This is a genomic window from Sphingobium sp. LF-16 (assembly GCF_003711185.1).
In the GTDB taxonomy this organism is placed as follows: Bacteria; Pseudomonadota; Alphaproteobacteria; order Sphingomonadales; family Sphingomonadaceae; genus Sphingobium; species Sphingobium yanoikuyae_A.
The window spans coordinates 4,173,339-4,228,671 of sequence record NZ_CP029335.1 but is presented as its reverse complement, the minus strand read 5'-3'; the positions used below and the strand labels follow the sequence as shown (position 1 = coordinate 4,228,671).

The 55,333-nt window shown below is 65.4% G+C and carries 54 protein-coding genes, 2 tRNA genes and 1 riboswitch (2 of these 57 only partly in view); of the genes, 22 read left to right on the top strand and 34 right to left on the bottom strand.

What is annotated here, in order from left to right; translation table 11 throughout:
- The 3 genes from DIZ22_RS19870 to DIZ22_RS19860 all read left to right on the top strand — a co-directional run.
- A protein-coding gene (locus tag DIZ22_RS19870; RefSeq protein ID WP_122928681.1) for a DUF924 family protein crosses the window boundary here: on the top strand, positions 1–518 show its 3' portion. The gene continues 58 nt to the left of window position 1, outside the view; 518 of the gene's 576 nt are visible here — the last part of the coding sequence; its start codon lies beyond the left edge, outside the window; the stop codon is at positions 516–518.
- 156 nt (positions 519–674) lie between these two features.
- Positions 675–1,013, top strand: a complete 339-nt coding sequence (locus tag DIZ22_RS19865) for a P-II family nitrogen regulator (RefSeq protein ID WP_004209785.1) — start codon at positions 675–677, stop codon at positions 1,011–1,013.
- Between the two features lie 13 nt (positions 1,014–1,026).
- The gene (locus DIZ22_RS19860) at positions 1,027–2,373 is read left to right on the top strand and encodes an ammonium transporter (protein WP_048936200.1); all 1,347 of its coding nucleotides are present in this window, start codon (positions 1,027–1,029) and stop codon (positions 2,371–2,373) included.
- Between the two features lie 303 nt (positions 2,374–2,676).
- On the opposite strand, the gene DIZ22_RS19855 is transcribed toward DIZ22_RS19860, so the two are convergent.
- From DIZ22_RS19855 to crtY, 4 genes are read right to left on the bottom strand one after another with little or no spacing between them, the layout of a single operon-like run.
- Positions 2,677–3,666: a phytoene/squalene synthase family protein gene (locus DIZ22_RS19855; RefSeq protein WP_080993504.1), complete on the bottom strand. Its 990-nt coding sequence runs from the start codon at positions 3,664–3,666 to the stop codon at positions 2,677–2,679.
- Positions 3,667–3,720: 54 nt separating this feature from the next.
- The gene (locus DIZ22_RS19850) at positions 3,721–4,302 is read right to left on the bottom strand and encodes a TIGR00730 family Rossman fold protein (RefSeq protein ID WP_048936436.1); all 582 of its coding nucleotides are present in this window, start codon (positions 4,300–4,302) and stop codon (positions 3,721–3,723) included.
- A gap of 31 nt (positions 4,303–4,333) precedes the next feature.
- A complete protein-coding gene (locus DIZ22_RS19845) occupies positions 4,334–5,815 on the bottom strand; it encodes a phytoene desaturase (RefSeq protein ID WP_048936197.1) in 1,482 nt (493 codons plus the stop codon).
- Complete coding sequence (gene crtY, locus DIZ22_RS19840; RefSeq protein ID WP_048936196.1) at positions 5,815–6,963, bottom strand: lycopene beta-cyclase CrtY; 1,149 nt, start codon at positions 6,961–6,963, stop codon at positions 5,815–5,817. Before crtY ends, DIZ22_RS19845 begins: the two co-directional genes overlap by 1 nt.
- Positions 6,964–7,698: 735 nt before the next feature.
- Here crtY and DIZ22_RS19835 point away from each other — a divergent pair.
- Both DIZ22_RS19835 and dmeF read left to right on the top strand, forming a co-directional pair.
- Entirely contained in the window at positions 7,699–7,971 is a 273-nt protein-coding gene (locus DIZ22_RS19835; protein WP_010335593.1) for a metal/formaldehyde-sensitive transcriptional repressor, read from the top strand.
- Positions 7,968–8,996 carry a CDF family Co(II)/Ni(II) efflux transporter DmeF gene (gene dmeF, locus DIZ22_RS19830; protein ID WP_048936195.1) on the top strand — a complete coding sequence of 343 codons (1,029 nt, stop codon included), beginning with the start codon at positions 7,968–7,970 and terminating at the stop codon, positions 8,994–8,996. Before DIZ22_RS19835 ends, dmeF begins: the two co-directional genes overlap by 4 nt.
- 193 nt (positions 8,997–9,189) lie before the next feature.
- Here dmeF and DIZ22_RS19825 read toward each other — a convergent pair whose 3' ends face one another.
- From DIZ22_RS19825 to DIZ22_RS19815, 3 genes are all read right to left on the bottom strand, one after another.
- The gene (locus tag DIZ22_RS19825; RefSeq protein ID WP_010335591.1) at positions 9,190–9,618 is read right to left on the bottom strand and encodes a TIGR01244 family sulfur transferase; all 429 of its coding nucleotides are present in this window, start codon (positions 9,616–9,618) and stop codon (positions 9,190–9,192) included.
- 133 nt (positions 9,619–9,751) lie between these two features.
- Positions 9,752–11,524 carry a DNA helicase RecQ gene (recQ, locus tag DIZ22_RS19820; RefSeq protein WP_048936194.1) on the bottom strand — a complete coding sequence of 591 codons (1,773 nt, stop codon included), beginning with the start codon at positions 11,522–11,524 and terminating at the stop codon, positions 9,752–9,754.
- A 197-nt stretch (positions 11,525–11,721) separates the two neighbouring features.
- Positions 11,722–12,042, bottom strand: a complete 321-nt coding sequence (locus DIZ22_RS19815) for a hypothetical protein (protein ID WP_107917516.1) — start codon at positions 12,040–12,042, stop codon at positions 11,722–11,724.
- 38 nt (positions 12,043–12,080) lie between these two features.
- Here DIZ22_RS19815 and DIZ22_RS19810 point away from each other — a divergent pair, with 38 nt between their 5' ends.
- Positions 12,081–13,205, top strand: coding sequence for a serine hydrolase (locus DIZ22_RS19810; RefSeq protein ID WP_017502515.1), 1,125 nt, complete (start codon positions 12,081–12,083; stop codon positions 13,203–13,205).
- On the opposite strand, the gene DIZ22_RS19805 is transcribed toward DIZ22_RS19810, so the two are convergent.
- The 6 genes from DIZ22_RS19805 to DIZ22_RS19780 form a co-directional block, all read right to left on the bottom strand.
- Positions 13,202–13,987, bottom strand: a complete 786-nt coding sequence (locus DIZ22_RS19805; protein WP_048936191.1) for a PhzF family phenazine biosynthesis protein — start codon at positions 13,985–13,987, stop codon at positions 13,202–13,204. The two genes, DIZ22_RS19810 and DIZ22_RS19805, sit on opposite strands and share 4 nt — an antisense overlap.
- 79 nt (positions 13,988–14,066) lie before the next feature.
- Entirely contained in the window at positions 14,067–15,848 is a 1,782-nt protein-coding gene (locus DIZ22_RS19800) for an SLC13 family permease (protein ID WP_048936190.1), read from the bottom strand.
- Positions 15,849–16,102: 254 nt separating this feature from the next.
- The gene (gene aroC, locus DIZ22_RS19795) at positions 16,103–17,176 is read right to left on the bottom strand and encodes a chorismate synthase (protein WP_048936189.1); all 1,074 of its coding nucleotides are present in this window, start codon (positions 17,174–17,176) and stop codon (positions 16,103–16,105) included.
- Between the two features lie 27 nt (positions 17,177–17,203).
- Positions 17,204–18,010, bottom strand: a complete 807-nt coding sequence (fabI, locus tag DIZ22_RS19790; protein WP_004209757.1) for an enoyl-ACP reductase FabI — start codon at positions 18,008–18,010, stop codon at positions 17,204–17,206.
- Positions 18,007–18,930, bottom strand: a complete 924-nt coding sequence (locus DIZ22_RS19785) for a YihY/virulence factor BrkB family protein (protein WP_048936188.1) — start codon at positions 18,928–18,930, stop codon at positions 18,007–18,009. The genes fabI and DIZ22_RS19785 overlap by 4 nt, the downstream gene beginning before the upstream one ends.
- A gap of 56 nt (positions 18,931–18,986) precedes the next feature.
- A complete protein-coding gene (locus DIZ22_RS19780; RefSeq protein WP_048936187.1) occupies positions 18,987–19,907 on the bottom strand; it encodes a DnaJ C-terminal domain-containing protein in 921 nt (306 codons plus the stop codon).
- A gap of 136 nt (positions 19,908–20,043) precedes the next feature.
- On the opposite strand from DIZ22_RS19780, the gene pdxH reads away from it, so the two are divergent.
- Both pdxH and DIZ22_RS19770 read left to right on the top strand, forming a co-directional pair.
- The gene (pdxH, locus tag DIZ22_RS19775; protein ID WP_004209754.1) at positions 20,044–20,619 is read left to right on the top strand and encodes a pyridoxamine 5'-phosphate oxidase; all 576 of its coding nucleotides are present in this window, start codon (positions 20,044–20,046) and stop codon (positions 20,617–20,619) included.
- A gap of 179 nt (positions 20,620–20,798) precedes the next feature.
- Entirely contained in the window at positions 20,799–22,130 is a 1,332-nt protein-coding gene (locus tag DIZ22_RS19770) for a dicarboxylate/amino acid:cation symporter (protein WP_004209753.1), read from the top strand.
- A 60-nt stretch (positions 22,131–22,190) separates the two neighbouring features.
- Here DIZ22_RS19770 and DIZ22_RS19765 read toward each other — a convergent pair whose 3' ends face one another.
- Positions 22,191–23,075, bottom strand: a complete 885-nt coding sequence (locus DIZ22_RS19765) for a bestrophin family ion channel (protein ID WP_010335581.1) — start codon at positions 23,073–23,075, stop codon at positions 22,191–22,193.
- A gap of 137 nt (positions 23,076–23,212) precedes the next feature.
- Between DIZ22_RS19765 and DIZ22_RS19760 the strand changes: the two genes are divergently transcribed.
- On the top strand, positions 23,213–24,541 hold the full coding sequence (locus DIZ22_RS19760) for a dicarboxylate/amino acid:cation symporter (RefSeq protein ID WP_048936186.1): 1,329 nt from the start codon (positions 23,213–23,215) through the stop codon (positions 24,539–24,541).
- Here the strand turns inward: DIZ22_RS19760 and DIZ22_RS19755 are convergent.
- Positions 24,504–25,073, bottom strand: a complete 570-nt coding sequence (locus tag DIZ22_RS19755; protein ID WP_048936185.1) for an NADPH-dependent FMN reductase — start codon at positions 25,071–25,073, stop codon at positions 24,504–24,506. The two genes, DIZ22_RS19760 and DIZ22_RS19755, sit on opposite strands and share 38 nt — an antisense overlap.
- Positions 25,074–25,228: 155 nt before the next feature.
- Between DIZ22_RS19755 and DIZ22_RS19750 the strand changes: the two genes are divergently transcribed.
- Positions 25,229–26,158, top strand: a complete 930-nt coding sequence (locus tag DIZ22_RS19750) for a family 43 glycosylhydrolase (protein ID WP_048936435.1) — start codon at positions 25,229–25,231, stop codon at positions 26,156–26,158.
- 37 nt (positions 26,159–26,195) lie between these two features.
- Here the strand turns inward: DIZ22_RS19750 and DIZ22_RS19745 are convergent, their stop codons facing one another.
- A complete protein-coding gene (locus DIZ22_RS19745; RefSeq protein ID WP_004209747.1) occupies positions 26,196–26,378 on the bottom strand; it encodes a hypothetical protein in 183 nt (60 codons plus the stop codon).
- Between the two features lie 5 nt (positions 26,379–26,383).
- A complete protein-coding gene (locus tag DIZ22_RS19740) occupies positions 26,384–27,673 on the bottom strand; it encodes an adenylosuccinate synthase (protein ID WP_048936184.1) in 1,290 nt (429 codons plus the stop codon).
- Between the two features lie 228 nt (positions 27,674–27,901).
- On the opposite strand from DIZ22_RS19740, the gene DIZ22_RS19735 reads away from it, so the two are divergent.
- Positions 27,902–28,759 carry an alpha/beta hydrolase gene (locus tag DIZ22_RS19735; protein WP_048936183.1) on the top strand — a complete coding sequence of 286 codons (858 nt, stop codon included), beginning with the start codon at positions 27,902–27,904 and terminating at the stop codon, positions 28,757–28,759.
- Here the strand turns inward: DIZ22_RS19735 and DIZ22_RS19730 are convergent.
- The 3 genes from DIZ22_RS19730 to DIZ22_RS19720 form a co-directional block, all read right to left on the bottom strand.
- On the bottom strand, positions 28,753–29,883 hold the full coding sequence (locus DIZ22_RS19730) for an ATP phosphoribosyltransferase regulatory subunit (protein ID WP_048936182.1): 1,131 nt from the start codon (positions 29,881–29,883) through the stop codon (positions 28,753–28,755). The two genes, DIZ22_RS19735 and DIZ22_RS19730, sit on opposite strands and share 7 nt — an antisense overlap.
- Positions 29,884–30,060: 177 nt before the next feature.
- Complete coding sequence (serA, locus tag DIZ22_RS19725) at positions 30,061–31,641, bottom strand: phosphoglycerate dehydrogenase (RefSeq protein WP_026109465.1); 1,581 nt, start codon at positions 31,639–31,641, stop codon at positions 30,061–30,063.
- 126 nt (positions 31,642–31,767) lie between these two features.
- A complete protein-coding gene (locus tag DIZ22_RS19720; protein WP_048936181.1) occupies positions 31,768–32,928 on the bottom strand; it encodes a phosphoserine transaminase in 1,161 nt (386 codons plus the stop codon).
- A 160-nt stretch (positions 32,929–33,088) separates the two neighbouring features.
- On the opposite strand from DIZ22_RS19720, the gene DIZ22_RS19715 reads away from it, so the two are divergent.
- From DIZ22_RS19715 to dapD, 4 genes are all read left to right on the top strand, one after another.
- On the top strand, positions 33,089–33,787 hold the full coding sequence (locus DIZ22_RS19715) for an extensin family protein (protein ID WP_122928679.1): 699 nt from the start codon (positions 33,089–33,091) through the stop codon (positions 33,785–33,787).
- A gap of 76 nt (positions 33,788–33,863) precedes the next feature.
- Entirely contained in the window at positions 33,864–34,742 is an 879-nt protein-coding gene (locus DIZ22_RS19710) for a TIGR00730 family Rossman fold protein (protein WP_004209740.1), read from the top strand.
- 64 nt (positions 34,743–34,806) lie between these two features.
- Positions 34,807–35,478, top strand: coding sequence for a pyrimidine 5'-nucleotidase (locus DIZ22_RS19705; RefSeq protein ID WP_048936179.1), 672 nt, complete (start codon positions 34,807–34,809; stop codon positions 35,476–35,478).
- Positions 35,475–36,314 carry a 2,3,4,5-tetrahydropyridine-2,6-dicarboxylate N-succinyltransferase gene (dapD, locus tag DIZ22_RS19700; protein WP_048936178.1) on the top strand — a complete coding sequence of 280 codons (840 nt, stop codon included), beginning with the start codon at positions 35,475–35,477 and terminating at the stop codon, positions 36,312–36,314. The genes DIZ22_RS19705 and dapD overlap by 4 nt, the downstream gene beginning before the upstream one ends.
- Before the next feature lie 28 nt (positions 36,315–36,342).
- Here the strand turns inward: dapD and cobU are convergent, their stop codons facing one another.
- From cobU to DIZ22_RS19660, 8 genes are read right to left on the bottom strand one after another with little or no spacing between them, the layout of a single operon-like run.
- Complete coding sequence (cobU, locus tag DIZ22_RS19695; RefSeq protein ID WP_048936177.1) at positions 36,343–36,849, bottom strand: bifunctional adenosylcobinamide kinase/adenosylcobinamide-phosphate guanylyltransferase; 507 nt, start codon at positions 36,847–36,849, stop codon at positions 36,343–36,345.
- Complete coding sequence (cbiB, locus tag DIZ22_RS19690) at positions 36,846–37,799, bottom strand: adenosylcobinamide-phosphate synthase CbiB (protein ID WP_048936176.1); 954 nt, start codon at positions 37,797–37,799, stop codon at positions 36,846–36,848. The genes cobU and cbiB overlap by 4 nt, the downstream gene beginning before the upstream one ends.
- On the bottom strand, positions 37,792–38,775 hold the full coding sequence (cobD, locus tag DIZ22_RS19685) for a threonine-phosphate decarboxylase CobD (RefSeq protein ID WP_048936175.1): 984 nt from the start codon (positions 38,773–38,775) through the stop codon (positions 37,792–37,794). Before cobD ends, cbiB begins: the two co-directional genes overlap by 8 nt.
- A complete protein-coding gene (locus DIZ22_RS19680; RefSeq protein ID WP_122928676.1) occupies positions 38,772–39,491 on the bottom strand; it encodes an adenosylcobinamide-GDP ribazoletransferase in 720 nt (239 codons plus the stop codon). The genes cobD and DIZ22_RS19680 overlap by 4 nt, the downstream gene beginning before the upstream one ends.
- Positions 39,488–40,057 carry a histidine phosphatase family protein gene (locus DIZ22_RS19675; protein WP_004209730.1) on the bottom strand — a complete coding sequence of 190 codons (570 nt, stop codon included), beginning with the start codon at positions 40,055–40,057 and terminating at the stop codon, positions 39,488–39,490. Before DIZ22_RS19675 ends, DIZ22_RS19680 begins: the two co-directional genes overlap by 4 nt.
- Entirely contained in the window at positions 40,054–41,067 is a 1,014-nt protein-coding gene (gene cobT / locus DIZ22_RS19670; protein WP_048936173.1) for a nicotinate-nucleotide--dimethylbenzimidazole phosphoribosyltransferase, read from the bottom strand. Before cobT ends, DIZ22_RS19675 begins: the two co-directional genes overlap by 4 nt.
- Complete coding sequence (locus DIZ22_RS19665) at positions 41,064–41,471, bottom strand: DUF1636 domain-containing protein (RefSeq protein ID WP_122928674.1); 408 nt, start codon at positions 41,469–41,471, stop codon at positions 41,064–41,066. Before DIZ22_RS19665 ends, cobT begins: the two co-directional genes overlap by 4 nt.
- The gene (locus DIZ22_RS19660) at positions 41,471–43,426 is read right to left on the bottom strand and encodes a TonB-dependent receptor (protein ID WP_048936171.1); all 1,956 of its coding nucleotides are present in this window, start codon (positions 43,424–43,426) and stop codon (positions 41,471–41,473) included. The genes DIZ22_RS19665 and DIZ22_RS19660 overlap by 1 nt, the downstream gene beginning before the upstream one ends.
- Positions 43,427–43,562: 136 nt before the next feature.
- Positions 43,563–43,756: riboswitch (cobalamin riboswitch) on the bottom strand.
- A 66-nt stretch (positions 43,757–43,822) separates the two neighbouring features.
- Between DIZ22_RS19660 and DIZ22_RS19655 the strand changes: the two genes are divergently transcribed.
- Positions 43,823–44,683, top strand: a complete 861-nt coding sequence (locus DIZ22_RS19655; protein ID WP_048936170.1) for an ABC transporter substrate-binding protein — start codon at positions 43,823–43,825, stop codon at positions 44,681–44,683.
- 12 nt (positions 44,684–44,695) lie between these two features.
- Here the strand turns inward: DIZ22_RS19655 and DIZ22_RS19650 are convergent, their stop codons facing one another.
- Positions 44,696–45,094 carry an acyl-CoA thioesterase gene (locus DIZ22_RS19650; protein ID WP_004209723.1) on the bottom strand — a complete coding sequence of 133 codons (399 nt, stop codon included), beginning with the start codon at positions 45,092–45,094 and terminating at the stop codon, positions 44,696–44,698.
- Positions 45,094–47,166 (bottom strand): S9 family peptidase, encoded by a 2,073-nt coding sequence (locus DIZ22_RS19645; RefSeq protein WP_048936169.1) that lies wholly within the window; start codon positions 47,164–47,166, stop codon positions 45,094–45,096. The genes DIZ22_RS19650 and DIZ22_RS19645 overlap by 1 nt, the downstream gene beginning before the upstream one ends.
- Before the next feature lie 110 nt (positions 47,167–47,276).
- Between DIZ22_RS19645 and DIZ22_RS19640 the strand changes: the two genes are divergently transcribed.
- Positions 47,277–49,058 (top strand): aminopeptidase P family protein, encoded by a 1,782-nt coding sequence (locus tag DIZ22_RS19640; RefSeq protein WP_048936168.1) that lies wholly within the window; start codon positions 47,277–47,279, stop codon positions 49,056–49,058.
- 6 nt (positions 49,059–49,064) lie between these two features.
- On the opposite strand, the gene DIZ22_RS22010 is transcribed toward DIZ22_RS19640, so the two are convergent.
- Positions 49,065–49,205 carry a hypothetical protein gene (locus DIZ22_RS22010; protein WP_164488839.1) on the bottom strand — a complete coding sequence of 47 codons (141 nt, stop codon included), beginning with the start codon at positions 49,203–49,205 and terminating at the stop codon, positions 49,065–49,067.
- 115 nt (positions 49,206–49,320) lie between these two features.
- Between DIZ22_RS22010 and DIZ22_RS19635 the strand changes: the two genes are divergently transcribed.
- Positions 49,321–49,395: transfer RNA gene (locus tag DIZ22_RS19635), tRNA-Thr, on the top strand.
- Between the two features lie 22 nt (positions 49,396–49,417).
- Here DIZ22_RS19635 and DIZ22_RS19630 read toward each other — a convergent pair.
- The 3 genes from DIZ22_RS19630 to DIZ22_RS22005 are packed head-to-tail and all read right to left on the bottom strand — an operon-like array spanning position 49,418 to position 51,986.
- The gene (locus DIZ22_RS19630; RefSeq protein ID WP_053094321.1) at positions 49,418–49,642 is read right to left on the bottom strand and encodes a DUF1294 domain-containing protein; all 225 of its coding nucleotides are present in this window, start codon (positions 49,640–49,642) and stop codon (positions 49,418–49,420) included.
- Between the two features lie 55 nt (positions 49,643–49,697).
- Positions 49,698–51,716 carry a TonB-dependent receptor gene (locus DIZ22_RS19625; protein ID WP_107917668.1) on the bottom strand — a complete coding sequence of 673 codons (2,019 nt, stop codon included), beginning with the start codon at positions 51,714–51,716 and terminating at the stop codon, positions 49,698–49,700.
- A 36-nt stretch (positions 51,717–51,752) separates the two neighbouring features.
- Positions 51,753–51,986 carry a hypothetical protein gene (locus DIZ22_RS22005; RefSeq protein WP_137406055.1) on the bottom strand — a complete coding sequence of 78 codons (234 nt, stop codon included), beginning with the start codon at positions 51,984–51,986 and terminating at the stop codon, positions 51,753–51,755.
- An 80-nt stretch (positions 51,987–52,066) separates the two neighbouring features.
- Here DIZ22_RS22005 and DIZ22_RS19620 point away from each other — a divergent pair.
- From DIZ22_RS19620 to DIZ22_RS19605, 4 genes are all read left to right on the top strand, one after another.
- Positions 52,067–52,141 (top strand) — tRNA-Gly (locus DIZ22_RS19620).
- A gap of 544 nt (positions 52,142–52,685) precedes the next feature.
- On the top strand, positions 52,686–53,123 hold the full coding sequence (locus DIZ22_RS19615) for a sigma-70 family RNA polymerase sigma factor (protein ID WP_072893448.1): 438 nt from the start codon (positions 52,686–52,688) through the stop codon (positions 53,121–53,123).
- Complete coding sequence (locus tag DIZ22_RS19610; protein WP_122928672.1) at positions 53,120–54,118, top strand: FecR domain-containing protein; 999 nt, start codon at positions 53,120–53,122, stop codon at positions 54,116–54,118. Before DIZ22_RS19615 ends, DIZ22_RS19610 begins: the two co-directional genes overlap by 4 nt.
- 97 nt (positions 54,119–54,215) lie before the next feature.
- Positions 54,216–55,333: the beginning of a TonB-dependent receptor gene (locus DIZ22_RS19605; RefSeq protein WP_240626784.1), read on the top strand. It continues 1,429 nt past the right edge of the window; the window shows 1,118 of its 2,547 coding nt (coding positions 1–1,118); it begins with the start codon at positions 54,216–54,218; its stop codon lies off the right edge, out of view.

The following is a 55,333-nucleotide window of genomic DNA, read 5'->3' as shown; positions in this document are numbered from 1 at the left end:
TCGACTTCTGGTTCAACCAGGTGGGCGAGGAAGGCTGGTACAGCCATGATCCGGCGCTCGACCAGCATTGCATCGACCGCTTCGCCGTCCTGTGGAGCGAGAAGCGGACGCTTCCGCCCGAAAGCTTCCTCGACCGCGCCGACGATGCGCTGGCCGCGGTGCTGCTGTTCGACCAACTGCCCCGCAACATGTTCCGCGGCCAGGCCCAGGCCTTTGCCACCGACCCGATCGCCCGTGAGGTAGTGCGCGGCGCCATCGCGCTGGGCTATGACATCCAGATTGGCGGGGCGGGCCGGCTCTTCTTCTACATGCCGTTCCAGCATAGCGAGGATCTGGCCGATCAGGAGCTGTCGCTCTCCCTGTTCGAAGGGACCGGCGACACCCGGTCGCTCGATTTCGCCCGCCAGCATCATGCAACCATCGCGCGCTTCGGCCGTTTCCCCCATCGCAACGCTGCCCTTGGTCGCACCACCCTGCCCGCCGAAGCGGCAGCGGTCGCCGAAGGATCGCAATGGTAGGCGGGAACATGCCTATTTTTTAGGCATGGCTGTGCATCTGCACATTTTTTCGGCGGCGCAACAATCTCCCCTAGTGGAAATCCCGCGTTAATGCGTCATTAGCAAATTGGCACGCCTCTTGCTGGTATGTCGCCGCACACCAAATAAGGGGGCGACATGAAACTTGTCATGGCTATCATCAAGCCGTTCAAGCTTGACGATGTCCGCGAGGCTCTTTCCTCGCTTGGCATCGCCGGTATGACGGTCAGCGAAGTGAAAGGCTTTGGTCGCCAGAAGGGCCAGACCGAAATCTATCGCGGCGCCGAATATTCCACCAACATGGTTCCCAAGATCAAGATCGAGGTGGTCTGCGACGACGACCTCGCGCCGCGCGTGGTGGAAGCGACGCAGGCCGCCGCCAATTCGGGCGCGATCGGCGATGGCAAGATCTTCGTCCTCGATGTCGGCCAGGCCGTGCGCATCCGCACCGGCGAGACCGGCGAAACCGCGCTGTAAGAAGGGGGGAATGATGACCTTTTCGAAGAAGATTTGCGGCGCGCTGGGGGCCACCGGCCTTTCGCTGTTCGCCGCGCTACCCGCCTGGGCACAGGACGCGGCCGCGCCGGCCGCGACCGTGGACAAGGGCGACGTTGCCTGGATGATGACCTCCACCATCCTCGTCTTCCTGATGATCCTGCCGGGCCTCGCCCTGTTCTATGGCGGCCTTGCCCGCAGCAAGAACATGCTGTCGGTGATGACGCAGATCGGCGCCGCCGCCTGCCTCGCCATGCTGATCTGGGTCATGTACGGCTATTCGATGGCCTTTGGCCCCGATTATACCAGCGGCCTCTCCAACGTCGTCTCGACCTTCGACAAGGCCTTCCTGAAGGGCATCACGCCCGCTTCGCAGGCCGCGACCTTCACCGCCGGCGTCGAGATTCCGGAATATGTCTTCGTCTGCTTCCAGATGACCTTCGCCGCGATCACCGTAGCGCTGGTGCTGGGTTCGGTGGTCGAACGCATCAAATTCTCGGCCGTGATGGTGTTTGCCGCCGTCTGGCTGACGATCGTCTATTTCCCGATCGCGCACATGGTCTGGGCGGCTTCGGGCTATTTCTTCAAGGCCGGCGCGCTCGATTTCGCGGGCGGCACCGTGGTCCACATCAACGCCGGCGTCTCGGCGCTGGTCGCCGCGATCATCCTGGGCAAGCGTATCGGCTATCCCAAGGAACCGATGGCGCCACACAGCCTGACGCTGACTGCGGTCGGCACCGGCCTGCTGTGGGCCGGCTGGTTCGGCTTCAACGCCGGTTCGGCGCTGGAAGCCAATGGTTCGGCCGCGCTCGCCATGATCAACACCTTCGTCGCCACCGCATCGGGCGGCCTGTTCTGGATGCTGATCGAACGCGTCAATGGCCACAAGGCGTCGGCCCTGGGCTTCTGCTCGGGCGTCATCGCCGGCCTCGTCGCGGTCACCCCGGCCGCCGGCAACTCGGGTCCGTTCGGTGCGATCGTGCTGGGCGCTGTTGCCTCGATCGTCTGCTTCTATGCCGTCACCGTGCTCAAGCCCAAGCTTGGCTATGACGACAGCCTGGACGCCTTCGGCATCCACGGCATCGGCGGCATGATCGGCGCCATCGGTACCGCGATCGTCTACTCGCCGGCCCTCGGCGGCCCCGGCGCGGCGGACTATGAAATCGGCGCCAAGCTGCTCGTCCAGATCGAAGCGGTCGTCGTGACCATCATCTGGGCCTCGATCGGCACCGCCATCGCCATCTTCATCGCCAAGGCCATCACCGGCCTGCGGGTCAGCCAGGAGGTCGAATATGAAGGCCTCGACCTCGGCGAGCATGGCGAACGCGCCTACAACTACTGAGATTGGCAGGGCGGGCCGCCCGACCGGGATACGGCCCGCCCGCCTCACCTTGTTCCTCCTGCGAACATGCCTTGGGGTCGGTACGAAAGTACCGGCCCTATTTTTATCCACAGGGCAGGCAGTCGGAATTGGGGGGGCTGGCAGCGACCAGAAGCGGACATGTTCCCCCTCCCGCAGGCGGGAGGGGGTTAGGGGGTGGGCTGGGCATCGCGAAAGCCCACCCCGCTGCGACTAACGCGCTGCGCGCGCAAGTCTCGCTACCCCTCCCGCGTGCGGGAGGGGAATAGCGGAACCCACCCAAAGTCAGACAGTCGGTCGTGTCCACAACCCCACAGCCCGCGCTGCCCCTGCCGGCCAGCGCCGCGCCCGTCCCGGCACCTGCCGTCCCGCGCGGATCACCCAGCCCAGCTTCTCGCGCCCCGGCGTCACCACGCGATGGTCCCAGGCATGCTCGCCCCGCCGCGCGACTTCGCGCGCAATGTCGCCATAGATGCCCGCCGCCGCCAGCACTGCCCAGGCCGCCCGCGCCGGCAGCGCGCCGGTGCCATGCCGCGCACTATCCTCATAGGCCGCCGCCATATCGGCCAGCCGCTGCCCCAATATCGCCAGCTGCGGCCGCAGCCAGGGCTTCATATGCTCGCCGGGCGGCATGTCCATTTCCACCAGCCACTCGACCGGCAGGTAGCAGCGGTCGGCCAGTTCATCCTCGCTGATGTCGCGGGCGATATTGGCAAGCTGGAAGGCAATGCCCAGGTCGCAGGCCCGGTCCAGCGTCGCCTCATCCTCCGGGTCGACGCCCATCAGCACCGCCATCATGCAGCCCACGGCGCCGGCGACATGATAGCAATAGCGCAACATGTCGGCCTCGCTGCGCGGCCGCCAGTCGCGCGCATCGAGCGCAAACCCCTCCAGCAGATCATGGGCATAGCGGTGCGGGATCGCGCATTCGCGCATGACGACGCCAAAGCCGTCAAAGGCCGGGTCGCCGGTCGGCTCGCCGCGCAGCGCCGCATCGGTCAGCACCCGCAGGGTCGACAGCCGCGCCTGCCCGTCGGCGACGCCGCGCATCGTCCCGCCATGGTCCTGCCCATCGGCGATATCGTCGCATTTGCGGCACCAGGCGTAGAGCAGCCAGGCCCGCTCGCGCGTCACCCGGTCGAACAGCTTCGACGCCATGGCAAAGCTCCTGGAGCCCCGCGCAATGCTGTCGCGGGCATGGGCGACCAGGGCGGGGCGATTCCATTCTCCCGTCCCGCCTGCGGGAGGGGCCGGGGGAGGGCCTGTTAAGTCCATGAAGCGGACATGCCCTCCCCTAACCCCTCCCGCAAGCGGGAGGGGAATATTATTTCAGAGCCGCGCGGCCTTCATCGCAAAGATCGTCTCATGCGGCTGATAGGCGGCCATCTGCTCCAGCAGCCCCTCGATGCTGTCATCATGGATCATGATGCCGGCATGCTGCGGCCGGATGAAGCCGGCTTCCACCATCTGGCGGTTGAAGCCGATCAACTGGTCATAGAAGCCCGCGACATTGAGCAGGCCGACCGGCTTGTTATGATAGCCCAGCTGCGCCCAGCTGATCGCTTCCCACAGCTCGTCCATCGTGCCGACGCCACCCGGAATCGTGACGAAGCCGTCCGACAGGTCGGTGAAGAGCTGCTTGCGCTGGTGCATGGTCTCCACCACGTGCAATTCGGTGCAGCCGCGATGCGCGACTTCGGCGCCGACCAGCGCCTCGGGGATCACGCCGATCACCTCGCCGCCCGCCTCCAGCGCGGCATCCGCCACCGCGCCCATCAGGCCCAGCCGCCCGCCGCCATAGACGACGCCGATGCCGCGCTGTGCCAAAGTGCGGCCGACATGGCGCGCCGCGTCGATATAGGTGAGGTCGGCCGGCGTCGCCGAACCACAATAAACAGCCAGTCTTTTCATCATCTTCCAGTCCCGAAGCGCCGCGCGCTCCTCAAGCCATGTCCTGCAGCATCAGCGCCGCGGTCGCCTTGGCGCTGCCCACCACGCCGGGGATGCCCGCGCCGGGATGGGTGCCGGCCCCTACCAGATAAAGGTTGGGAATGACATCGTCGCGATTATGGGCGCGGAACCAGGCGCTCTGGGTCAACAGCGGCTCCAGGCTGAAACCGCTGCCCAGATGGGCATTGAGGTCGCGGCCGAAGTCGCTCGGCGCATAATGGAATTGTGTCACGATGCGCGACCGGATGTCGGGGATCAGCCGATGCTGAATCTCGTCCAGGATGCGCTCGGCATAGGCCGGACCGAATCGATCCCAGTCGATCGGCAGCTTGCCCATGTGCGGCACCGGGGCGAGCGCATAGAAGGTCGAATAGCCTTCCGGCGCCATCGACGGATCGGTGACGGTCGGGTGATGCAGATAGAGCGAGAAATCCGCCGGCAGCACGCCATGGCTGTAGATATCGGTCAGCAGCCCCTCATAGCGCGGGCCGAACAGGATCATATGGTGGGGAATGCCCGGCCAGCTGCCCTTGATGCCGAAATGCAGCACGAACAGGCTGGGCGACCATTTCTTGTGCTGCAGCTTTTCCGCCTGCTTCTGACCGCGCGGATGATGGCCCAGCAGATCGCGATAGCTGTGCATCAGGTCGCCATTGCTGGCGATCGCGTCCGCCTCCCCGCGCCAACCCGACGCAGTGCGCACCGCCACCGCCCGGTCGCCATGGGTCTCGATCTCGACCACCGCGTCGCCCAGCCGCATCACGCCGCCCAGCCGCTCGAAATGGGTCGCCATGCCCTGCACCAGCCGGTTGGTCCCGCCCTTGGCGAACCACACGCCGCCATCCTTCTCCAGCTTGTGGATCAGGGCATAGATGCCGCTGGTGGTCATCGGATTGCCGCCGACCAGCAGGCTGTGGAAGGAAAGCGCCTGGCGCAGCTTCTCGTCCTTCACATGGCTCGACACGATCGAATAGACCGATCGCCAGGCCTGATATTTGGCAAGGCTGGGCCCCGCCCGCACCATCGAGGCGAAGTCGAGGAAGGCGACCGAGCCGAGCTTGCGATAGCCCTCCTCATAGACGCCGTCGGCATAATCCAGGAACCGCTCATAGCCCGCGACATCTTCCGGATTGAGCTTGGCGATCTGCGCGCGCAGCGCCACTTCGTCGTTGGAATAGTCGAAATTGGTGCCGTCGCGCCAGTTGAGCCGGTAGAAGGGCGACACCGGCACCAGGCTGACATCCTGCGCCATGTCGTTCCCCGACAGGCGCCACAATTCGGCCAGGCAGGCCGGATCGGTGATGACCGTCGGCCCCGCGTCGAAGGTGAAGCCGTCCTTCTCCCACATATAGGCGCGGCCACCGGGGCGGTCGCGCGCCTCGATCAGGGTGGTGGCCACCCCGGCCGACTGCAGACGGATGGCCAGCGCCAGGCCGCCAAAGCCCGCGCCAATGACAATCGCTTTCCGCTCCATCAGGCGGGTGGGTTCAGCAATGCGTGCATGGCATCCCTTATGCGCACCGGGGGACGCCCGCACAAGATGCGGATGCGATCGGCGATGGTCGATCGCCCGGCATAGAAGCGCTGGATCAGTCCCGGCCGCAGCCGATAGAAGCGGGCAAAGATGCGCCAGCGCTGGTCCGGCACCGCAGCGCCGAAGAGCATCCGGCCAAGCAGCCGATAATAAAGTCCCTTCTTCCAGTGCGCCGCAGCATAGGTCCGCGTTGCCGCCGGCAGGCCCTTCAGCGGCTGCTCCACCAGCCAGGTCGCGAATCGCACCGCATCGGGCAGCGAATAGCCGGTCATCGGCTGGAACAGGCCGGCCTTCACCCCGGCCCGCGCGACCGGGTCATCGGCTGGCCAGTAGCGGTCGAAATCGCCGCCATGCACCACCGGCAGAACGCCGCTCTCGCTGTGGATAACTTCCTCCACCTGCCACCCCTGCGCCTGCGCATAGGCGGCGATCCGCTCCGCGATCCCTGCCGCGTCCAGCGCCGATCCGTCGCTATAATAAGTATCCTCGACAAAGATCGTCCGGGCGTCGCGCGGCAGCAGATAGACGAAGCGATAGCCGTCGATCTGCGCCACCGTCGCGTCCATGATCACCGGCCGGGCAATTCCATGCGGCTGCGCCAGCCGCAGCGTCTGCCCGACGAATTTCTGCCAGCCACAGCGCAGCGCCGACAGGTCGCCCGCGCCCCGCGCATCGATCATCGCAGGGGCGCTGATCCGGCGTCCGTCCTCCAGCACCAGAAATTGCCGGCCGATCGTCGCCACCTGCGCCCCGGTCAGCAGGTGATCGCCCATCGCCGCCCGCACATGCGCGTCGAAACGGGGGGAGGTGATGCTGTTATAGGGGGTGTCGAACTGCCCCCGATAGCCGGGAAAGCGCACTTCATGCCCTTGCGACCAGCGGCTGCTGACCAGCGGATCGACCAGCCAGCGGTCGCGCGCATCCACATCACCGTCGAAGAAGGACCAGATATGATTGCCGCCGACATGATCGGCCTGCTCGATCAACAGGATGCGCGTACCCGGCCGCCGCTCGGCAAAGGCAAGCGCGATCAGCCCCCCGGCAAGGCCCCCACCCATAATCGCAAGATCGCATTCCAGATCAGCCACCCACTCCTGTTAGCGGCGCCGACGCCAAAGGCAAAGCGGGACGGGCAGGCAGGGATGGGGGGAGAACAGGCGGTCCCCTATCCCGTCATGCCAGCGAAGGTTGTTGCGAGGCACGTGTCTCTCAACGACATCCCACTATTTCTTGCCCCCCATTCTCAAAGAAAATAGAAATCCCAGTCTACGCTGGGATGACTGATTTGGGTAGGTTGCGGCCATCCCACCGACGTCATGCTGAACTTGTTTCAGCATCCATCAGGCCCCACAAACTATTGGTCTTATGGGAGGAATGGACCCTGAAACAAGTTCAGGGTGACGATGATGGTGAGGGTGGCTTATGGTCATCAGTTGCCATCCCCCCGTCCGTCATGCCGGGCTTGACCCGGCATCCCGCTTTCCTACTCGGCCTTTCTCTGATCTACCGTGGACGATGGACACCCGCTCCTCTTTCCAGCCCTCGCCGCCAGACCGGTGTCGCCCGACCGGCGCGCCAGTGTCGCTTTCCTGTCGCCTCGTTGTCCTCTCCCTGTCGCGTCGAAGGCGCGTCATCCTGACCCGGTTGTCGCGCGCCTGTCGCTTCACCGGCGCGCGGCAGGCGCTTGGCCGGCGCATTGGCCCGAATTTACCCGCACGACACTGTGAACTTCGACTGTCGCGTCGATTCTCGGCTCCAACTGGCGCCCCCGCTCCATCCCCCAGCCTTGCTCAACTTATCCACATAGTATAGGGGGGTACCCTATGCACATCATCGCGGATCGGGACAAATTGCTGGCGCGGGTGCGCCGCATCGCCGGGCAGGTCAACGCCGTCGAGCGCCAGCTGGCGGGCGATGCCGGCTGCTCGGAAACATTGCAGCTGGTCGCCTCGGTGCGCGGCGCGGTCGGCAGCCTGATGGAGGAGCTGATCGAACAGCATATGCGCGAACATGTCGCCCGCCCCGGCCTGACCGACGAAGCGCGCACGGCCGCCACCGAAGAAATGCTGGCGCTGATCCGCCGCTACGGGAAATGACGATGCACGACGATCACGCCCATGGGCACCATCATCATGGCGCCGGCTGCAACCATGACCATGCGCATCATCCCGCCCCGGCCGCCCCGCCACCGACCGACAAGGATGGCGAGGAACGCCATTATTTCGACCATATCTATCTGAGCGCCGGGCATGACAAGAATGCCAGGCGCACTCTGTGGGTCGTCTGGCTGACCGCCGCGACGATGGTGGTGGAAATCGCCTTTGGCTGGATCACCGGGTCGATGGCGCTGCTGGCCGACGGTTTCCACATGGCCACCCATGCCGGCGCGCTGGCCGTGGCGGCCGCCGCCTACAGCTATGCCAAACGCCATGCCCGCAACCCGCGCTACACCTTCGGCACCGGCAAGGTCGGCGACCTGTCCGGCTTTGCCTCGGCGCTGCTGCTGCTGCTGACCGCGCTGTTCATCGCGATCGAATCCGGCATGCGCCTGTTCGAGCCAGTGAAGGTCGCCTTTGGCGAGGCGACCCTGGTTGCGATCGTCGGCCTAGTCATCAATCTGGTCAGCGCCCTGCTGCTCGGCCACGACCATAGCCATGATCATGGGCACGGCCACGCGCATGACGATCATGACCATGATCACGACCACAAGAGCGGCCATGCCGACAACAACCTGCGCGCCGCCTATGTCCATGTGCTGACCGATGCGCTGACGTCGGTGCTGGCGATCGCCGCACTGCTGGCCGGCCGTTATCTGGGCTGGTGGTGGCTCGATCCGGCGGTCGGCCTGCTCGGCGCCGTAGTCATCGCCCGCTGGGCCTGGGGCCTGATGAAGGACACCGCCGCCATCCTGCTCGACACCGCCGAACCTGCCCTGATGGCCAGGGTGCGCGGCCTGGTCGAAGCCGAAGGCGCCACCATCCGCGACCTCCATGTCTGGCGCATCGGCCCGCACGCCCATGCCGCGATCATCAGCCTCGCCCCCGGCGCCGACGGCGCCCGTGTCCGTGAACGGGTGCGCAGCCTGCCGCGCATGGAGCATGTCACCGTGGAGTGCGGCTGAACGTCCGCTTGAGAAAGCCGGTTCCGGCCCGCTCCCCCGCCCTGTCCTACAGAGCCGGGCCCATGTTAGGCTGCGCCCGGCTCTTTCCCATCGTCCGGCGTCCCCATCCCCTCGCAACATGATTTCCTACTTGCGTAAGGAAATGTCGAAATGTGCGGGAAATATGCGAAGTTAAGCGGACGAAATCCTATTTTCAGGCGGGCTTCAACGCATCCATGATCTGGCGCACCGGGCCAAGATCATAGCCCGCAGCCGTCGCCTGCGCCGACAGCGCATCGGCATCGTCGCCGGCCCGCGCGCGGGTCAGCGCCCACAGCAGGGTGCTGCGCGTGCCCGACCGGCAATAGGCCAGGATCTTGCCCTCGCCCGCCTGCTCCATCGCGGCGGCCATGCCGTCGAGCTGCCAGGGGGCAAAGCCGCCATGAGCGACCGGCACGGCGGCATAGGCGACACCGGCGTCGATCGCCGCTGCCTCGACCGCAGCACCGTTGGTCTGGCCCGGCTCCTCGTCATCGGGGCGGTTGTTGATGATCATGGTCACGCCCAGCGCCTTGGCGGTCTCCACCTGATCGACACTGATCTGGGGCGAGACATAGAGGCGGTCGGTCAGCTGGCGGAACATGGGCAAATCTCCTTCGCCCCCGCCATGCGCCCGCCCGCCACAGGATTCAAGCGTCTGCACGCCCAACCGGCATCGATGCCCCTTCATCCGTTCGTTTCGAGCCTGTCGAGAAACGGGGCCACACGCTCATCCGCTACAGATAGGGCCGGATCGCCGCCAGGAAGGCATCGCCATAGGCGTCCAGCTTCTTCTGCCCGACGCCGCTCACCATGCCCAGTTCATGGATGGTCGCCGGCCGTTGCTCCGCCATTTCGCGCAGCGTCGAATCATGGAAGATGACATAGGGCGGGACCCCGGCATCCTGCGCCAGTTCGCGGCGACAGGTGCGCAGCGCGTCGAACAGCGGATCGCCAACCGGATTGGCGTCGCTGCCATTGCGGGCGTTGCGCTTCTTCCGCTCGCGCCGCGGCGGCACCAGGATGCGCACTTCCTCCTCGCCGCGCAGGATCGGCCGGGCATTGGGGCCGAGCATCAGCCCGCCATGCTCGGTCGTCTCCAGCGCGTCCCGCACCAGCAGCGCCCGCGACACCGGCCGCAGCAGCGTCGTCTCATCGCCATCGACGATCGCATAGACGGAAATCTTGTCATGCCCGCGCTCGCGAATCTTGTCGGTGACGGCGCCACTCAGCACCGCCTCGATATGGCCCGCGCCAAAGCTCTGGCCGGTGCGATAGACGGCGGAGAGATATTTGCGCGCGGTCTCGGTCGCGTCGACACTGGCCGGCGGGGTCAGGCAATTGTCGCAATTGCCGCAGGTCGCGGGCGGATTCTCGCCGAAATGCCGCAGCAGGATCGCCCGGCGGCAGGTCGCCGTTTCCACCAGCGCCCCCAGCGCCGCGATCCGCGCCCGCTCGCCCTGCTGGCGCGCCGGCTCCAGCTCCATGATGCGCTGGCGGGCACGGGCGAAATCCTCCGCCCCCCAGAAGAGATGTGCGACCGCCGGTTCGCCGTCGCGGCCGGCGCGGCCCGATTCCTGATAATAGCCCTCGATCGACTTGGGCAGGCCGGCATGGGCGACGAAGCGCACGTCAGGCTTGTCGATCCCCATGCCGAAGGCGACGGTGGCGACCATCACCATATCCTCGCTGGCGATGAAGGCGGCCTGGTTGGCGGCGCGCTGGGCCGGGTCCATGCCGGCATGATAGGCGCGCACCGCCCGGCCACCGCGCCCCAGCGTCTCGGCCAGCTTCTCGGTCGCGGCGCGGGTCGGCGCATAGACCACGCCCGGCCCCGGATTGGCGGCGAGCAGATCGGCCAGTTGCCGGGTCAGTCCATCGCGCGGATGGACGGCATAGCGGATATTGGGCCGGTCGAAGCCCGAGATGATGAGGCCATCCTCGGGAATGCCGAGCTGGACGAGGATGTCCTTGCGGGTATGCGCGTCCGCCGTCGCCGTCAGCGCCAGCCGCGGAACATCGGGAAATTCATCGAGCAGCGGCCGCAGCAATCGATAGTCGGGGCGGAAATCATGCCCCCATTCGGACACGCAATGCGCTTCGTCGATCGCGAACAATGCGACCTTGGTCGAGCGCAGCAGATTGCGGAACCCCTCGCCGCTCGCCCGTTCCGGCGCGACATAGAGCAGGTCCAGCTCGCCATTGCGCAGCCGATCCTGCGTCTCGCGCCAGTCGGCATCGACGCTGGTCAGACTGGCGGCGCGGATGCCCACCGCGGTCGCGGCGCGCAGCTGGTCATGCATCAGCGCGATCAGCGGCGAGACCACGACGCAGCAGCCATCGAGTGCCACGGCCGGCAACTGGTAGCAGAGCGACTTGCCCGCGCCGGTCGGCATGATCGCCAGGGTCGGCTGCCCCGCCATGACCCGCCCGACCACCTGTTCCTGCACCCCGCGGAACGTCGTGAAGCCGAAAATATCGTGGAGCAGCGTGGGAATGTCGCGGGGCATGGACTGGCCTTAGCGAGTCAGGGCCACAGGTGCCAGTAGCGCGGAGTGTCTGTTTGAGATGCGCCAGATGGCGCATTCCGGCACCAGCCCGCTCCCCCACCCGGCCACCCATAGAATACTGCCGTTGGGTGGCCGGGTGGGGGAGCGGGCTGGTGCCGTATCAGAAATCGCTCTTTCGCGATTTCTCAAACATGCGCTTACCCTGCCGGATCGAGCAGACAGCCCCAGCCCGGCTTGAACCGCGCGGTGCGCGACGCCAGCAGCGGGACATGCGCCTCGACCGCCCGCTCCTCCGGCTTGTCGGTCAGCCGTACCATCGCCATGCCCGGCTCCTTGTCCCCCTGGCAGCTGCCCATGGCGCGGCCCTCGACATAGCGGCAGGAACAGGTCAGCCGCGCGCCATAGGCCGAGCCGAGCTGCGCGCGGGCCCGCAAGGTCGACCAGTTCCACGCCAGCGCCGCCAGCAGCACGACGACAATCACCGCAGCGACGATCCACCATTTACCACGAACCGCCATGGTCCTTCTTCCCGCCTCCATGCTAAGGGCGCCGGCTTATGCAGATCGAGAAGCGAATCGTAAAGCGCCTTGCCATGGGTGCCGGGCTGGTGGCGCTCGTCCTCGCCGGCACGCTGGTGGGGCGCGCGGCCCATGCGCCCGAGCCCGTCTATAGCGTGTCCACCGACGCGGTGGTCAGCGCGAGCGCGCTGCGCGGCGCGATCGATCCGCTGTTCGACGACAAGGACATGGGCGAAACCCGCGCCCTACTGGTCATGCGCGACGGCAAGGTGATTGCCGAACGCTATGCCCCCGGCATCACCCCCGAGACGAAATTGCTGTCCTGGTCGATGGCCAAGAGCGTGACCGCAGTGCTGGTCGGCCTGATGGTGTCGGACGGGCGGCTGGCGCTCGATTCGCCGGTGCCGGTCGCGGCCTGGAGCCAGCCGGGCGATCCGCGCGGCCGCATCACCCTGCGCCAGTTGCTGTCGATGACCTCGGGCCTCGACCATGCCGAGGATGGCGAACCGATCACTGACGGCGACACCGTGCGCATGCTGTTCATGGACGGCGCGCAGGACATGGCGGCCTATGCCGAATCCAAGCCGCTGGCCCACAATCCAGGCGAGGTCTTCTCCTACTCCACCGGCAGCACGATGATCCTGTCGGACCTGATGACGCGGATGCTGACCAACAGCCCCCATCCCGACGTGCGTCGCCGGGCGATGCAGATGTTCATCGACGGCCGGCTGAAGGCGCCGGGCAAGCTGTCCAGCCTGACCCCGGAATATGACGCCAATGGCACGCTGATCGGCGGGTCGATCATGCACATGACCGCGCGCGACTATGGCCGCTTCGGCGAATTGCTGCGCAACCATGGCCGCTCCCCCAACGGCCATCAGATCGTGCCGGAAAAATGGGTCGACTATATGCGCGCGCCCTCGCCCCGGAACGCGGCCTATGGCGCCCATCTCTGGCTCAACCGGGACAGCAGCGAGAGTGCGCTGATGCCCGGCCTCGCCTCGGCCAGCCTGTTCGGCTGCGTCGGCCATAATGGCCAATATATATTGGTCGCGCCCGGCCAGCGGCTGACGATCGTGCGGATCGGCATGTCGCCCAAGAAGGAGCAGCGCGCCGCCGTGAAGGCGCAACTGGCCCGGCTGATCGGCCTCTTCCCCGGTTAAAGGGTGAAGGTGCCCTCGATGACCGTGCGGCAAGCGCCGGTCATCACCACCCGGTCGCCCTCCAGCCGGCAGCCGAGCCGCCCGCCCCGCGCCGACGCCTGATAGGCACTGATTGCGCTCTTACCCAGACGCTCGGCCCAATAGGGCGTCAGCAGGCCATGGGCCGATCCGGTCACCGGATCTTCGTCGATACCGCCGCCCGGCACGAAGACGCGGCTGATGATGTCGCTGTCGTCGCCCGGCGCGGTCGCCATCAGCAGATTGTCGCCCAGCTTGCGCAAGGTCGCGAAGTCAGGCTCCAGCGCGCGGATCGCATCGGCATCGCGATAGACGAAGATCGCATAGCCACCATCGCGCCAGCGTGTCTCGACGATGTCCCCGCCCATCCCCGCCGCCAGTTCCGGCAGCGCCTTCGGCGCGCTGGTCCAGGCCGGCAGCGACAGTTCATAGCCCTCGCCCGCGCGGGTCACGGTCAGCACCCCGGCATGACGGGTGCGGAAGCGTATGGCATCGCCCTGCATCAGCACATGGCCGCTCGCCAGCGTGGCATGACCGCACAGCTTCACCTCGACCGCCGGGGTGAACCAGCGCAGCGCATAATCGGCCTCCGCATCGTCCGGCGTCGGCACGGTGAAGGCGGTTTCCGACAGGTTGTTTTCCGCCGCGATCGCCTGCAGCACCGCATCATCGAGCCAGGCATCGAGCGGCATCACCGCCGCCGGATTGCCGGTGAAGGGCGCGTCGGCAAAGGCGTCGACCTGGGTGAAGCGAAGACGGGTCATGGCGATACTCCTGATGGATCGCCGCCTTCATGCCGGCCCCGCATCCGTGCCGACAGGGCCGGATGCGGGCAATTGGTCCCTAGCCCAGAATCACGAGCGCCGCGCACACCGCAGTGCCGACGATCAGGTTGAGCGGCACGCCGATGCGCACGAAATCGGCGAAGCGATAATCGCCGGCGGCATAGACCAGCGCATTGGTCTGATAGCCGATCGGCGTCGCGAAACAGGCCGATGCGCCGATCATCAGCGCGATCACCAGCGGGCGCGGATCGGTTCCCAGCTGATGCGCCAGCGCGATGGTCAGCGGGGTCAGCAGCGCCGCGACCGCATTGTTGCTGAGTAGTTCGGACAGGATCAGCGCCGCGAAATAGACGATGAAGACCAGGCTCCATTGCGGCGCGACCTGCATCAGCGGCGTGATCCAGCCGACCATCAGCGCGACGCTGCCCGCCTGTTCCAGCGCCAGGCCGACCGCCAGCATGGCAAAGATCAGGATCAGCACATCGCCGTCGATCGCCGCCCACGCCTCCTCCGCATCGATGCAGCGGGTGACCAGGATCACGCCGACGGCGATGAAGGCGGCCAGGCCGATGCCGATCACGTCGAGCGCCGACAGGATCACCACTGCCGCCATCGCCAGGATCGCGATCCATGCCTTGCGCGGGCGGAAGGCGCGCGTCCGGCTGATGTCGACGCCGATCAGGTTGGGATTGTCTTTCAGCGACCGCATCGCGTCGTCGCTGCCCGCCACCAACAGCCGGTCGGCGCCGCGCACCCGCGTATCGGCCAGGTCCGGGCCGGGCAGATGGCGGGCGCGATGGATGCCGATCAGGCGGACGCGCAGGGCATGGAGGAAGGGAATGTCGATCAACCGCTCGCCGATCGAGGGGTGGCTGGGCGCAACCATGGCCTCGATCACCGTGCCCTCGCGCGCGGAGGTTTCGGAATCGGCGGCAATGCCCAGTTCGAAATCGCCCGATTCGCGCAGCGTCATGATCGCCGTGCCATCGGCGCGGACGATCAGCCGGTCGCCGACATGCAGTTCCTCCTGCTCCAGGTCGTGGCGCCGTATCTCGCCGGCCCGCTTGAGCCCGATCAGGGTGACCGAGCGGCCAAGGACGGACAATTCGCCAATCTCCCGCCCGACCACCTCGCTGTCCGGCGTCACGACCAGTTCGGTCAGATATTCCTGCACATTGCCGCCATTCTCGCCCGCGATCGAGGGCGGGTCGCTGGGCAGCAGGAAACTGAGGCAGGCCAGGCCGATGACGCCGGCAATGGTGCCGGCCAGGCCATAGGGGGTGATATCGAAAATGCCGAAGGGCTGCATGCCCTGTTCGGCGGCGATGCCCGCGACGATCAGGTTGGTCGATGTGCCGATCAGGGTAACGCAGCCGCCCATCACCGCCACCGCATTCATCGGGATCAGCAGCTTCTTGACCGGATAGGCGGTCGCCTGCGCCAGCCGGAACATGATCGGGATCAGCAGCACGACGACCGGCGTGTTGTTGAGGAAGGCCGACAGCAGCACCGTGCCCACCGCAACCTCGATCAGCGCCAGCCGCGGATGCTTCTGCGCCCGGACCATGACCAGATCGGCGATGCGGTTGATCGTGCCGGTGCGAATGAGCGCCCCCGACAGCACGAACATCGCGCCCACGGTCAGCGGCGCGCTGTTCGAAAAGACGGAGAAGAGCGATTTCTCGTCGAGCAGGCCGAGCAGCGCGAAGGCACAGGCACCCAGCACGGAAACGACGGTCGGGGAATAGCGTTCGCGCACGAAGGCGACGAACATGCAGGCGAGAATGACCAGACCGATTTCCGCGCGGTAAATGCCCAATAGCGCGGTGATGAAATGCATCTCGTCTTGCCCCCGTTCGATCGCGTCTCTAACGGAGGTGAAACGAAATGGGCCAGCCATGGTTGCATGGCTGGCCCGTGTCGCGGCGTCAGGGGACGTTTTGACCGTCAATCCACGCATAGCGTGCTGACGCTCCCCAGGCTTACGCTCTGCCGCTCACCCTCCCGCGGGTGACCATGTCATCCTAGCGTAACATGGGTGAGTCGTCTCGCATCTTTTGCACATTCGGCGCGCGATTGGCGCGGTTCGGCGCGTCAATCGGCCCCGCACTGGGCGCGGTGCAGCAGCTTCTGGTCGGCCAGCACCAGCGCCATCATCGCTTCGACCACCGGCACGCCGCGAATGCCGACGCACGGGTCATGACGGCCCTTGGTGATGATGTCCGACGCATCGCCTTCGCGCGTCACCGTCTCGACCGGAATCAGGATCGAACTGGTCGGCTTGAAGGCGATCCGCACCTTGACCGGCTGGCCGGTCGAAATGCCGCCCGCAATGCCGCCGGCATGATTGGCCAGGAAGACCGGGCCATCGGCGCCGGGGCGCATCGGATCGGCATTCTGCTCGCCGCGCAGCCGGGTGGCCGCAAAGCCATCGCCAATCTCCACGCCCTTGACCGCATTGATGCTCATCATCGCGCTCGCCAGTTCGCTGTCGAGCTTGGCATAGAGCGGCGCGCCCCAGCCGGCCGGCACGCCACTGGCCACGCATTCGACCACCGCGCCGAGCGACGAGCCATCCTTGCGCGCGCCATCGACCAGCGCTTCCCAGCGCACCGCGGCTTCGGCGTCAGGGCAGAAGAAGGGATTCTGACCGATCTGCGCCGCGTCGAAATTGCCATAGTCGATCGCGTCGCCGCCGATCTCGCTTACATAAGCGAAGATATCGACTTCCGGGATGACCAGCCGCGCCACCGCACCGGCCGCAACCCGGCTGGCGGTTTCGCGCGCCGAGGAGCGCCCACCGCCACGATAGTCGCGAAAGCCATATTTGGCGTCATAGGCATAGTCGGCATGGCCAGGGCGATAGGCCTTGGCGACTTCCGAATAATCCTTCGATCGCTGGTCGGTATTCTCGATCATCAGGCTGATCGGCGTGCCGGTGGTCTTGCCCTCGAACACGCCCGACAGGATGCGCACCTCATCGGGTTCGCGCCGCTGGGTCGTGAACTTCGACGTGCCCGGCTTGCGCAGGTCGAGCCAAGGCTGGATGTCGGCCTCGCTCAATGCCAGGCCCGGAGGGCAGCCATCGACCATCGCGCCGATCGCCGGGCCATGGCTCTCGCCCCAGGTCGAGAAGCGGAAGACGCGACCGAATGTGTTGCAGCTCATATCCGTTCCAATCCGGTCGCGTCGTTCTTACTTGTCCAGCGCGATGTCGGGCGCGTCTTCGGCCTTCATGCCTATGACATTATAGCCCGCGTCGACATGGTGGATCTCACCCGTCACGCCCGAAGCGAGGTCCGACAGCAGGTAAAGGCCGGCACCACCGACATCGTCGATCGTCACGTTGCGACGCAGCGGCGAGTTCAGCTCGTTCCACTTCATGATGTAGCGGAAATCACCGATGCCGCTGGCGGCCAGCGTCTTGATCGGTCCGGCCGAGATCGCGTTGACGCGGATATTTTCCGGGCCAAGGTCCATCGCCAGATATTTGACGCTGGTTTCCAGCGCCGCCTTGGCCACGCCCATGACGTTATAATGGGGGATGACCTTTTCCGCGCCATAATAGCTCAGCGTCAGCAGGCTGCCGCCTTCCTTCATCAGCTTGCGCGCGCGGGCCGCGACGGCGACGAAGCTGTAGACCGAGATGTTCATGGTCATCAGGAAATTGTCGAGGCTGGTGTCAGCATAGAGGCCGCGCAGCTCATTCTTGTCGGAAAAGCCGATCGCATGGACCACGAAGTCCAGCTTGCCCCAGCGCGCCTCGATCTCGGCAAAGGCCTCGTCCAGCTTCGCCATGTCGGACACGTCGCAGTCGATCAGGAAGTCCGAGCCCAGCTGTTCCGCCAGCGGCTTCACGCGCTTGGCCAGCGCCTCGCCCTGGTAGGAGAAGGCCAGTTCCGCGCCCTGCGCATGCAGTTGCTGCGAAATACCCCAAGCCAGCGACTTGTCGTTCGCCAGCCCCATGATGAGCCCGCGCTTTCCCGCCATCAAGCCTGTCATATCGTCGTTCCGTTCCCTTTGTCCTGCACGGTGCCGGCTGCTTCGTCTTCCGGAAATTCCGCCAGTGCCGCATTCAATTCGGCGCCAATTACCACGCCGAGCCCCACGAGAAAGAAAAAAATGAGGGTGATCATGACACCGGCCAGACTGCCATAGGTCCGGTCATAGCCGCCCAGCATCGACAATGTGACCGGCAATAGCAGAGTGACGGCATACCACCAGAGCGCGGTGGCGACGGCGCCAGGCCATTTGGGAAAGCGCTTGTCGCGGTAGAGCGACGGGGTCAGCGAGACATAGAGCGAGTGGAGCGCCACGCATAATATCGCCATCGGCACCAGCTTGGCCGAGGAAACCCAGGCGATCGCCTCATCCGCGAAGGGCAGCAGCCGGTGGAGCAACTGGTCCACCGCCGTTATCATCACCTGCATCGAAAAGGCGAACATCACCGCCAGCACGCTGACCAGCGTGATCCCGACCGACGCCAGCCGATAACGCCAGAAGGGCTTGGTGCTCTTCGTTCCATAGGCGCGGCGCAATATGTCGCGGATCGTCTCGATCAGGCTGCCCACGGTCCAGAGCCCCACCAGACCACCGAACCAGAGCAGATTGCCGGAACGCGCCTGCAACACATCGCTGATCGGCTGGCGCACGACATCGGCGACGCCGCGCGGCACGGTGGTGAGAAAGGCATTCACCGCCGACAGCCCGTCCGACGTGCGGCCGAAGACGCTGGCGACGGCGGCGGCAACGATGAAGAAGGGAAAGAGCGTCATCAGCGAGAGATAGGCCAGGTTCCCCGCATGGATGAACCCGTCGCTATAGACGCCCACCATTACCCGCTTGACGATCTCGAAGCTGCGCGATCCCGGTCGGACCCGATCGATCTGACGATGGAATTTTTCCTGCGCCTGCGCCGCCATATGGCGGCGCGACTCCGGACTATAGGGGGAAGGCAGCGGCACCCTTGCCGAACGTCCTAGACGCCCAGATGGGTCCGCACCGCGCGACCATCCTGCCAATCCTCGACCAGCTGGAGGATCACCGGATCATCGGCAGGCACGTCGATCAGCAGGGTCACAAGCTGGTCGCCGCGCTGGCCATCCTTGCCGGTAAAGCCCTTGCCGCGCAGGCGCAGCGTCTTGCCCGATGTGGTGCCGGCCGGCACGCCCAGCATCACCGGGCCATCGACGGTCGGCACCTTCACCTTGCCGCCCTTCACGGCCTCGTTGATGGTGATCGGCAGGTCGAGCAGCACATTGTCGCCGTCGCGCTTGAAGAAGGGGTGCGACTTCACCTCGATGGTGACGATCGCGTCGCCCGCACCGCCCGCGCCCGCCTGCCCCTTGCCGGTCAGGCGCATCTGCGTGCCGGTTTCGACCCCGGCGGGCAGCTTCAGGTCGATCGTCTTGCCATCCTGCAGGGTGATGCGCTGCGGCGCCAGCGTCGCGGCGTCAACGAACTGCACCGCCAGCCGATAGGCGACATTGGCCCCCTTGGCGGGCGGCGCGCCGCGACCAAAGCCGCCAAAGCCGCCGCCTCCCCCGGCGCGACGGCCCGCACCGCCGAACAGGCCTTCGAAAATATCGCCGAAATCGGCACCGCCCTCGTTGAACTCGAACCCGCCGGGACGGCCACGCCCGCCGCCACCGCCGCCAAAGCCGAAGGGGGCTGTCGGATTGCCATCGGCATCGATCTCGCCCCGGTCGAAGCGGGCCCGCTTGTCCTTGTCCGACAACAGGTCATAGGCGTTGGTCACGGCCGAGAATTTCTCCGCCGCCTTCGGATTGTCCTGATTCTTGTCGGGGTGATATTGCTTGGCCAGCTTGCGATAGGCGGACTTGATCTCCGCTTCGCTCGCGCTGCGCGCCACACCCAGAGTGGAATAGGGATCCGCCATCTATCATCCTGTTATGCTGAAACCGGTATTTGCCGCATCACGGCCATATCGCCCCTATGTGGCCGAAGGCCGGGCATCGTTCAAGCTGCGGCGCATCCGTATCGACAGTGCGGTGCCGGGAATCTAAGGCAGGGGCATGACCGATCCCTTCGCCCTTTTCGACGAGTGGTATGCGCAGGCGCGCGAGACCGAACTCAATGACAGCAACGCGATGGCGCTCGCCACGGCCGATGCACAGGGCCGCCCTTCGGTCCGCATGGTGCTGCTCAAGGGCCATGGCCCCGACGGCTTCATCTTCTACACCAATTTCGAAGGGCGCAAGGCGGGCGACCTCCTCGCCAATCCGCATGCCGCCCTGCTGTTCCACTGGAAGTCGGTGCGCCGCCAGATCCGGATCGAGGGCAGCGTCGGCCCGGTCGACGACGCCACCGCCGACGCCTATTTCGCCACCCGCAGCCGCGACAGCCAGCTGGGCGCCTGGGCCTCCGACCAGTCCCGCCCGCTGCCCTCGCGCGCCGTCTTCATGGATCGCTATGAAGAGGTGCGCGCCCGGTTCGAAGGTGGCCCGGTGCCGCGCCCACCCCACTGGTCGGGCTTCCGCCTGACCCCGGAACGGATCGAGTTCTGGCAGGATCGCGAGCATCGCCTGCATGAACGGCGCGTCTTCTCCCGCCAGGAAAATGCCTGGAACGAGGGGCTTCTCTACCCCTGAGCGAGCACCATGCCATTGTCCTGCCGTAAAACAGGGCGCGGAATATGGTGGCTCATTCGTCTATCCCCGCACAGTCCAAGCCTGCCCGATTGCGGGCTGGCCGGGCGCCTGTTAGGTGTCACCACCCAGCAGAACAGAATGAATGCGCGGGCGGACCGCTCGCTGGCTAGAGGAATATAATGCGAAATCGACTGACGGCCTACATCCTGACAGGCATGGTCCTGGGCGTGATCGTGGGCTTCGTGGCCAATCTCTGGGTCGGCGGGGATGAAGCGCTGGCCAAGGATGTGGCGGGCTATTTTCACCTTCTGGCCGACATCTTCCTTCATCTGATCAAGATGATCATCGCGCCGCTGGTCTTTTCCACGCTGGTCGCGGGCATCGCCCATATGGGCGACAGCGCGGCACTGGGGCGGATCGGCGGGCGCGCGCTCGCCTGGTTCATCATTGCCAGCCTCATTTCGCTGACCTTGGGCCTGATCTTCGTCAATTTCTTCGAGCCGGGTGCCGGCCTCAACCTCGTCCGGTCGGGCGCGGATGCGGGCGTCAACACCGAAGCGCTCAATTTCCGCGACTTCATCCTGCACGTCTTCCCGACGTCGATGATCGGCGCGATGGCGGACAACCAGATCCTGCAGATCGTCGTCTTCTCGCTGTTCGTCGGCGTGGCGCTGACCGCCATCGGCGAAAAGGGCAAGCCGATCATCACCGTGATCGAGGCGCTGGTGGAGCTGATGCTGCAGGTCACCGGCTATGTCATGCGGGTCGCGCCGCTCGCCGTGTTCGGCGCCCTCGCCTCGTCGGTGACGGTGCAGGGCCTGGGCGTGCTCAAAACCTACGGCGCGCTGGTCGGCGAATTCTACATCGCCCTCATCTGCCTGTGGGTGCTGCTGTTCGGCGCGGGTGCGATTTTCCTGGGCAAGCGGATGTTCAAGCTGATCCGCTATGTCCGCGAACCGATCCTGATCGCCTTCTCGACCGCCTCGTCGGAAGCCGCCTATCCCAAGATGCTGGAACAGCTCGACCGGTTCGGCGTGCCGCGCCGCATCTACAGCTTCGTGCTGCCGCTGGGCTACAGCTTCAACCTCGACGGCTCGATGATGTATGCGACCTTCGCGACCATCTTCATCGCCCAGGCTTATGGCATCGACCTGCCGATTGCGACCCAGATCACGATCCTGCTCGTCCTGATGGTCACCAGCAAGGGCATCGCCGCCGTACCGCGCGCCTCGCTGGTCGTGGTCGCCGCCACGCTCGGCCAGTTCGACCTGCCGGTCGAGGGCGTCGCCTTCATCCTGGCGGTCGACCATTTCATGGACATGGGCCGCACCGCGACCAACGTGCTGGGCAATGCCATCGCCACCTCGGTCATCACCAAGTGGGAAGGCATGCTGGAAGTGGAGGAGCCGGTCGACGTGCCCCATCCCAAGGCGCCGGCCCATACCCCGTCCCATGGCCGGGCCGGGCTGGAACTGGCCTCCGACATGGTCGACGAAGACCGCAAGGGCTAAGCGTCCTCAGCCTTACCCAAAGAAAATGCCCCGCCGGCATGATGCTGGCGGGGCTTTTTCTTACCACAGGACGCCGCGCACCGGCGTGACGGGGTCTGGCGCCGGATCGCCGATCGACTGGAGCAGATCGATCTCGATCGTCCGGCACATGGCGGTCAACGGTACGTCATGCACGCTGTCGGCAAAGGGATCGGTCAGATCATCGCCGATCCGCAGCACCGCCATGAACATCAGGCCCGCCACCGTCGAACCGAGCGGCGTGGCGAAACCCAGCGTCTCGACCAGCCCGATCGGCAGCAGGATGCAGAAGAGATGGGTGAACACGACCGGCAGCAGTCGATATTGGAAGGGCAGCGGCGTGTTCTTCAGCCGCTCCATCCCGCCCTGGGCATTGGCGATGTCGACCAGCACCTTCTCCATCTGGGTCTGCTGGATCGTGTCGATCCAGCCTTCCCGTCGCGCCATGTCGATCCGCCGGCCCGTGCTGTCGAGCAGGCCATTGGCCGGATTGGCGCGCGCCAGCGCCTTGCCCTTGTCCTCCTCGCGCAGGAATTTGGTCACATCCTCGCCGATCGTCTGGCGCCGCAACTGGCAGCGCAGCGCATTCACATAGGCGATCTGGCGCTTGACGATCTCGCGCTTGAGGTCGCGGGCCTCCGGATCGGGCAGGAAATTGCGCGCCGAACGCGCTAGGCTACGCGAGGCGTTGATCATCGCCCCCCACAATGTGCGCCCTTCCCACCAGCGCTGGTAACTGCTGTTCGACCGGAAGCCCAGGAACAGGGCGAGGGCCGAACCGAAGATGGTGAGCGGCAGCGAAGGCGCCTTGAACGGCAACAGATAATAAGCGGCCGTGACCGCACAGTCCCACACGAACAGCGCGGTCAGCGGTTTCCACACTTCCGATGCGATCCGGCGCATGCTGGGGACGGCATCAACGATCATGCAAGACTCCTTCTGGTGAACCGGCCCAACGCCCGAGCATGCGCCTATGCTCCGTCGATGCCCTAACGAAACGAAATATTGCCGGCCGCGCAACCCGCTTCCGCATGGCTCGTTGGTCGGGAGGAAGAGGAGAGGCCATGAGTGATCCGGGCACAGAGGAACAGGCGAGCCGGCGCGCGGCCTTCTCGCTGCAGTGGCAGATGCTGGCCGGCTTCCTGATCGGCCTCACCGCCGGGCTGATCGCCTATGCCGTAACCCCCGGCGCACCCTGGATCGATGCGGTCACCCGCTATCTCACCGGCCCGATCGGCCAGGTCTTCCTGCGCCTGCTGTTCATGCTGGTGATCCCGCTGCTGGTTTCCGCGCTGATCGTCGGCATCGCCGAAATGGGCGAGATGCGCTCGCTGCGCCGAGTAGGCCTGCGCACCCTCCTCTATACGCTGATCGTGTCCGGTATCGCCGTCGTCATCAGCCTGGCGCTGGTCAACCTGCTGCAACCGGGCAGCGGTGTCGATCCGGCGCAGGCGCGCGCACTGCTGGCCGATGCAGGCCAGGGGGCCAAGGCGATCCTCGACCGCGGCGCCGACACGCCGACCGGCATGCAGGCGCTGATCGCGATCGTCCCCGACAATGTGATCGCGGCGATGGCCGACAATGACATATTGGCGGTGATGGTCTTCGCCCTCTTCTTCGGCATCGGGCTGATGCTGGTGCAGACGAAGGAAACGAAGCTGCTGCTCGACGCGATGGAGGGGCTGTTCGCGGTGACGATGCGCCTCATCTCGATCGTCATCCGCCTGGCGCCGATCGCCATCGCCTGCTTCATGTTCAACCTCGCCGCCCAGTTCGGCTGGGACTTGCTGCTGCGCTTGTCCGCCTATGTTGGGGTCGTGCTGCTCGCGCTCGCGATCCAGATGTTCGGCATCTATTCGCTGCTGATCGCCTTGCTGGCGCGCCGGTCGCCGCTGCGCTTCTTCGCCGCCGTGCAGGAAGCGAGCGTCATGGCCTTCGCCACCGCCTCCTCCAACGCCACCCTGCCAACCGCCATCCGCGTTGCGGAGGAGAAGCTGCACCTGCCGCGTCGCATCGCCCGCTTCGTCCTCACCATCGGCGCCACCGCCAACCAGAATGGCACGGCGATGTTCGAGGGGATCACCGTCCTGTTCCTCGCCCAATTCTTCCATGTCGACCTCAGCCTTGGCCAGCAGCTGATGGTGATGCTGGTCTGCATATTGGGCGGGGTCGGCACGGCAGGCGTGCCCGCCGGGTCGCTGCCGGTGGTGGCGATGATCCTGGCGATGGTCGGCATCCCGCCCGAGGGGATCGGACTGGTGCTGGGCGTCGACCGGCTGCTCGACATGTGCCGCACCGCGCTCAACGTCACCGGCGACCTGGTGGCCGCGACGGTGATATCGGCGCGCGAGGAAATCAGCGCTGCGCCTTCGCCGCCAGCGCCCACCAGATGAGCGTGTCGGCGAACCCGGCAAAGCCACGGTCCAGCGCCGCGCCGCCGTCACCGTGAGGCTCGGCATTTTCATCCAGCGTCTGCCCGATCTGGCCGACGCTCAGCCGCTCGGGCATTACCGCCATGCCCATGGCGGACAGCGTCACCGTCCAGTCGGCATGGCTGTTGACCCCGGCGAAGCGGCCCATCGAGTAACTGGCGATCGCGGCGGGGCGGCGGTCGAACTCCTTGAGATAATGGTCGACCAGATTCTTGAGCCCCGGCTGCATGCCGCGATTATATTCGCCCGCGACGAAGACGAAGGCATCGGCGGCGGACAGGCGTTCGGCAAGCTGCGCCATGGCGGCGGGCGCCTCGCCGGCGGGATAGTCGCTATAGCGCAGGTCGAGCATCGGCAGGCCCACGGCCTTGGCATCGACCAGTTCCGCCCTGTGGCCCAGTCCCTCAAAGCTGCGGATCAGATAATCCGCCAGCCGTATACCAAGCCGGCCGCGTCGATAGGAGCCGTAGAGGACGAGGATGTCGAGTGCCATGCGGAGCCTCCTGTCTGGATGTCGACAGACTTGTCGCATCCTGTCCCGATCGGGTCCAGCCGGCCTTGCAATCTTTCAATATCTCACGATACGAAATTGCATTTCACATGACGGAACGCCATCATCGCATCAATGACCGACATGGGAGGATGCGGATGAAGAGGATGGCGCTGCTGGCCTGCATGGGCCTGCTGATGGCCAATGGCGATGTCGAGCCGGGCAAGCCGATCAGCCCCCGCTTTGCCGGCGATCCCTCGCCGCACTGGTTCGACGATCGCTGGTATCTCTATGCCACCGACGACGCCTCCAATTCCGGCCGCTACTGGGACAGCACAAGCTGGCGCCTCTACAGCTCGGTCGACATGAAAAGCTGGCAGGATGACGGCGCCTTTCTCGACGTCACCACCTTCACATGGGCACGCCCCGATGCAAAGGCCTGGGCCCCCGAAGTCGCCCGGCGCAACGGGCACTATTATTTCTACGCGCCGATCGGTGGTGACCGGATCGGCGTTGCCGTGGCCGACCAGCCCCAGGGCCCCTATCGCGACGCGCGCGGCGACGCGTTGATCGACAAGGCGCGCGACGCCAATGCCGGTGCCGAACCGATCGACCCCGCCGTCTTCATCGACAGTGACGGACAGGCCTATCTCTATTTCGGCACCCGCGTGCCCAAGGTTGTGCGGCTGAAGCCCGACATGATCCATGTCGACGGCCCGATCATGGATGTCGTCGTCACCGGACTACCGGCCAGCGATCCGAAGAAGAAATATGGCGAGGCACCCTATCTCCACGCCCACAAGGGCCGCTATTATTTCAGCTTCTCGACCGGCTGGCCCGGCCAGATCATCTATGGCACCGCCGCCTCGCCGCTCGGCCCCTTCGCCTATGGCGGGGTGATCCTCGACTATCTGCCGATCTCGACCAATCATCAGGCGATCGTCGAGCGGGGCGGCAATAGCTGGCTCTTCTATCATGACAAGCTGTTGCCGGGTGGCGGCGATCACCGGCGCTCGATCACCATCGCACCGCTGACCTATGCCAAGGACGGGGCCATCCAGCCGGTCCAGCGCCACGTCCCGGAATGAGGAAAGGCCGGACGTTTCCGCCCGGCCTTCTCATCTCTCAGCGCAGCTTGGCGATCGACAACCCGTCCTGCTTGGCGCGGGTCTTGACCGATTCCTCGCTGCGGGTCAGCGCCTTGGCGATCGCCTTCAGCGCCATGCCCTTCTTGGCGAGCGTGTGCAGCTTCTGGACCTCATCCTGGGTCCAGGGCTGCTTGTGCCGCTCGAAGCGTTCGCCGGCCATGCCCCTTAATCCGCGAAGGGATCGCGGACGAGGATGGTGTCGTCGCGTTCCGGGCTGGTCGACACGAGCGTGACCGGGCAGCCGATCAGTTCCTCGATACGGCGGATATATTTGATCGCCTGTGCCGGAAGCTCCGCCCAGCTGCGCGCGCCCGCGGTGGTTTCGCTCCAGCCGGCAATGCTTTCGTAGATCGGCTCGGCCTTGGCCTGGTCCTGCGCATGGGCGGGCAGATAGTCGAAGCTCTGGTCGCCAATCTTATAGCCGACGCAGATCTTCAGTTCCTCAAAGCCATCGAGCACGTCCAGCTTGGTCAGCGCAATGCCGGTCACGCCCGAAACCGCGACCGACTGGCGCACCAGCACCGCATCGAACCAGCCGCAGCGGCGCTTGCGGCCGGTGACCGTGCCGAATTCATGGCCCCGCTCGCCCAGGCGCTGGCCGACGTCATTTTCCTGCTCGGTCGGGAACGGGCCGGAACCGACGCGGGTGGTATAGGCCTTGACGATGCCCAGCACGAAGCCAGCGCCATTGGGACCAAGACCGGTGCCGCTGGCAGCCGTGCCGGCCACCGTGTTGGACGAGGTGACGAAGGGATAGGTGCCATGGTCGATATCGAGCAGCGTGCCCTGCGCGCCTTCGAACAGGATGCGCTTGCCTTCCGACTTCGCCTTGTTGAGCGTCAGCCAGACCGGCTTGACGAAGGGCAGGATGAAGGCGGCGATCTCGGTCAGGTCGGCCATCAACTGGGCGCGGTCGATCGGCGCTTCACCGAAACCGGCGCGCAGCGCATCATGATGCGCGGTCAGCCGATCAATCTGCAGGTCGAGATCGTCGAGATGGGCAAGGTCGCAGACGCGAATGGCGCGGCGGCCGACCTTGTCCTCATAGGCCGGGCCGATGCCGCGACGGGTGGTGCCGATCTTGCCGGCGCCCGATGCGTCTTCGCGCAGGCCATCGAGGTCGCGGTGGAAGGGCAGGATCAACGGGCAGGTCTCGGCGATCTGCAGATTTGCCGGGGTGATCTCGACGCCCTGGCCCTTGAGCTTCGCGACCTCGTCACGGAAGTGCCAGGGGTCCAGCACCACGCCATTGCCGATCACCGACAGCGTGCCGCGCACGATGCCCGACGGCAGCAGCGAGAGCTTGTAGACCTTTTCGCCGACGACCAGCGTGTGGCCGGCATTATGGCCGCCCTGGAAACGGGCGACGACATCGGCGCGCTCCGACAGCCAGTCGACGATCTTGCCCTTGCCTTCGTCACCCCATTGGGCGCCGATCACGGTAACATTTGCCATGGATACACTCCTCCGCCCGCCGCGCGGACCGGCCATGCCCTTCGACGGGACTCGGCATGCCGGTGGAATAGGATGGGCGGGGTACGCCCTGTGCGGGGCGCGCGTTAGCCGGGCAGGGCCGATGCGTCAAGGTTGGAGGCACATTACACTTTGATACCAGGTGCCGGCTTTACGGCAAGATGCGCCCTCGCGATCATGGCGACACAGGGGCAGCGAAGGACGATCCATATGCGCAGACGGCTGATTCCCATCCTGATTCTCTCCCTGCTCGCGGGCGCGCCGCTGGCCGCCCAGGCCCAGACGGCTACTGCGCCGCAGGCCATGGCCTATGGCCATGATCCATTGCAGGCGATCGATTTCTGGCCGGGCAAGGGCACCAAGGCACCGCTGGTCATCTTCGTCCATGGCGGCGGCTGGAAGCGCGGCAGCAAGGACAATGCCACCGGCGCGGCCAAGGCGCCCCATTATACCGGCCTTGGCTATGCCTTCGCCTCGATCAATTACCGGCTGGTGCCCGATGCGACGGTCGAGAGCCAAGCGCAGGACGTCACCGATGCGGTCGCCCATCTGCGCAGCCGGGCGGCGACGCTGGGCATCGACCCCAACCGCATCATCCTGATGGGCCACAGCGCCGGCGCGCATCTGGTCGCGCTGGTCGGCACCGACATGCGCTATTTCGCCAAGGCCGGGCTGAAGCCCGATGCCGTGCGCGGTATCATCGCGCTGGATGGCGCCGCCTATGATGTACCAACCCAGATGGCGCAGGGCGGCCGATTCATGGCAAAAACCTATGAACAGGCGTTCGGCACCGATCCGGCGCGGCAGAAGGCGCTATCGCCGACCTTGCAGGCGGCAAAGCCCAATGCCCCCGATTTCCTGCTGCTCCATGTCGATCGGGTCGACGGCACCGCCCAGTCCAATGCGCTCGCCGCAGCGCTGCGCAAGGCGGGAACCCCGGTAGAGATCCATGCACTGCCTGGACGCGGGCTGCGCGGCCATATGCAGATCAACCGAGAAATGGGCGATGCCGACTATGCCGGCACCGGCATCGTGGACGCCTGGCTGCGTCGCCTGTTCGGTCAGTAGGCGCGGGGCTCGCTGCCATCCAGCCAGTGCGAACAGCGCTGGGCCGCGCCATCTTCGCCGTCAGCCAGGGCCGCAACCGTGTGCCAGCCCTCGGCCCGCAGCGCGGCCGCGCGCACGGCATCATGGCCGACCGGCAGGAACAGGCGCCGGGGCCGTTCGTCGCCAAAGCCCGCGTCGATCAGCGGATCGGGATAGAGCGAAAAGCCCATGGCGGGCTCGTCCGTTTCGCCGGCACGGGCAATGGCATAGCTGCCTCCACGGCCGATCTCGCCGATGAAACCCTCGGCAAAGATGGAGAAGCCGAACCAGTTCTGGAACTCGAAACCGTGCCGTTCGGTCGGGTCGAGGGTCAGGGTGATGTCCCAGCCGATCGGCTTGGCGATCGCGCGCAGGCCCGCGATGCGGCTGTCGATCGCGCCGCCCAGGCTGGCGCTGAACGCCTCCAGCCGTTCCATCGCGGCGTGGAAGGGGCCGGTCGCCTCAATGAGCGGCAGATAGGCGGCGGCGGCCGGGCTGATCGCCACCAGCGCGCCGGCATCCTTGGCGTCCAGTTCGGCGCGCACGGCTTCCAATTCTTCGGCGCCCAGCGGCAACGGGCCAGCGGCCAGCGCGTCGATCAGGTCAGGCAAGGTGAAATCGATGGTGATGCCGGTGACGCCGGCAGCGGTCAGCGCCTCGATCGCGATATTGACGATCTCGACCGCGGCGGCGGCGCTGTCGCTGCCGATCAGCTCGGCGCCCAGCTGCATCTTCTCGCGCTCCGGACGCAACTGGCTCGCCTTCTGGCGGATCACCGGCCCGGCATAGGACAGGCGCAAAGGCCGCGGCGCGCTGCGCAGGCGGGTGGCCGCGATGCGACCGACCTGCGCGGTCATGTCGGGGCGGAAGGCCAGGGTACGCTGGGACACCGGGTCGACGGCGCGGACCAGATCCTGCGCGCGCATCGACTTGAGGCGCTGGGTCAGCGTATCCTCGAACTCCGCCAGCGGCGGCATGACCCGTTCATAACCATGGGTCGCGACCGTATCGAGCACGCGGCGCGCCAGGCGCGCGGAGGCTTCGGCCTGCGGTGGCAGGCGATCGGATAGCCCCTCCGGGAGCAAGCTTGGCGGGATCATGGTCATGAGACAGGCCCTTTAGCGGAATTTTGGGGTTAGGCCATCCCCTACCCCCGTTCGGTTCGAGCTTGTCGAGAACTGTTCTCGACGAAGCTTCTCGACAAGCTCGAAGCCTGTCCTGAGCGCCTGCCTTGCAGGCAGTCGAAGGGCTGCTCGAACCGAACGGCAGATATTTAGGTCAGCTTAGGCGAAGCGCAGCAACTTCACCTGCTTCACGCCGGCGAGGTTACAGATCGCCCAGCGCAGCGGTTCGGTGACGGTGCCGTCGACCGACAGCAGCAGCACGGCTTCACCGCCCTGGTTGCGACGGCCCAGGTGGAAGGTGCCGATATTGACGTCCGACTCGCCCAGCTTCGAGCCCAGGCGACCGATGAAGCCCGGCGCGTCCTGGTTGACGATGTAGAGCATGTGGCCGTCGAGATCGGCTTCGACCTTGATGCCGAACAGTTCGACCAGGCGCGGCTGGGCATGGCCGAACAGCGTGCCGGCCACCGACTTGTCGCCCGCTTCGGTCGAAACGGTGACGCGCACCAGCGTCTGATAGTCGCCCTCGCGGTCATGGCGCACTTCACGCACGTCCAGACCACGCTCCTTCGCCAGGAAGGGCGCGTTGACCATGTTCACCGTGTCCGAATAGACACGCATCAGGCCGGCCAGCACCGCCGCCGTGATCGGCTTCTGGTTCAGCTCGGCGGCATGGCCCTCGACCTCGACCGCGACGCCGGTGATGGCATCGCCTTCCAGCTGGCCGATCAGGCTGCCCAGCTTTTCCGCCAGCGCCATATAGGGCTTGAGCTTGGGCGCTTCCTCGGCCGACAGGCTCGGCACGTTCAGCGCATTGGTGATGCCACCGTCGAGCAGATAGTCGCTGAGCTGTTCGGCCACCTGCAGCGCGACATTGACCTGCGCTTCGTCAGTCGATGCGCCCAGATGCGGGGTGCAGATGAAGTTGGGCGTGCCGAACAGCGGCGATTCCTTGGCCGGTTCGGTCTGGAACACGTCGAGCGCGGCGCCGGCGACATGGCCCGAATCCAGCGCCTCCTTCAGCGCCGCTTCGTCGATCAGGCCGCCACGGGCACAGTTGACGATGCGCACGCCCTTCTTGGTCTTGGCCAGATTTTCCTTCGACAGGATGTTGCGGGTCTGGTCGGTCAGCGGCGTGTGCAGCGTGATGAAGTCGGCCTTCGCCAGCAGCGTGTCGAGATCGGCCTTTTCCACGCCCATTTCCACGGCGCGCTCGGGCGTCAGGAACGGATCGAAGGCAACGACCTTCATCTTGAGGCCGAGCGCGCGGCTGGCGACGATCGAGCCGATATTGCCGGCGCCGATCAGGCCCAGCGTCTTGCCGGTCACTTCCACGCCCATGAAGCCGTTCTTGGGCCACAGGCCCTGCTGCGTCTGGGCATTGGCTTCGGGGATCTGGCGGGCCAGCGCGAACATCAGCGCGATGGCATGTTCGGCGGTGGTGATCGAGTTGCCGAACGGCGTGTTCATCACGATCACGCCCTGGGCCGATGCGGCCGGGATATCGACATTGTCGACGCCGATACCGGCGCGGCCGATGACCTTGAGGTTGGTCGCCGCGTCGAGAATCGCCTTGGTGACCTTGGTCGAGCTGCGGATCGCGAGGCCATCATAGGCGCCGATCATCGCGGCCAGTTCTTCGGGCGTCTGGCCGGTGATGACGTCAACCTCGACACCACGCTCGCGGAAGATCGCGGCGGCGCGGGGGTCCATCTTGTCGGAAATGAGAACCTTGGGCATGGCGAATTGCCTTTCTTGCAATTCGTCATCCTGACGAAGGTCAGGATCTCAGGCGGCGAACTCGTACCTAGAGGCCTGAGATCCCAGCTTTCGCTGGGATGACGGGAATATAAAGGGAGAGGTTAGTTAAGCAGCCTTCACGGTCGCATAGGCCCAGTCGAGCCAGGGACCGAGCGCCTCGATATCGGCGGTCTCGACCGTGGCACCGCACCAGATGCGCAAGCCCGCCGGGGCGTCGCGATAGCCCGCCACGTCATAGGCGGCGCCTTCCTTTTCGAGCAGGCCAGCGAAGGCCTTGATGAAGGCTTCGTCGGCGCCCTCGACGGTCAGGCAAACGCTGGTGGTCGAGCGCGAGGCTTCGTCGACGGCGAGATGGCCGAGCCAGTCGCGTTCGGCGACGATCTTGCCCAGCGCCGCCGCATTGGCGTTGCTGCGCGCGATCAGGCCCTGGAGGCCGCCCAGCGACTTGCCCCATTCGAGCGCGAAGATCGCGTCCTCGACAGCCAGCATCGACGGGGTGTTGATGGTTTCGCCCTTGAACACGCCTTCGGCGAGCTTGCCCTTCGCCATCAGGCGGAACACCTTGGGCAGCGGCCAAGCGGGCGTGTGGTTTTCCAGGCGCTCGACGGCGCGGGGGCCCAGGATCAGCACGCCATGGCCGCCCTCGCCGCCCAGCACCTTCTGCCAGGAGAAGGTGGCGACGTCGATCTTGGTCCAGTCGATCTCATAGGCGAAGACCGCGCTGGTGGCGTCGGCGAAGGTCAGGCCTTCACGATCGGCCGGGATCCAGTCGGCGTTCGGCACGCGCACGCCCGATGTGGTGCCGTTCCAGGTGAAGAGCACATCGTTCGAGAAGTCGACGGTGGAAAGGTCGGGCAACTGGCCATAGTCGGCGCGGATCACGGTGGGATCGAGCTTCAGCTGCTTGGCGGCGTCCGTCACCCAGCCTTCGCCGAAGCTTTCCCAGGCCAGCGTCGTCACCGGGCGGGCGCCCAGCATCGTCCACATCGCCATTTCGAAGGCGCCGGTGTCGCTACCCGGCACGATGCCGATGCGGTGGGTGCCGGGCAGGTTCAGCAGCTCGCGCATCAGGTCGATGCTGTAGGCGAGGCGGGTCTTGCCGATCTTGGCGCGGTGCGAACGGCCGAGCGACTCGGTAGCCAACTTGGCGGCATCCCAGCCCGGAGGCTTGGCGCAGGGACCGGAAGAGAAAAAGGGGCGAGCCGGACGGGTTGCGGGCTTTGCGGCAGGCGCAATGGTGGCGTCAACGGCAGTCAGATCAGTCATGTAATGCGTCTCCTTACAGAGAGCACGCGCGGCGTTGGGACCGCGTGGCCCGTCGGCCGCCCTAAAGATTTCGGAAAAAGAGTCAAGCCGCAGCAAAATGCGACGAAATGACAGCGCCGTTAACCCATCAGCTCGGAAAGCCGTGGTAAATGCGGGATTGATGGTAGAGCGGGCGACGAAAAATTCGGTATGGCGCAGCGCGGCCCTGGCCGCGACGATGGCGAGCATGCTGGCCGCCTGCAGCGGCGACCTGGTGCCCAAAGGTCGAGTCGCGCGTGCATCCAAGCCGGTGAAGAGCGCGCGCCCGGCCACCCCGCCCGCGCCGCCGCCACTCGAAACCCGGCAATGTTTCGCCAAGCTGCAATCCCAGTCGGTCGCCTTCACCCCCCTGCCCGACCAGAATTTCGGCGGCGGATGCAGCGCGATCGGTAGCGTCAAGTTGCTCGACATCGGTGTGCCGACCTCAGGCCTGGGCGCCATGACCTGCAACCTAGCCGCCAATTTCGCGGCCTGGTCGCGCTATGCCGTGCAGCCCGCCGCCCGGCTGATCCTGGGCGCGGAGATCGAGAAGATCGAGACATTCGGCACCTATAATTGCCGGCCGATCGCGGGCAGCGGCAAGCTTAGTGAACATGCCCACAGCAATGCGATCGACGTATCCACCTTCGTCCTGAGCGACGGGCGGCGGATCAGCGTCGAGAAGGACTGGAATGGTGACAAGCGCACCCGCCAGTTTCTGGAAGTGGTCCATGCCAGCGCCTGCAAGCGGTTCAACACGGTGCTGTCGCCCGACTATAACGCCGCCCATCATGACCATTTCCATTTCGACATGGGTGGCCGCGGCGGCTTTTGCCGCTAAGCCGAAATAGCCAACTTGGCGGATTTTCCCGCTAACGGTCTTGGCATTGTCACCTGCCGCGCCTAGCTTGTTGGGAATGACCAAGAAAGAAATTGAAGAACGCAAATTCCGCCCCGCACGCCAGGAAGCGGACGACGCCAGGAAGGCGATCGAAACCCCCCAGACCAGCAGCGCCGCCTACAAGCTCGCCTTCCAGGACAATGAGTTCCTGCTGCGCGAGGATCTGCGCCCGGTGCGCTTCCAGCTCGAATTGCTCAAACCCCAGCTGCTGATGGACGAGGCGCGGATCGAATCCACCTTCGTCTTTTACGGCTCCGCCCGAATTCCCGAACCCGATCAGGTCCAGGCGCGCATCGACGCGGCCACCACGCCCGAACAGAAGAAGATTGCCGAAAATCTGGGCAAGAAGGCCCGCTATTATGAGGAAGCGCGCAAGCTGGCGCGGATCGCGGCGCAATATCCGGTGAACGCCGCCGGTTGCCGTCATTTCGTCGTCTGCTCGGGCGGCGGTCCCTCGATCATGGAAGCGGCCAATCGCGGCGCAGTCGATGTCGGCCAGACCACGATCGGCATGAACATCGTCCTGCCGCATGAACAGGCGCCCAACCTGTTCGTCACGCCGGAGCTGAGCTTCCAGTTTCACTATTTCGCGCTGCGCAAGATGCATTTCCTGCTGCGCGCCCGCGCGCTCGCGGTCTTCCCCGGCGGCTTCGGCACGTTCGACGAGATGTTCGAGCTGCTGACCCTGATCCAGACCGGCAAGATGAAGCCGATCCCGATCCTGCTGTTCGGCAAGGATTTCTGGAACAAGGTCGTCGATTTCGAGGCGCTGGCCGATGAGGGCGTGATTTCGCACAATGACCTCAACCTGCTGACCTGGGTCGAGACGGCCGAGGATGCCTGGGCCGCGGTGCAGGACTTCTATCACGACAGCGAAGCGCCCGGCTGCGGCTGATGCGTCCGATCCATGGGGCCTTTGCGCCCTTGCCCTAATCCCCGGCGGGGATTAGGGCCCGGCCATGCGCGCGGACCTGGCCCATGTCGACACCTGGATCTTCGATCTGGACAATACGCTCTATCCGGCGAAGGCGAACCTGTTCGCGCTGATCGACGTGAAGATGGGCGAATATATCCAGGGCCTGCTGGGCTGCGACCCGGCCGAGGCGCGGATCGTCCAGAAACGCTATTTTCTGGAACATGGCACAACCCTGTCGGGACTGATGCACCATCATGGCATCGAGCCGCGCGAATTTCTCGACTATGTCCATGACATATCGATGGAGCGGCTGGCGGTCGATGCCGATCTCAACGCCCATATCGCCGCCCTGCCCGGCCGCCGCCTGATCTTCACCAATGGCGACGCCACCTATGCGGGCCGCGTGCTCGACCGACTGGGCCTCGCCGGCGCGTTCGAGCTGATCCACGACATCCATGCCTGCCGCTATGTGCCCAAGCCCGATCCGTCAGGCTATGCCGAGCTGTGCAGCGTCCACGCCGTCGACCCGACCCGCGCTGCCTTCTTCGAGGACATGGCCCGTAATCTGAAGCCCGCCAAGGCGATCGGCATGACCACCATCTGGGTCAATAACGGGTCGGAAGCGGGCAATCACGACCATCATCCCGATTTCATCGATTATGAAACCGACCATCTGACGCCGTTCCTGGCGGATATTTTTGGGGAAAGACCATGAGCCAAGACCTGATCGCGATCATCGACGCCGCCTGGGAGGACCGGGCCAACATCAACCTGTCGACCCAGGGCGACGTCCGGCAGGCAGTCGACAAGGCGCTGGCCCTGCTCGACAAGGGCGAACTGCGCGTCGCCGAGCCGACCGAAGCCGGCTGGCAGGTCAACCAGTGGGCGAAGAAGGCCGTGCTGCTCTCCTTCCGCCTCAACGACAATGTCATGATCGACAATGGTCCGGGCGCCGGCCACTGGTGGGACAAGGTGCCCAGCAAGTTCGCCGGCTGGGACGAGGCCGCCTTCCGCGCCGCCGGTTTCCGCGCCGTGCCGGGCAGCTTCGCCCGCGCCGGATCGCACATCGCCAAGAATGTCATCCTGATGCCCAGCTTCGTCAACATCGGCGCCTTCGTCGATGAAGGCACGATGGTCGACACCTGGGTGACGGTCGGCAGCTGCGCCCAGATCGGCAAGAATGTCCATCTATCGGGCGGCGTGGGCATTGGCGGCGTGCTGGAACCGCTGCAGGCCGACCCGGTCATCATCGAGGATGACTGCTTCATCGGCGCCCGTTCGGAAGTGGTCGAGGGCGTGCGCATCGGCAAGGGGTCTGTGCTGTCGATGGGCGTGTTCATCGGCATGTCGACCAAGATCGTCGATCGCGCCACCGGCGAAGTCTTCATCGGCGAAGTGCCGCCCTACTCGGTCGTCGTCCCCGGCTCGCTGCCCGGCAAGCCGCTGCCCGACGGCACGCCCGGCCCCAGCCTCTATTGCGCCGTGATCGTCAAGCGCGTCGACGCGCAGACCCGGTCGAAGACCGGCATCAACGAACTGCTGCGCGACTAATCGAGCGAGGGGGCGGTCCGCCGCCCCTTCACCCCTTCAGGGCTAGCGGCAGGCCCGCCGCAACGAAAACGACCCGATCCGCCACCGCCGCGACCCGCTGGTTCAACGTGCCGGCCAGATCGCGAAAGCGCCGCGCCAGCGCATTGTCGGGCACGATGCCCAGCCCCACTTCATTGGCGACCAGGATGATCGCCCCGTCATGGGCCAGGATCGCGGCACAGAGCGCGTCGGCCGCCGCCTCCCCATCCCGATCCGCCAGCAGCAGGTTGCTGGCCCACAAGGTCAGGCAGTCGACCAGCACGGCCTTGCCCCGCGCCGCCGCGATCGCGCCGGGCAGGTCGATCGGCGCCTCGACCGTTTCCCATTCCGGCCCGCGATCGGCCCGGTGCCGGGCGATCCGGTCAGCCATTTCCGCGTCCCAAATCTCGGCCGTGGCGATGAAGACGTGCGCGCCGGGCAGCGCTTCGGCCGCCGCCTGGGCATGGCGGCTCTTGCCCGATCGCGCGCCGCCCAGCACCAGCAGGCTGCTTGTCATATCATGTCTCCCGCAAACAGCGCCTGCAGCCCGGCCACCAGCCAGAGCAGCAGGCAGGCCTGAACATAAATGGCGAGCGCCCACCGCAGGTCGAGAGGATCGGCCTCCATCCGCCCGCTGCCGACCCAGGGCTTGTCATGGCGCACGCCATCATAGCGGATCGGTCCGGCCAGCCGCAGGTCGAGCGCGCCCGCCATCGCCGCTTCGGGCCAGCCGGCATTTGGTGAGGCATGGTTGCGCGCATCGCGCCACATCACCCGCCAGCCGCCACCCCCGGCCAGACAGAGCAGGCAACCGGCCAACCGCGCCGGGATCAGGTTCATGAGGTCATCGGTGCGCGCCGCCGCCCAGCCGAACGGCCCCCAGGGTGCCTCACGATGGCCGATCATGCTGTCGGCCGTGTTGACCGCCTTATAGGCCCACACACCGGGCAGGCCCAGCAACAGCAGCCAGAAGAAGGGTGCGACGACGCCGTCGCAGAAGCTTTCCGCCAGGCTCTCGATCGCGGCGCGGGTCACGCCGCTTTCATCGAGCGATTGCGTATCGCGGCCGACGATCATGCCGACCGCCTCGCGCGCGGCCGACAGATCATTGGCCGCCAGCGCGCGATGGACGGCGCGGACATGGCTATAGAGGCTGCGCAGCGCCAGCGCCGGATAGGCCAGCAGGCCGATCAGCAGCCAACTCCATGGTTCGGGCAGCCAGAAGCGGAGCAGATACTGGACCAGCCATCCGCCACCGCCCGCCACCGACAGCAAAAGCAACAACGTTGCAATCCCGCCCATTTTCCGGGCGAGAGCGCTACGCGCCGGATCATTCCAGCGCGCGGCACAATGATCGATGAGCCGCGCAAAGCTGCCGACCGGATGGCCGACCCGGCGATAGAGTGCCGCTGGCCAGCCGACCGCTGCATCGAGCGCGAGCGCCAGCAACGCAACCGGATCAGCCACGACGCAGCGCCCGTTCCAGTCGGGTCAGGCCCATCGCGTCGGCCGGCAGGCCGATGCGCAGCCAATGCGGCTGACTATCGAAGGGCCGGGTCAAAATCGCCTGCCCCGCCAGTCGCTCAAAAAGCGCCATGGCATGGGGCGTTTCGATCAGGCGGAAGAGCGGGCTTTGGCCGATCGGCTGATAACCGCAGCGCAACAGTAGCGCGTCGAGCGCCCGCGCCTCCCGCTGGAGCTGGTCGCGCATCGCTTCTATCCAAGCTCTATCGCGATAGCCGGCCGTGCCGACGGCAATGGCGGCGGCCGACACCGGCCAGGCACCCAGCCTGTCCCGCACCCGCGCAACGATCGCGCGCGGCGCCACCAGAAAACCGAGGCGCAGGCCGGCAAGCCCGAAAAACTTGCCGAAGGACCGCAGCAGCATGAGGGGGCGATCGTCGGCCACGAAGGGCGCCAAGCTGATATCCGGATGGCCATCGGCAAAGGCCTCATCCACCACCAGCCAGCCATCCGACCCGCGCCGGTCGAGCAGGGCCAGCAGATCGGCCACGCCATGGATGCGCCCGTCGGGATTATTGGGATTGGCAAGGATCAGCGTCTGCCCATCGGCCTCGTCCAGACGGTCGAGATCGACCGGCGCGGCGCCGGACACCATCGCGCCATGGGTGCGATAGGCCGGGCTGGCATGGCGGACCGAACCGTCAAGCAATGCGCCAACGAGGCGCAGGCCAACCTCCGTCCCCGGCAGTGCGCAGACATGATCGGCCGCGACGCCAAAATGGTCGGCCGCCGCCTGTTCGAGCGCGCGCAGCCCCTGCTCGTCGGGCAAGGCGCGCCAGTCGATCACCTGCTCGGCAGCGCCGGGCCAGGCATGGGGATTGATGCCTGTGGATAAGTCCAGCCAGCTTTCGGGCGCGCCGCCGAAATGCGCGCTCGCCGCCGCCACGCCGCCGCCATGCCAGGTCCAGCGCGTCGTCATGTTGTGCCGCTCGCGATCAGGACGACGAAAAGCAGCCCGCTTTCAACCAGTTCAATGCCCGCGCCATGGCCATCGCCGGAAATGCCGCCCAGCCTGCGCCTCAGCCACAGGCCCCAGACCAGCATCAGCAGTGGCGCTGCGAGCAGGGCTGGCAGCCACCAGGCGGCGATTATCAACAGACTTATCCACAGGGCGATGTGGATCGTTTTGACGGCATCGGCAAAACGCGCGCCCAGCCCGGCATGCAGGGGCGGCATCATGCGCGCCCACAGCAACGGCCCGATCCGCGCGGCAAAGGGAATGAGCAGCAGCGGCAACATCATGCCCCGCTCGACCAGCGCATGGAGCAGCAGCAGCTTGGCGATCAGTTGCAGGCCAATCGCCACCACGCCGAAACTGCCGACATGCGGGTCGGCCAGCACCGCCAGCAGCCGGTCGTGCCCCTTATGCACCGCGCCGCACGCGTCGGCGATGTCGCCGAGCCCATCGAGATGCAGCGCCCCGGTCACGCCGACCCAGCAGAGCAGCCCGGCCAGCGCCCCGACCCAGGGATCGATGCGAACGCCAAGATTGACAGCGAACATGACAGATAGACCGACAATCGCGCCGACCGCCGGAAACCATCGGAACGACCGTGCGAAGTGTGTCTCGTTCGCTGTCACCTTCGGCATCGGCAGGCGGGTCAGAAACTGGATGGCAAGGACCAGCCCCTTCATGGGCGCAGGCCCGTGATGCGGGCGAGCGGCGGTTCACCGGTCCAGCGTTCCAGCGACAGCAAGGCGGCATAGGGCAGGCCGAAGCTCCAGCTCTGCTGCACGCTGAACCCGCACAGATGGGCCAGCGCCGCGCGCATCGCCCCGCCATGGGTCAGCACCAATGTGGGCACGCGCGGCAGATCCTCGACAGCATCGGCGATCCGCCCCAGCAATGCCGTCCAGCCCTCGCTGCCCGGCGGCGCGAAGCCATCGGGATCCTGCCAGAAACGGGCGAGCGCCTCGGGATCGACATCGGCCGGGGCCAGACCATCCCAGATGCCGAAATCCAGTTCCCGCCAGCGCGGATCGACCCATACCGGCAAGCCGGCGCGCTCGCCGATCGCGGTCGCCGCCTGCCGGGCGCGCTGCAGGTCGGACGTCACGATCATCTCGATCTCCAGCCCCTCCGCCTGCGCCAGGCAGGCATCGATGCCCGCGCGCGTCGGCACGCTGTCGGTCCGCCCCAGCAACAGGCCGGGCGTCTCGGGCGCGCCATGCCGCAGCAGGTGGAGCGGCATGCCCATCATGTCGCGGTCGACACCGCCGCCTCGGCAAAGGTCGCCATGCCGCTATGCGCGGCTACGGCCGCACGGACGATATTGGCCGCCACCGCCGCGCCGCTGCCTTCGCCCAATCGCATGTCGAGGCTCAGCAGCGGTTCAAGGCCCATCCGCTCCAGCAGCAGGCCATGGCCCGGCTCGGCCGAGCAATGGCCGGCCAGGCAATGGTCGGCAAAGACCGGCACCTGCGCCACCAGCGGCGCGATCGCGGCGCAACTGATGAAACCGTCGAGCAGCACCGGCACGCCCAGCTGGCGGGCGCGCAGCACCGCGCCGGCAATCGCCGCCAGTTCGCGCCCGCCCAGCCGGCGCAGTGTTTCAAAGGCTCTGTCCGGCGCATCGGCATGGAAGGCGAGCGCGCGATCGATCGTCGCGATCTTGCGCGCAATCCCCTCGCCATCGACGCCCGTACCGGGACCAACCCAGTCACTGACCTTTCCGCCGAAGCTGCGGGCGCTCAGGGCTGCTGCGGCGGTCGAATTGCCGATCCCCATCTCGCCCACGACCAGCAGGTCCAGATCCTCTTCGGCCGCCGCCGCGCCGATCGACAGCGCGGTCAGGCACTCCTCCTCGGTCATGGCCGGGGCGATGGTGAAGTCCGCCGTTGGCCGGTCCAGATCGATCGATCGCACCGCCAGTTCCAGCCCGGCCACACCGGCCAGCGCGTTAATCGCCGCGCCGCCGGCGGCGAAATTGGCGACCATCTGCGCGGTCACGGCGGCGGGATAGGCGCTGACGCCATGGACGGTGAAGCCATGATTGCCGGCAAAGATCGCGGCACGCGCCCGTTCCAGGCGCGGCACCGCGCGCCCCTGCCAGCTTGCCATGAAGATCGCGACATCCTCCAGCCGGCCGAGCGCCCCCAATGGCTTGGTCAGCTCGGCCTGCCGCGCGCGTGCCGCCGCGCTCGCCAGTTCCTCGGCCGGTGGCAGGTTGGCCAGGGCATTCTCAAAATCGGTGATCGAGGCGAAGCTCATTCGACGACAAATCCTTCCGGCGGGGTACGGGTGATGAAATGGCCCTTCACGCCTTCGGGCCACTCACGAAAGGCGACGCGGCCATGATCGCTGGCGGCATAGGCAATGGCGTAATCGAGGATCGCGCGTGCCGCATCGGCATCCGGGGTGAACCGCCCCATGACATAGCCGACCTTGCCGGGCGCGCGCAGATGGACGGTGCAATGATCCTGGCAGGCGAACAGGCAGGGCATGTCCTGCACCGCGACGGTGGCATAGCACGGGTCGGAGGCCTGCACCGTGCGCAGCGCCTCCGCCAGCCGTGCCCCGCCGCGCACGCCCTCCCCGTCCTCCCGCGCTTCGGCCGAATGACGGCAGGTATTGCAGGCGACGATGGCGGGGCCGGGTTCGACGGGACGCAGCATCAGAAGCGCCCCCGGAAGCCGGCATAGATGCTGCGGCCGAGCGTGCCATAGCGATAGGCCGTCATGTAGTTCTCGTCGAAGAGATTCTCGACGCGGGCGAACAGGCGCAACGCCGGGGTGAACGCATATTCGGCGCGCAGGTCGACCAGCGTATAATCGTCCAGCCGCGTCGTGTTGGCCGCATTGTCATAGCTGTGGCCGGACCAGCGCACCGCCGCGCCGGTGGTGAGGCCGAAGGGCCAGGCATAGCTGATCGACCCATTGGCGCTGTTGCGCGGCCGGCGCGGCAGCCAATTGCCTTCGTTCGCAGTGTCCTCCGAACGATCCTCCGCCACGGTCCAGCTATAATTGCCGTCAATGGTCAGCCCCTTGACCGGCTCGACCGCCACCTGCGCCTCTATCCCATGCGCCTTGGCGCGCGCGACATTGAGATAATAGCCATAGCGGCGGGTGGTGGTGCCGGGCGTGAAGCAGCGCGGATCGGTCGAGCTGGTGGAACAGCTATTATAGATGATCTGGTCGGTCGTGGTCCGGTCGAACCAGGTCGCGCCCAGCCGCAGCTTCTCGCCAAGGAAGCGCTGCTCCGCGCCCGCTTCCCAGCCATGGGCGCGTTCGGGGTCGAGCGCCTGATTCCCATATTCGGAAAAGAGCTGATAGAGGGTCGGCGCCTTGAACCCCTCGCCATAGCTGGCGCGCAGCACCGTCCCGGTCGGCAGCGCCCAGACGCCCCCGGCGGAAAAGAGGGTACGGCCGCCATAGCGATCATGATCGTCATAGCGCAGCCCGCCAGTCAGGGTCAGGCCCGTAATCGGCTGGGCATTAAGCTGGCCATAGACGCTGGTGATCTCCGCCTTGCCGCGGGCCGGGTCGGGAATCGGCACCGAAAGCGAGGCCGAAGGCGACACGCTGCGGAAGCGGCTATTCTCATTCTCCACCCCGAACAGCGCGGTCCAGCCGTCGGCGATCGCGAAGCTGCCCTGATATTCGAGCCGCTGGTTGCGCCCGGCGGCGTCGAAGCTCTGCTTGCGCGGGTTGCGCGGGTCATAATTGTCGCGATCGGTGTCGGTATAGCCATAGCCGAAACGGTTGCGGAAGCGGCCGTCGAGCAGTGCGACGTTAAGGCCGGCATAGCCGACAAATTCGCGATTGGTGCCATAGGCGGGGCTGTCCGCGCTGGTCGCGTCGAAATCGACATGGCCATCGGAATAATAGCCGCGCAGGTCCGCGCTGATTCCGTCCGCCAGCGCCACCTCGACCCGGCCGGTGACGCTGCGGTTGGTATAGCCGTCCTTCTCCTTGCCGCCAAAGGCCGGGCTGATCGCCGAAATGCCGTCGGTGGTGAAGCTCTGGCCACCGATCCTCCAACTGACCGGGCCGGTCTTGCCGCCCAATGCCGCGCGGGCGCTGACCGTGTCGCGCGACCCCGCCTCTATGTCGAAGCTCCCCTCCAGCGCCTTTTCGGGCATGGCGGTGACGACATTGACGACGCCACCGATTGCCTGACTGCCCCACAGGGTCGACTGGGGACCGCGCAGCACTTCTATGCGCGAGGCGTCGCCGACCAGCAGATTGGCGAAATTATAGCCGCCGCCGGCCGAGGACGGATCGTTGAGCTTCACCCCGTCGATCACGACCACGGTCTGGTCGGATTCCGCGCCGCGGATGCGCAGCGACGTCGCCGTGCCATAGCCGCCATTGCGCGAGATGCTGACGCCGGGCGTGCGCAGCAGCAATTCGGTGACGCCCAGATCCTGCGCCCGGTCGATCGCCGCCTTGTCGAGCACGGTGACGGAGGCCGGCACCTGATCGGCCGGCGTGGCGAGGCGGGTCGCGGTGACGAGGATCGAGGATGCCCCGGCATCGGCGGCGGCATCGGGCGGTGGCGCCTGCTGCGCCTCTTCGGCGAAAGCGGTGGTGGAGAGAAGGAAAGAACAGAAAGTCAGATATTTGAACACATGAGCCCCCGGACGAGGGACCGCATCCCAGGGACGATATCGGTGCCCGGCCGGGCGCGACATGGTCCCCGCACCTATGCGGTCCACCTGTCGCCACGCGGGTTCACCCCCGTCCGCTCGGCACACCCTGTCCGCGCGAAGGACGACCGCGACGGGCAGGTCTCCTGGCTCGCGGGTCATCGCTGATTCATGCCGCCTTCTCAGAACCTTGCGGTCCCAATGGCATATGGCACAAAGGCTCGCCGCTCACAGTTGCAGGGGCAGCCGGGGTCTTGAACCCCATTCCCTTTTCATCCCCGCTGCCGGGGAACCTGTCGCAGTCCGGGCGATAGGCGAGCCCGACTGGAGCGTCAATCTTCCTTGCCTGGCGGAGCGCGCCGGCTAAGGGAGGTGGCCATGCGGATATTTGCGCCCATCGGCCCCGGCAAGGGGATGATCGCCCTGATGATCGCCCTGATCGGCGGTGCCACATTATGGGCGGCCACCGCGCGCCAGCCTGCCAATGCAGGCAAACGTCCGCAACGGATCGTGTCGCTCAACCTGTGCGCCGACCAGTTGCTGGTGGCGCTGGCCGATCGCGACCAGATTGCCGGCCTGACCCATAATGCCGGCGATCGGCAGATGTCGGCGGTGGCTGCCGCGACCCGCGGCCTGCCCATCCTCGACGGATCGGCCGAGCAGATTTTGGCGACCAATCCAGACTTGGTGATCGGCATGCCGGCGCGGCGCAATCCGGCGATCGCGATCCTCAAGGCCCAGCATTATCCCGCCGTCGACCTGAAAAGCGCGGACAGCTATGCCGATATCGTCGCGTCGATCCGCACGGTGGCGCAGGCGATCGGCCATGCCGACCGGGGCGAAGCGATGATCGCGCGGATGGACCGGGAGCTTGCCGCCCTGCCCCGTGCGCCGAAGCCGAAGGTCGCCGCCTATTATCAGCGGCGCGGCTACATGACCGGCACCGGCACGTTGGTCGACGACCTGATGACGCGGGCAGGGCTGCGCAACCTGGCCGCCGACCTTGGCAAGCCGGCGATCGCGCAGGTCAGCCTGGAGGAGATGGTCGCCGCCCGGCCCGATTATCTGATCGTCGAGAGCGCCACCGACCGGATCACCGACCAGGGCACCGAAATGCTGCACCATCCGGTGCTACGCGACATAGCGCGCATCAGCCTGCCCCAGGCCTGGACCGTGTGCGGTGGTCCTGCCTATGTGCAGGCGGCACGCGCCCTCTCCCAAGCCGTCAGCGCCCGCTGAAGCTGGGCCGGCTCAGCCCTCGATGAAGTTTGCGGCGACTTCGGCCGGCACCCGCATCAATCGGCCGCTCTCCTTGTCGATCATCGCCCAGGTGGATTTGGCAGACACCTTCACCTTGCCGTCCGGCCCGGTGAACTCGATCAGCCGGTCGAACCGCGCGCCGCGCGGTCCTTCCGGAATCCAGGTGCGGCCCGACACGACATCGCCCTCGGTCACGTTACCGCGATAATCGACCTCATGCCGGGTCACGACCCAGATATAGGCGTCGACATGGGCCGGATCGGCATCGGTCATCCAATGTTCGACCGACAATTGCTCCATCCACTGCACCCACACCGCGTTGTTCACATGGCCCAGCACATCGATATGCTCGGGCCTTGCGGTGAATTGCTTGGTGAAGCTCGACGCCATCAGCCTTCCACTCCCAGCTGCCACAGGATGAACGCAAATTCCTCGGCGGTCTCGTGCAGGCTCTCGAACCGCCCGGACTTGCCACCATGTCCCGCGCCCATATTGGTCTTGAGCAGCAGGATATTGCTGTCGGTCTTGGTCGCGCGCAGCTTCGCGACCCATTTGGCCGGCTCCCAATAGGTAACGCGCGGGTCGTTCAGCCCGGCGGTAACCATCAGCGGCGGATAATGTTGCGCGCTGACATGGGTGTAGGGGTCATAGGACTGGATGGTGCGGAATGCGGCCTCATCCTCGATCGGATTGCCCCATTCGGGCCATTCGCCCGGCGTCAGTGGCAGCGTCTCGTCCAGCATGGTGTTGAGCACATCGACAAACGGCACATGCGCCACCACCGCGCCCCACAGGTCGGGATCGGAGTTGATGACCGCGCCCATCAGCTCGCCGCCGGCCGATCCGCCCGAAATGCTGATCCTGCCCTTGGCCGAATAGCCAAGATCGATCAGCCCCTTCGCGACATCGACGAAATCGGTGAAGGTGTTGGTGCGCTTGTCGAGCTTGCCATCCAGATACCATTGCTGGCCCATATCGTCGCCGCCGCGAATATGGGCGATGGCAAAGGCAAAGCCGCGATCGAGCAGCGACAGGCGGCTGGTCGAGAAACCCGGCTCCATCGCCAGACCATAGGCGCCATAGCCATAAAGGTGCAGCGGCGCGCTGCCGTCACGGGGGAAGTCGGCGGGATAGACGATCGACACCGGAATCTGCGTGCCGTCGCGCGCCGGGATCATCAGCCGCTCGGTGGCATAGCGGCTGGCGTCATAGCCCGAGGGAATTTCCTGGACCTTGAGTATCTCCAACTCACCCGTTGCCAGATGATAATCATAGATGGTGTCGGGCGTGACCATCGATTCATAGCCGATGCGCAGCTTCGTCACCTCATATTCGGGATTGTCGTCGAGACTCGCCGAATAGCTGGCTTCCGGGAACGGAATGCGCTTTGCCGCATGGGTCGCATAATCGCGCAGCTCGATCTGGTCGAGCCCGTCCTGCCGCCCTTCGGTGACGTAGAAGGTCTTGAATAGGGTGAAATCGGTCAGGTAGAAATGGGCGTCGGCGCCGATCACTTCCTCCCACTGGTCGGGCGCGTCGAGCGATGCCTTCACCAGCCGGAAATTGGGATGGGTGTCGTTGGTCTTGATATAGAGCGTGCCCTCATGCTCATCGACATCATATTCGCGGCCGGCCTTGCGCGCGGAGACGAGCAGCGGCGTCGCGGTCGGATTGTCGGCCGGGATCAGCCAGGCTTCGCTGGTGACATGGTCGCCGGTCGCGATGACGATCCATTTTTCCGATGAGGTGAGGCCGATCGAGACGCGGAAGCCCTCATCATCCTCATGGAACAGCTCGACATCGCTATCGACGCTCTGGCCCAGCCAGTGCAGCCGCGCATTGTCGGTCCGCCAATTTTCATTGGCGAGGCCGTAGAGCAGCCCCTTTGAATCGCTGGTCCACACCAGCGACGACAATGTGTCGGGAATGACTTCGGGCAGGATTTCACCCGAAAAGAGATCCTTGATCCGCGCCTCGAACCGTTCGGAGCCATTGGTGTCGATGGCATAGGCCAGATAGCGGCCGTCCGGGCTGACCGACATGGCGCCGAGACGAAAATAGTCATGGCCCTGCGCCAGCGCCGGTTCGTCCAGGATCAGCTGGTCGTCACCGCCTGCTGCGGGCTTGCGATACCATTTGCGATATTGCGCCCCGGTCTCGAAGGCGCGCCAGTAGATATAGTCGCCATCCTTTTGCGGAACCGACTGGTCATCTTCCTTGATGCGCCCCTTCATCTCGTGGAACAGCGTGTCGAGCAGGGGCTTGTGCGGCGCCATCGCGCCCTCGAACCAAGCGTTTTCGGCCTCCAGATAGGCCAGCACATCCTTGTCCTTGACGTCGGGATAGCCGGGGTCGCGCAGCCATGCGTAAGGATCGTCCACCGTGATGCCATGATGCGCGAAACTGTGCGGGCGACGTTCGGCGATCGGCGGGGACAGGGGCGGCTGCATTTGATCGGTCATTAACTATCCATGGTCCAGACGGGGGCTGCGCTGGAATAAGCGCGCCGGCCCCTCTATGTTGTCGGCATTATGGCCAACGCAAGAGGCCGGAATGATCCAAGGGAAGTTCGATGTCCAGTTATGAAGATCGCCTGAAGGCCCTGCGCGCCCAGCTGGTACGCCAGAAGCTCGATGGTTTCGTGGTCCCCCTGACCGACGAGCATATGAGCGAATATGTCGGCGCCTATGCCCAGCGGCTCGCCTGGCTGACCGGTTTTCAGGGTTCGGCCGGCAGCGCCGTGGTCCTGCCGGAGGAGGCCGCGATCTTCGTCGACGGTCGCTACACGCTGCAGGTGCGCGAGCAGGTGGACGGCGCCCATTGGCAATATGAAAGCGTGCCGCAGACCTCGATCGCCGCCTGGTTGAAGGATCATGCGATCGAAGGCGCGCGCATCGGCTATGATTCCTGGCTGCACACCCGCGCCTGGGTGAAGCAGGCCACCGAAGCGCTGGCCCACAAGGGCGCGGAGCTGGTTGCGGTCGACACCAATCCGGTCGATGCCGTCTGGCCCGATCGCCCGGCGCCCAGCGACGCCAAGCTGGTGGTCCATGAGGATCGCTATGCCGGCAAGAATGCAGCCGAGAAGCGCGCCGACATCGCCGACTGGCTGGTGTCGAAGAAGGCGGACGCCGCCGTCCTCTCCGCGCTCGATTCGATCGCCTGGGCCTTCAACATCCGCGGCAAGGATGTCGAGCGCACCCCGGTCGCGCTGGCCTATGCCATCGTCCATGCCGATGCGACCGCCGACCTCTATGTCGCGCCGGAAAAGATGGACGAGGCGGTCTCCAAGCATCTGGGCAACGCCGTGCGCATCCATGACCGCGCCGCCTTTGCCGATGCGCTTGCCGACCTCAAGGGCAAGACCGTCGTCGCCGATCCCGAGCGGGCCGTTGCCGCCATCTTCGAGGCGCTCGACGCCGGCGGCGCCCAGATACTCAGCCTGCGCGATCCGGCCGTGCTGCCCAAGGCGATCAAGAACGACACCGAGATTGCCGGCCACAAGGCCGCGCAGGAGCGCGATGGCGCCGCCTTGAGCCGTTTCCTCCACTGGATCGCGGTCGAAGCGCCCAAGGGCGGCCTGACCGAACTCTCCGCCTCGGACCGGCTGGAGGCATTCCGCAAGGATACCGGCCTGCTGGAGGATCTGTCCTTCGACACGATCAGCGGCGCCGGTCCCAATGGCGCGGTCGTCCATTATCGCGTCGAGGAAAAGACCAACCGGCCGATCGAGACCGGCAGCTTTTACCTGGTCGATTCGGGTGGCCAGTATCGCGACGGCACCACCGACGTCACCCGCACCATCGCCATCGGCAGCCCTAGCGAAGAGATGAAGCAGCGCTTCACCCTGGTGCTGAAGGGGCATATCGCGCTGGCCCGCGCCGTCTTCCCGGTCGGCACGCGCGGCGGCCAGCTCGACGTGCTGGCGCGCCAGTATCTCTGGGCGCAGGGTCTGGATTATGCCCATGGCACCGGCCACGGCGTTGGCAGCTTCCTGTCGGTGCATGAAGGGCCGCAACGGATCGCGACCTTCGGCGGCGGCGACGAGCCGCTGGTGGCGGGCATGATCCTCTCGAACGAGCCGGGCTATTACAAGACCGGCGAATATGGCATCCGGATCGAGAATCTGGTGCTGGTCGAGGAACGGGCGATCGCCGGCGGCGAAAAGCCGATGTTGGGTTTCGAAACCCTGACCTTCGCGCCGATCGACCGCAACGCCATCGCCACCGATCTGCTGGACGCGGGCGAGCGCGCCTGGGTCGACGCCTATCATGCGCAGGTGCTGGCCGTGGTCGGCCCGCAGCTCGACGGCGAAGCGCTGGCCTGGCTCCAGGCGGCCTGCGCGGCCCTGTAACGCGAATCAGTCTTTCGACGGTTCCGGCGCGGGGGTGGGTTCAGCCCCTTCCCGCGCCACATCGCGGCTCTGGGCCTTGCGCCGCCGCAGATTGTCGCGCAGCGCCTGCGCCAGCCTTGCTTTCTTTTCGTCCGGGGTCTCGCTCATGACGAAGCGCATAAGCAAAATGCATTATCTGCCGCAACCCGCCTTGACAGGAGGCAATGGGGCGGCCATAGGCGCGACCTCCGAAGCGCACGGCGCGACGGAGACGAAATAGAGTGCTGCCGTAGCTCAGTGGTAGAGCGCATCCTTGGTAAGGCTGAGGTCGCGAGTTCAATCCTCGCCGGCAGCACCATTTCTCCCCGACAAATGAAAAATCAGATCATCGCCCATCCGGCGAGGACCAGCCCCTGCGCCGCGGCGATCAGCCATAGCCACCGGGTGAAAGGCTGTTTGCGCGTCTTGTGACGAAAGAGGTGGCGCGCGGCAAATGCACCCGGCACCCCGCCTGCAAGCGCCCAGAGCAGCAAGGTCCGCTCGCGGATTCGCGCCATCCCCCGCACGGCCCGGCGCTTGTCGAACCCGAACAGCATGAAGGCCATCAGGTTCGCCAGCAGCAACCAGGCGAAGGCGAGGAACTGCGCGGCGGGAATCGGCTCAACCGCGCACGGTGACGCCGATCCAGAGCGTCCTGGGTGTGCCCAGGTCGATCGATCCGCCGGCATTGCGGGTGACGACATCCTCGTCGAACAGATTTTCCCCACGCGCGATCAGGCTGATGCCATGGCCGATCGGCAGTCGGGCGAGGGCGTCGAGCGTCAGCGCATCGGGCAGCACATCGCTCTGCAGGTCATCCTCATATTGCTTGGCCGTGTAGCGCAGCGTCACCGACAGCTCGGGCCCGGCCTTCGGTGCCCAGGCCAGCGTCGCACTGGCGGAATGGCGCGGCACCTGCGCCGGGGCGAAGCCGTCGAACGCCATGCCCGGCGCATCGACCTTGGAGCGGCTATAGGCATAGGAAGCGAGCAGCGAGAAATCGGCCGGCAGTTGCGCGCTGGCGGTCAGTTCCACGCCCTTGGCCACGATCGCGTTCACATTCTGCCGCTGGCGGGTGACACTGTCGATGGTGACATTGGCGATCGCATCGTCGAGCCGGTTGTAGAAGAGCGTGGCGGAGAGCTGCACGCCCGGCGCCGGGGTCAGGTCGATGCCCCCTTCCACGCCCTTGAGCTTCTCTGGCTTGAGTGCCGCATTGGCCTGGGTGGTGATCGGGAAGACGACGAAGGGTCGATACAGCTCGTTAAGCGTCGGCAAACGGAAGCCGCTATAGGCCGCCCCGCGCAGCGCTACCGCATCGCTGAGATGGTAGAGCGCGCCGGCCCGACCGGAAAACTCCCAGTCGGACCGATTGGCATAGCTGCTGTCCTGCGTCACCGCGCCCGCCGCATTGACCGCCTTGTAGAAGCCGTTGCGGATCGACCAGCGATCCGCCCGCACCCCGCCGGTCAGGACAAGATTGCCAATCGTCCAGTCATCCTCGGCAAAGATGCCGCTGGTGATCTGGTCGCCACCGGCATGGCGGCGCGCTGTCAGCGGGTTGCTGGCGAGGCCCGCATTATAGGCATCCTCAAACATGTCGCCGGTGGCAAAGCGGGTATCCACGCCGATGCGCAGCACATGATCCGCGCCCACCGGCGGGCGCAGCTCGATCTTGCCGCCGATCCCGGTCGATGGCGTGTTGCGCTGGTCGAGCGACTTGCGGAAGCTGGTGGAGGAGATGACGATGTTCGAGAAGTTGCGCGCCTGGAGATAGGCGAGCGCATCAACCTGCCAGCGCCCCCGGCTGATATAGCGGATGCTGGCATCCTGGCCCTGGCTCATGCTGTCGGCACCGGCAAAGCGCAGCGTGCGATTGTCCTGGAACAGGGTGCCGCGAAACTGGATTTCCGAGGTCGCATTGATCGGCGCGACGGCGCGCAAATTGGTCGACCAGCTGTCATAGGCGGCGGGCACGGTGGCGGCGACGCGCTGGTCCTTCGGCGTGGTCTGGAAACCGTCGCCCCGATCCCAGCGGCCGGACAGCGACACGTAACCGCTGCCCAGATCCGGCGCGATGCTGGCCGACAGCTCGGTCGCATCCCTGCTGCCGTAGAAGGCGCTGGCGCCGAAGTGCGGCATCTGGTCGCGGGTGGCGCTGGCCAGTTCGATCGTGCCGGCGACCGCGCCCGCGCCGAACGCGCCACTGCCCCCGCCGCGCGTCACCCGCACCAGTGCCAGCCGGTCGGGCACCAAAGCCGAGAAGGGGATATAGCCGAAGAAGGGATCAGCCACCGGCACGCCATCGAGCAGCACCAGGGTCCGGCTCGACGCATTGCCACCCAGCGCGCGCAGCGTGGCGCCCTGGTTCGAGGGATTGGAGGCGCGGCTGTCGGAGCGGCGGAACTGCTGGAAGCCCGCGACATCGGCCAGCACGCTTTCGATCCGCCCCGACGCCGCATCCTCAAGCCGATCCCGGTCGATTACCACCGACCCATAGGCCGGCGTCCCCGGCGGCAGGCTCAGCCCCGTGCCGGTCACCACGATCGACGCGGCCTCATCCGCCGTCACATCGGGCGCCTGGGCAGCGGCGACGCCGGGCAGCGCGCACAGCATCAACGGCAGCGGCAGGATTTTCATGAAGCGCGTCCCCTTGGTCCGATTTTGCATCGGGGACTAGGAAGTCGCGCCCGCCACTGTCAAGCCGCGACCACCGGCAGCGCTGCCATCACCAATATCGCGCAGATACATGCACACCATGGCCAAAGGCGGCATGATTCGACGATTCGCCATGGGCCGATCCGCAGCCGCGCTCGCCCCGGCGCCACCCGCCAATTTAATCACACTGCCAAAACCCCCGGAAAACGGGGGATTTTTTCCTTTTTCAAAAAGTTTTTCATTTTTCTGCAATTCAACCCTTGCCGACTTTGGAAACCACTGCTAGTTCGCCGCCACCCGCCGAGAGGGACACACTCTCCCGGCCGCCAAGAGCGGGCGTAGCTCAGGGGTAGAGCACAACCTTGCCAAGGTTGGGGTCGAGGGTTCGAATCCCTTCGCCCGCTCCAGAATTCTTCAATAAAATCAAAGAATTCTGGCCCGCCGGGGCCGATCGAAACCGCTTATTTTTCCTTCGAAAATCGCAAAGTAAGCGCATGGTAAGCATGTTTGGGGCTAGGTTCCGCTGTGCTTTTTCCATCACAGTTTACCAGCCTCTGATCGCACCGGCTGCCTTGCGCAATCGATTACATGCCGCCATCATCGTGACGTGAGGAAATCCGAAGAGTGCCTCGCAAGCATACCTGCCAAGCATAATTTACGTCGGTCCACGAAGGACGGGCGGCCGCCTAGAGATGACAGTGGCATGTCGAACCGCGGCATAGCGCAGGGGAAAGCAAACAGTCGGGCGGCTGCCCGATGGCAGTTGCTGTCGCCTGGATTTGACTTGTGCCCTCTCAATTCCCTTTCCCGTGCCATCGTCCGCCTAGGTCCGTATCCTCTGGATGCCACAATAGTCCCGCCGATGGGACGCCGGCATCCGACGCCGTTTCTCCGCCGGCCGAAAGCCTTGCGCAAACTTTCCAGACCGAGCGAGCCGGGCTTCTGCGTTATTTGGGCAAACGCGCCGGATGGGATGCCGCACCTGATCTTGTCCAAGAAGTCTTCGTGCGCGCCGCAAGCAGCGAGCAGGCGGGACGACTCATAAATCCTGCCGCGTTCGTCAGACGAATCGCCCGCAATTTGCTGATCGATCGAGCCCGAAAGATAGGACGTGATAATGTCGTCATCTTTCCGCTCGACGAGCAGCGAGATGTCGTCGCGCAGCCAGAGCAATGCCTCAATTTGGAGGCGTCCGATCTACTACGCCTCTACGAGAATGCCGTCGATACGCTTCCCGAAAAGACCCGCCGTGTATTCCTGATGCACCGGGTGGATGAAATGAGCTATCGCCAAATCCATGAGCGATTGGAAATCAGCGTCGCGACGGTGGAATATCACATGGTGAAGGCGCTCGCGCATATCAGCCGCCACGTGGACGCGGCGCGATGAGCGACCTGGATGGCGACGATGGCGTCGACCGCGATGCCATCGAAGAGCAAGCTATCGCCTGGTTCCTGAATCTGCGCGCTCGTGAACCGAGGGCGGATACCTCGGATCTCGACGCATGGCTGGATCAGTCTGCCGATCATCGACGGGCCTATGAGCGGGCTCGATATCATTTTGAGGCTTCAGAGATACTGAAGTCATCTGTCCTCCATGGCAAAAAGAAGCCGTTACATTCCCGCACATTTTTCCTCGGCCTGGGAATTGCAGCAGCACTTGCGCTGGCAATAGCTCTAGGCGCGACCTTCACGTCGAACCAGCATCTGCGGACCGCTATCAACGAGGAAGCTGCGCCGGCGCGCATGCGTGCGCCGCGGCATCAGATCCGCACCGTGGCGCTCGCCGACGGTTCCGATCTCACGCTCGACGCCGCCAGCCAGATCGAAGTTGCAATGACGAGCAGAGAACGTCGAATCCGGCTCCTCGAAGGGAAGGCTCGTATAGCCGTGAGCGCAGACCCTCGCCCCTTCATCGTCGAGGCTGGTTCAGGCGAACTTATGGCCAATGCCGCAAGCTTTGATGTGGATATGGCGGCCGATGGTCAAATCGAGGTTGCCGTGCTGTCGGGTGAGGTCGAATTACGAAGGTTGCTGCGCCCCGCGGTGTTGGAGAGGGTAGCCCCAAAGATGCAGGCCGGGCAAAGCTATGGCTATCTTGCAAGCGACTTCACACCAATTGCGGTCGGACAGGACGACACCGATCGGCGTGACTGGCCTAATGGCTGGACCGAATATCATTCCGCGCCCCTGTCGGAGGTGATTGCGGATGCCAATCGATATGCAAGGCAGCCGATCGAGCTCGATGAGCCACCCCTGGGCAATCTGCTGGTTTCGGGACGGTTCCATATTACGGATAGCGACCGCTTTGCCGAGAGGATCGCCTCTCTTTTCGGACTTGCTGCAGTGCACCGCCACGGCGCCATTCACCTGCGCAAGAGATAAAATATTTTGATCGACGACTAAGGTCGTACCATTTGCAGCGTCAATCCCCCCCCAGACGCGCCGATGTGGCGGGTCGGCAAACGCATTGGGGGGAACAATGTCCGTCACGAAGGTTCAAACGATTGCATTGCTCATGGCTGGCGCGGCAGGGGTTATTTCAATCCCAGCAACATGGGCCAAAGACGATCCGGCTATCGTCATCGACTTGCCTGCGCAGACGCTCGACCAATCTCTGCGCGCCGTTGCCTCGAGCGCTGGCTGGGAAATTTACATGTCTGCCAGCGATATCGAGGGCATTGCCGCTGCCCCGCTCAAAGGCAATCTGACCCCGAGTGAAGCTATTGGTCGGCTCCTCAAAACCACCGACCTCGAAGCTAAGATCGTGGATGGAGCCGTGATCATCCGCTCGAAGTCGATCAGCGATGAAAATTCGAGGGACATCATCACCGTCACCGGCAGCCGGATTACCGGGGCGCCGCCGTCGGCCCCCGTTCGCGTCATAACGGCCGAAGACATGCGCCGCGGCGGACAAGCGGACCTCGGTGAGGTCATCCGAAGTTCGCCGGTGAATTTTGGCGGAGGGCAGAATCCCGGTGTCGGCACCAGCCAGGGCAACAGCGACGTCAACGTCAACGGATCTTCGTCCCCCAACCTGCTTGGCTTGGGTCCAAATGCCACTTTGACGCTGTTGAATGGCAACCGCCTCAGCTACACCGGTCTTAATTCTGCCGTCGACATCAGCGCCATTCCCGCAACCGCAGTGGATCGTGTCGAAATCATCACGGACGGCGCTTCGGCGATTTACGGCGCCGATGCCGTAGCCGGCGTCGTCAATGTCATTCTGAAGCGCGACTATGAAGGCGTTAGCGCGCTGGCGAGAGTCGGGGGTTCGACCGATGGCGGCAATTTCCAGCAGCAATATAATCTGACGGGTGGCGCCAAGTGGGCCGGAGGCGGAATTCTCGCCGTTCTGGACCATTCGTCCAACTCCGACATTCCAGCATCGAGCCGTTCCTACGCAAAAAGCATGGCGACGGATTCATCGCTTTACCCCAGGCTCGGGCGCGATAGCGCGCTGATAAGCCTCTTCCAGGACATTGGCAGTCGGCTGAAGACCAATGTCGACCTCATGTACAAGGACGGAAGGCAAGATGTGATCGCCGGCTTCCTTGAGGGACAGCCGCACACCGCCAGCGGCGCGGCGGTCCGGGCAGA

Bases quoted from the DNA above. Each gene is read 5' to 3' on its own strand.
- DIZ22_RS19865 (WP_004209785.1), top strand. From the start codon at position 675: ATGAAACTTGTCATGGCTATCATCAAGCCGTTCAAGCTTGACGATGTC.
- DIZ22_RS19860 (WP_048936200.1), top strand. From the start codon at position 1,027: ATGACCTTTTCGAAGAAGATTTGCGGCGCGCTGGGGGCCACCGGCCTT.
- DIZ22_RS19855 (WP_080993504.1), bottom strand. From the start codon at position 3,666: ATGGACTTAACAGGCCCTCCCCCGGCCCCTCCCGCAGGCGGGACGGGA.
- DIZ22_RS19850 (WP_048936436.1), bottom strand. From the start codon at position 4,302: ATGAAAAGACTGGCTGTTTATTGTGGTTCGGCGACGCCGGCCGACCTC.
- DIZ22_RS19845 (WP_048936197.1), bottom strand. From the start codon at position 5,815: ATGGAGCGGAAAGCGATTGTCATTGGCGCGGGCTTTGGCGGCCTGGCG.
- DIZ22_RS19835 (WP_010335593.1), top strand. From the start codon at position 7,699: ATGCACATCATCGCGGATCGGGACAAATTGCTGGCGCGGGTGCGCCGC.
- dmeF (WP_048936195.1), top strand. From the start codon at position 7,968: ATGACGATGCACGACGATCACGCCCATGGGCACCATCATCATGGCGCC.
- DIZ22_RS19825 (WP_010335591.1), bottom strand. From the start codon at position 9,618: ATGTTCCGCCAGCTGACCGACCGCCTCTATGTCTCGCCCCAGATCAGT.
- recQ (WP_048936194.1), bottom strand. From the start codon at position 11,524: ATGCCCCGCGACATTCCCACGCTGCTCCACGATATTTTCGGCTTCACG.
- DIZ22_RS19815 (WP_107917516.1), bottom strand. From the start codon at position 12,042: ATGGCGGTTCGTGGTAAATGGTGGATCGTCGCTGCGGTGATTGTCGTC.
- DIZ22_RS19810 (WP_017502515.1), top strand. From the start codon at position 12,081: ATGCAGATCGAGAAGCGAATCGTAAAGCGCCTTGCCATGGGTGCCGGG.
- DIZ22_RS19805 (WP_048936191.1), bottom strand. From the start codon at position 13,987: ATGACCCGTCTTCGCTTCACCCAGGTCGACGCCTTTGCCGACGCGCCC.
- DIZ22_RS19800 (WP_048936190.1), bottom strand. From the start codon at position 15,848: ATGCATTTCATCACCGCGCTATTGGGCATTTACCGCGCGGAAATCGGT.
- aroC (WP_048936189.1), bottom strand. From the start codon at position 17,176: ATGAGCTGCAACACATTCGGTCGCGTCTTCCGCTTCTCGACCTGGGGC.
- fabI (WP_004209757.1), bottom strand. From the start codon at position 18,010: ATGACAGGCTTGATGGCGGGAAAGCGCGGGCTCATCATGGGGCTGGCG.
- DIZ22_RS19785 (WP_048936188.1), bottom strand. From the start codon at position 18,930: ATGGCGGCGCAGGCGCAGGAAAAATTCCATCGTCAGATCGATCGGGTC.
- DIZ22_RS19780 (WP_048936187.1), bottom strand. From the start codon at position 19,907: ATGGCGGATCCCTATTCCACTCTGGGTGTGGCGCGCAGCGCGAGCGAA.
- pdxH (WP_004209754.1), top strand. From the start codon at position 20,044: ATGACCGATCCCTTCGCCCTTTTCGACGAGTGGTATGCGCAGGCGCGC.
- DIZ22_RS19770 (WP_004209753.1), top strand. From the start codon at position 20,799: ATGCGAAATCGACTGACGGCCTACATCCTGACAGGCATGGTCCTGGGC.
- DIZ22_RS19765 (WP_010335581.1), bottom strand. From the start codon at position 23,075: ATGATCGTTGATGCCGTCCCCAGCATGCGCCGGATCGCATCGGAAGTG.
- DIZ22_RS19760 (WP_048936186.1), top strand. From the start codon at position 23,213: ATGAGTGATCCGGGCACAGAGGAACAGGCGAGCCGGCGCGCGGCCTTC.
- DIZ22_RS19755 (WP_048936185.1), bottom strand. From the start codon at position 25,073: ATGGCACTCGACATCCTCGTCCTCTACGGCTCCTATCGACGCGGCCGG.
- DIZ22_RS19750 (WP_048936435.1), top strand. From the start codon at position 25,229: ATGAAGAGGATGGCGCTGCTGGCCTGCATGGGCCTGCTGATGGCCAAT.
- DIZ22_RS19745 (WP_004209747.1), bottom strand. From the start codon at position 26,378: ATGGCCGGCGAACGCTTCGAGCGGCACAAGCAGCCCTGGACCCAGGAT.
- DIZ22_RS19740 (WP_048936184.1), bottom strand. From the start codon at position 27,673: ATGGCAAATGTTACCGTGATCGGCGCCCAATGGGGTGACGAAGGCAAG.
- DIZ22_RS19735 (WP_048936183.1), top strand. From the start codon at position 27,902: ATGCGCAGACGGCTGATTCCCATCCTGATTCTCTCCCTGCTCGCGGGC.
- DIZ22_RS19730 (WP_048936182.1), bottom strand. From the start codon at position 29,883: ATGACCATGATCCCGCCAAGCTTGCTCCCGGAGGGGCTATCCGATCGC.
- serA (WP_026109465.1), bottom strand. From the start codon at position 31,641: ATGCCCAAGGTTCTCATTTCCGACAAGATGGACCCCCGCGCCGCCGCG.
- DIZ22_RS19720 (WP_048936181.1), bottom strand. From the start codon at position 32,928: ATGACTGATCTGACTGCCGTTGACGCCACCATTGCGCCTGCCGCAAAG.
- DIZ22_RS19715 (WP_122928679.1), top strand. From the start codon at position 33,089: ATGGTAGAGCGGGCGACGAAAAATTCGGTATGGCGCAGCGCGGCCCTG.
- DIZ22_RS19710 (WP_004209740.1), top strand. From the start codon at position 33,864: ATGACCAAGAAAGAAATTGAAGAACGCAAATTCCGCCCCGCACGCCAG.
- DIZ22_RS19705 (WP_048936179.1), top strand. From the start codon at position 34,807: ATGCGCGCGGACCTGGCCCATGTCGACACCTGGATCTTCGATCTGGAC.
- dapD (WP_048936178.1), top strand. From the start codon at position 35,475: ATGAGCCAAGACCTGATCGCGATCATCGACGCCGCCTGGGAGGACCGG.
- cobU (WP_048936177.1), bottom strand. From the start codon at position 36,849: ATGACAAGCAGCCTGCTGGTGCTGGGCGGCGCGCGATCGGGCAAGAGC.
- cobD (WP_048936175.1), bottom strand. From the start codon at position 38,775: ATGACGACGCGCTGGACCTGGCATGGCGGCGGCGTGGCGGCGGCGAGC.
- DIZ22_RS19680 (WP_122928676.1), bottom strand. From the start codon at position 39,491: ATGAAGGGGCTGGTCCTTGCCATCCAGTTTCTGACCCGCCTGCCGATG.
- DIZ22_RS19675 (WP_004209730.1), bottom strand. From the start codon at position 40,057: ATGATGGGCATGCCGCTCCACCTGCTGCGGCATGGCGCGCCCGAGACG.
- cobT (WP_048936173.1), bottom strand. From the start codon at position 41,067: ATGAGCTTCGCCTCGATCACCGATTTTGAGAATGCCCTGGCCAACCTG.
- DIZ22_RS19665 (WP_122928674.1), bottom strand. From the start codon at position 41,471: ATGCTGCGTCCCGTCGAACCCGGCCCCGCCATCGTCGCCTGCAATACC.
- DIZ22_RS19655 (WP_048936170.1), top strand. From the start codon at position 43,823: ATGCGGATATTTGCGCCCATCGGCCCCGGCAAGGGGATGATCGCCCTG.
- DIZ22_RS19650 (WP_004209723.1), bottom strand. From the start codon at position 45,094: ATGGCGTCGAGCTTCACCAAGCAATTCACCGCAAGGCCCGAGCATATC.
- DIZ22_RS19645 (WP_048936169.1), bottom strand. From the start codon at position 47,166: ATGACCGATCAAATGCAGCCGCCCCTGTCCCCGCCGATCGCCGAACGT.
- DIZ22_RS19640 (WP_048936168.1), top strand. From the start codon at position 47,277: ATGTCCAGTTATGAAGATCGCCTGAAGGCCCTGCGCGCCCAGCTGGTA.
- DIZ22_RS22010 (WP_164488839.1), bottom strand. From the start codon at position 49,205: ATGAGCGAGACCCCGGACGAAAAGAAAGCAAGGCTGGCGCAGGCGCTG.
- DIZ22_RS19630 (WP_053094321.1), bottom strand. From the start codon at position 49,642: ATGGCCTTCATGCTGTTCGGGTTCGACAAGCGCCGGGCCGTGCGGGGG.
- DIZ22_RS19625 (WP_107917668.1), bottom strand. From the start codon at position 51,716: ATGAAAATCCTGCCGCTGCCGTTGATGCTGTGCGCGCTGCCCGGCGTC.
- DIZ22_RS19610 (WP_122928672.1), top strand. From the start codon at position 53,120: ATGAGCGACCTGGATGGCGACGATGGCGTCGACCGCGATGCCATCGAA.